We start from the raw sequence: 57671 nt of genomic DNA on the forward strand, positions 1-57671 counted from the left end.
TCCTGGGTGTTCATGAAGAAGTGGTTGTCGAGCAGCGCGATCGGCCAGTCGAGCCCCTGAAGGTCGGACTGCGCGATGGCCTGCCGGTTGATGCCGAGCTGGACGGCCTGGCGCACGGTGCGGTCGCGCAGCAGCTCGCTGGAGCCGTTGAAGGTGAAGTGCCGGAAGTCGGGGCCGGCCGCCTGCCGCACCTGCGCGCCCGAGGTGGCCTTGGCCCGCGCGTAGTCGGGCGCGGACGGCCCCACGTCGATGACGTCGAGCTCGCCGTTGCTGAACGCCCCGATCAGAGAGTCCTGCTCCGACGCCCGGAAAACGATCTTGTCCAGCTTGGCCCGCTCGCCCCACCAGGAGGGGTCGCGCACCAGGGTGATCGTCTTGGCCGTCTGGTCGAACCCGCCGAACGCGAACGGCCCGGCCGTCACCGGGATCCGGTTGAGCCAGCCGGTGTTGAACGCCTGCGGCGAGACGTTCGTGGCGGCCGGCAGCAGCGGCCCGAACAGCGCCTGCCAGTCGCCGAACGGCCGTGCGAACGTCACCACCACCTGGTGGTCGTCCTTGCCCCTGGTCACCTTCTCGATGTCCTGGTAGCCGGTGGCCGAGGCGATGCGGTAGGCGGGGTCCTTGCCGTTGAGCGCCCGCCACTGGGCCTGGTAGTCGGCCCACGTGATCGGCTTGCCGTCGGACCAGTGCGCCTTCGGGTTGAGCGTGTAGGTCACCACCTGCCGGGGCCGCTCGTCCGTGACCTCGGCGTCCAGCACGTAGTCGCGGTTGGGCGTGATCTCGGCCTTCTCGTCGGAGACGAACGGCGAGGGCAGCAGCGCGTTGCTGACCGCCGCCGCCACGGCCAGGTTGCCGTCGACGTGGTTGCGGTTCCACTGGGCGGGGAACTCGCCGATGCCCCACCGCAGTGTCCCGCCGTCCTTGACCTTGTCGCGCGGCTGGAGGTTGATGTCGAAGGCCTTGATCGTACGGTCGTCACCGGCGCCGCCGGCACCCCCCGTGCCGCTGCCGGGGCCGCCCCCGCAGCCCGCGAGGGCCAGCGGCGCGGCCACGGCCAGGGCCGCGACGAGACGTGCTGCTTCCATCGGACGATTCCTCCTGGTCATACGACGACACGCCTCTCGGCGTAATGGCAGGCCGCGCCCTGGTCCTCGGCCAGCGTCCGGACGTCGGGCTCGACCTGGACGCAGAGCCCGCGCTCGTCGTCGGTGAGCTCGGCCCGGAACTTGGGGCACCTGGTGCGGAAGCGGCAGCCCGTCGGAGGGTCGGCCGGGCTGGGCAGGTCGCCCTCCAGCAGGATCCGCCGCCGCGAGCGCTCACGCGCCGGGTCGGGCAGCGGGATCGCCGACAGGAGGGCCTGGGTGTAGGGGTGCATGGGGGTGTCGTAGACGGCGTCGACCTGGCCGATCTCGGCGATCCTGCCGAGGTACATCACCGCCACCCGGTCGGCCAGGTGGCGCACCACGGCCAGGTCGTGCGCCACGAACAGGTAGGACAGCCCCAGCCTGGCCTTCAGCGCGCCGAGCAGGTTGATCACCCCGGCCTGGATCGACACGTCCAGTGCCGAGACCGGCTCGTCCAGCACCAGCAGCCGAGGCTCCAGCGCCAGCGCCCGGGCGATGCCGATGCGCTGGCGCTGCCCGCCGGAGAAGTCCTGCGGATAGCGGGCGGCGTGCGAGGGGTCGAGCCCGACCAGCGACAGCAGCTCGGCCACCCGCAGCTCCGGCTGCGGCCGCCCGTGCGTGCGCAGCGGCTCGGCCAGGAGGTCGTGGACCGTCATGCGCGGATCGAGCGAGGCCAGCGGGTCCTGGAAGACCACCTGCATGTCGCGCCTGATCGCGGTGCGCTCGCCCCGGCCGAGCCTGGCGGTGTCGCGGCCGAGCACCACGAGGCGGCCGGCCTGGGGAGCGGCCAGCTCCAGGATCTCGGTCAGCGTCGTGGTCTTGCCGCTGCCCGACTCGCCGACCAGGCCCAGCGTCTCGCCCTCGCGGATGTCGAAGCCGACCCCGGCCACCGCGTGCACGGTGCCCACCCGGCGCTTGAACACCGCGCCCTTCAGCAACGGGTAGTCCTTGACCAGGCCGCTGACCTCCAGCACCGTCCGGGCCGCGCGCTCGGCCACGGGCGGCGGCGGCAGGCTCTCGGAGCCGTCGGAGCCGATCGGGCGCACCTCCTGCCAGCGGATGCAGGCCGCGCGGTGCCCCTCGCCGACCTCCAGCAGCGGCGGCTCGCGCTCGTCGCAGGCGGCCACGTGCAGCGGGCAGCGCGGCCCGAACGGGCAGCCCGGCGGCAGCGCGGCGGGGGAGGGCGGGCTGCCCTCGATGGGCACCAGCCGCCCGCCGTCGCGGTCGATGCGCGGCACCGAGCCCAGCAGGCCCACGGTGTAGGGCATGCGCGGCCGGTAGTAGACGTCGTCCACGGCCCCGACCTCGACCGGGCGGCCCGCGTACATGACCAGCACCCGGTCGGCGAAGCCGGCCACCACCCCGAGGTCGTGCGTGATCATGATGATCGCCGCGCCGGTCTCGCGCTGGGCCTTCTTCAGCACCTCCAGCACCTGCGCCTGGATGGTGACGTCGAGGGCGGTGGTCGGCTCGTCGCAGATGATCACGTCGGGGTCGTTGGCGATGGCCATCGCGATCATCACGCGCTGCCGCATGCCGCCGGAGAACTCGTGCGGGAAGGCCAGCGCCCGCTCGGCCGGCCGCGGGATGCCGACCAGCTCCAGCAGCTCGACGGCCTTGACCAGGGCGTTTTCCTTGCTCACACGCTGGTGCACGCGGACGGCCTCGGCGATCTGGTCGCCCACCCGGTAGACCGGCGTGAGCGCCGAGAGAGGGTCCTGGAAGACCATCGAGACCGTCTTGCCGCGCAGCGCGCCGAGCGCGCGCTCGGGCGCGCCGATCAGCTCCTGGCCGTGCAGCCGCACCGACCCGGTGACCCGCGCCCCGGGCGGCAGCAGCCCCATGACCGCCGCCGCGGTGACGGATTTGCCCGAGCCGGACTCGCCGACGATGGCCAGCACCTCGCCGGGCCGCACCGAGTAGCCGACCCCGCGCACGGCCGGCACGTCGCCGAACCTGACCCCTAGGCCGGTGACCTCCAGGACCGGTCTCATCGCGCCCTCTTCGCCGCCGGGTCGAACGCGTCGCGCAGCGCGTCGCCGACGAGGTTGACCGCCAGGACGGTGACCACCAGCAGCCCGGCCACGAACCAGAACGTCCACGGCGCGTACATGGCCGTCCTGGACCCGTCGGCGATCAGCGTGCCGAACGACACGTCGGGCGGCTGGATGCCGAACCCGAAGTACGACAGCGAGGTCTCGGTGAGGATGGCCGCGCTGACGTTGAGCGTGGCGTCCACGATGAGCAGCGACGACAGGTTGGGGATCACGTGCCGGAAGACGATGCGCACCGGCGGCACCCCCATGTAGCGGGCGGCCCGGATGAACTCCCGCTCCTTCAGCGAGATCGTCATCCCCCGGACGACCTTCGAGGTGACCATCCACAGGAACAGCGCCAGCACGACCACGAACAGCACCCACTGCCCGGCTCCGAACAGCGGCGACATGATCGCCAGGATGAGGAAGGCGGGCAGCACGAGCAGCAGGTCGGTGAGCCGGCTCAGCACCCGGTCGGTCCAGCCCAGGAAGTAGCCGGCGAACGCGCCCACCAGGGCCGCCAGCGCCGTGGAGATCAGCGCCGCCAGCAGGCCCACGACCAGCGACTTCTGCATGCCGCGCAACGTCAGCGCGTAGACGTCGGCGCCGGTCTGGAGCGTTCCGAACCAGTGGGCGGGGGAGGGCGGGCGCAGGAACGCGGTGAAGTCCTTGTCGATGTAGCTCCACCGGCTGACCAGCGGCCCCGCGAACGCCAGCAGGAACATCAGCGCCAGCACCGCGAAGCCCGCCAGGCCCTGCCGGGAGCGGAAGAACCGCCCGGCCACCGTGCGCAGCCGGGACGGGACGCGCGCCGGGACGCCGCCGGTCAGCTCCTCGGCCAGCTCCTCCTGTGACAGCGTCATCAGGCCCGCACCCTCGGATCGAGCGCCGCGTGCAGCAGGTCGGCGGCGAGCGAGGCGCACAGCACGGCCACGCCCGCCAGCAGCGAGACGGCCGCGACCGTGTTGACGTCGTTGGTGAAGATCGAGTTGATGAGCTGCTCGCCCAGCCCGTGCCAGCCGAAGATCTTCTCGGTGAACGTGGCCCCCGTCAGCAGCGCCCCGAACGTGAACGCGAAGTAGGTGGCCACGGGGATCAGCGCGGTGCGCAGCGCGTGCCTGACCAGCGCCCTGCGCCGGCTCAGCCCCTTGGCCACGGCCGTGCGCACGAAGTCGGCGCCCAGCACGTCGAGCATCATGTTGCGCTGGTAGCGGCTGAAGACGGCGGCCAGCCCGACCGACAGCGAGAGCGTCGGCAGGATCAGGTGCTGCAGCCGGTCGACCAGCCGGCCCCAGAGCCCGGTGGGCAGCCCCACGCTGTATTCGCCGCTGACCAGCAGCACCTGGTGACCGAAGACCCGCTCGTTGGCCCAGGAGGCCAGCAGGATCAGCATGTTGGCCAGCACGACCACCGGCACCGCCAGCACCGCGAACGACAGGCCGGTGGAGAGCCGGTCGAACCAGCCGTACTGCCGCACCGCCGCCAGCGCCCCGCCCAGCACCCCGATGAGGCTGCCGAAGAGCATGCCCAGGACGACCAGCCGGAACGTCACGCCCATGCGCCGCTTGAGGTCGGCCCCGACCGGCGAGCCGGTGACCGTCCGGCCGAGGTCGCCGCGCACCACGCCGCCCGCCCAGGTGGCGTAGCGCTCCAGCAGCGGCGTCTTGTCGTTGAGGTTGAGCGCGGTGAGCTGGGCGTCGACCACGGCCGGAGGCGGCTTGGGCGTGCGGTCGGCGTAGTTGGAGCGCGGGTCGAGGGCGACGGCGGCCAGCAGGTAGGAGAGGCTGGCGGCCAGCACGACGAGCGCGACGTAGCCGAGCAGCCTGCGGGCCAGGAAACCGGCCATCGCCCTCCCTCCGCCGTGACGCTATGCAGTCATATTGCTACACCATGCGGCCGGGAGGCGCACGCAGCCGGCAGAATCAGCAGCCGAAGTTCGCCCACGGGAGAAACGGACCGCCGGTGGCCGGAGGGGATCAGGGGAGGTCAGCGGCCCGAGATCTCGTCCACGGCGGCGGCGACGTCCTCGCTCGTGATCGTGGTCAGCTCGGCCGAGCTGGCCGGGACGCCCGCGCCGGCCTGCGCGGCCAGCCGCACGTCGCGGCGCATCGTGGCGCGCTCGAACAGGGAGCGGGCGAAGCGGCCGTTGCCGAGCCCGTCGATCAGCCGCTCCTCGCAGACCCAGGTGAAGACCTCGTCGAGGTTGCGCAGCGCGCCCTCGTCGAAGGTGTCGCCCGCCTTCTCCGCGAGCAGCACCGCGATCCGGGTCAGCTCGCGCGGCGAGTAGCTGGGGAAGGCCACGCGCTGGTTGAACCGGCTGGCCAGGCCGGGGTTGGTGGCCAGGAAGGCGTCCATCTCGCGCTCGTAGCCGGCCAGCACGACGACGAGCCGGTCGCGGTCGTCCTCGGCCCGCTTGAGCAGGGTCTGCACGGCCTCGGCGCCGAACGCGTCGCCGCCCTGATAGCCGGGGTTGATCAGGCTGTAGGCCTCGTCGATGAACAGCACGCCGCCGAGGGCCCGGTCGACCAGCTCGTTGGTCTTGATCGCGGTCGCGCCGAGATGCTGGCCGACCAGGTCGGCGCGGTGCGCCTCGACCACGTCGGGCCTGGCCAGCAGGCCCAGGGCGGCGAAGATGCGGCCCAGCACCCGGGCCACCGTGGTCTTGCCGGTGCCGGGCGGGCCGACGAAGACGAAGTGGCGCATCTGCGGCGGCGTGGGCAGCCCGCGCTCCTGCCGCATGCGGGCCACCTGGAGCTGGGCGGCGATGGCGTGGACCTGCCGCTTGACCGGGGCCAGGCCGGCCATCCCGTCGAGGTCGGCCAGCGCCTCCTCCAGCGTGGGGGTGGCGACGTAGCCGCGGAAGCGGGCGGTGAGGTCCTCGAACGCCTTGGTCACGTCGGCGGTCGTGGTGGTGACCAGGTCTTCGGTGGTGGGGGTGCCACCCGCGCCGACCACCCGCACGTCGCGGGCCTGCGCGGCGGCCTCGACGAGGCTGCGGGCGAAGCGGGCGTTGCCCAGCTCGTCGACCAGGCCGCGGCGGTGGACGTCGTCGTACAGGCCGAGCAGCACGCGCCGGGTCTCCTGGCTCATCTGGTCGCCGCGGCGCCGCTGGAGCAGCTCGGTGACCTCGACCAGCTCCTGGGGGGAGTAGCCGGGGAAGCGCACCCGGGTGGCGAAGCGGCTGGCCAGGCCGGGGTTGCTGGACAGGAAGCCGCTCATCTCCTGCTCGTAGCCGGCCAGGATGATGATGAGCCGGTCGCGGTCGTCCTCGGCCCGCTTGAGCAGGGTCTGCACGGCCTCGGCGCCGAACCGGTCGGGCTGGCCGTCGGCGGAGTTGATCAGCCCGTACGCCTCGTCGATGAACAGCACCCCGCCGAGGGCCCGGTCGACCAGCTCGTTGGTCTTGATCGCGGTCGCGCCCAGGAACTCGCCCACCAGGTCGGCCCGCTGCGCCTCGACCACGTAAGGGGTCTCCAGCAGGCCGAACGCGTAGAAGATCTTGGCGAGGGCGCGGGCCACCGAGGTCTTGCCGGTGCCGGGCGGGCCGACGAAGACGAAGTGGCGGGTGGGCCGCTCGCTGGTGTAGCCGGCCTCGGCCCGCAGCCGGTCGGCCTCGATGGAGGCGGCGATCGAGCGCACCTGCTCTTTGACCGGGGCCAGCCCGACCATGCTCTCCAGCTCGGCGAGCGCCTCCTCGACGGAGATCTGCGGAGGCGCGCCGGCCCGGTCGTGGAGGGCCTCGGGACGGCCCTCGCGGGCTCTGACCCTGACCTGCTCCTCGGCGGTGGCGCTCTCGGCCCTGACCCGGCGGGCGAGCAGGAGACGGTGGACGAGCACGGCGAGCGCGGCGGCGTACGCGACCCAGACCGAGACGGTGGCGGACACCAGCGCGACCGCCGCGCCGAGCAGGCCGGCGGGCACGAGCGCGGCCAGCGTGGTCACCCAGGGCGTCACCCAGCGGATGAGGTGCGCGGCGGCGGCGACGGGCAGGGCCAGCCCGACCATCAGGTGCACGGCCGCCGAGCCGGCCGGGTAGAGCCGCGCGAACACTTGCACGGCCAGCACCGCCCACCCCGCGACCACCAGCGTGGTGGCGGCGGCGCGGGGGAAGCGCATGGTCAGCGCGACGAAGGCGAGCGCCAGCAGGATGCGGGGGAAGGTGGTGAGCAGGTCCCAGCCCAGTGCCGCGCCCGCGCCCATGGTCGCGACGAGCACGACCACGTAGAGCACCCGGCGCACGGCGGGGGGAATCTGGTAGTAACGCTCTCGCACCTGTTCGAACAGATCCCGCGCTGCGGCCCGCCCCGCGGCCTGGGCCCTGCCGGACTCACGCATCACGCCTCCCCGGTCCGCCCCTGGTTATACCGCACCGGACGGACTATTGGGCGGTCCTGACACGCTGGACAGAGGTCACGAAAGCGGCGATCCGCCGGCCCAGCTCGGCGCCCGCGTCCTCCTGGAGGAAGTGCCCGGCGCCCTCGATCACGGGATGGTCCAGGCCGGCTGCCCCTGCCATCGCTTTCGTGAGGACCGGCCGCATACCTCCCGTGATCGGGTCCCCGTCGGAGAAGGCCACCAGGAACGGGCGCTCCAGCGTGGTGAGGACGCGCCAGGCAGCGCGGTTGGCGGGCGCGGCCGGGTCGTCGGGCGAGGTGGGCACGAGCCCCAGCATCGCGCGCGGGCCCGCCTTGTAGGACTCGTCCGGGAACGGCGCGTCGTAGGCCGCCCGCACCCGCGGCGGCAGCTCCTTCTTGCAGCCCGCCTGCACCAGCCGGGCGATGTCGAGCACGGGGGCCTTGCGCACCGCCTCCCTGAACCGGTGCCAGACCTCGGGCATGGGAATGTCACCGGTGGGCAAGCCCGTGTTGGCCGCCACGATCCTGGCGACCCGCTCCGGGTGCTCGGCCGCGATCCGCAGCCCGATGAGCCCGCCCCAGTCCTGGCCGACCACCGTCATGCCGCGCAGGCCGAGCGCGTCGAGCAGCAGGGCGCGGGTCCACTCGACGTGCCGGGCGTAGGTGTGGTCGGCGGGGTCGGCGGGCTTGTCGGAGCGGCCGAAGCCGACGAGGTCGGGCGCGACGGCGCGCAGCCCGGCCGCGGCCAGCTCGGGCATGACGTGACGGTAGAGGAACGACCAGCTCGGCTCGCCGTGCAGCAGCACGACCGGCTCGCCGTCGGCCGGCCCGGCCTCCACGTACGCCATGCGCAGCCCGTCGCCCACCTCGGCGTGGCGGGGCTCGTACGGGAAGTCGGGCAGGTCCGCGAAGCGGTCGTCGGGGGTGCGCAGGATCCGCATGGAACAAAACTCTAGTCACCGGCGCCGGCGCCGCCCAGGGCGTCCGCCGGCGCGGACCCGGCGGGGATCTGGCGCGGATTCGGCGCGGCCGGCGTCCGGCCTGGTCAGGGCCTCGACGTGTCACTCGCGCGAGGACATATCCTGATTGTCACCATTTATGGCACTTCGATCGGTCCCTGTGCACCCGTGGACCGGTACTGACATATGGCTGCATCTCGCCAGAGAGGTGCGCCAAATCCCCGATCAGGCGATACCGCTATGACAAGCGCCTGCCATGGCCTAAGCTGCCACGCAAGCCGGAGCGCACGAGCCGGGGCGTCACCGTCCGGAGGACGGCGGGCGCGGATCCGCGGCACGCGGACGGCCGACCATCAGCACGTGCGGGCCCTGTCAGCGGATCGGCCTGCAAGGAGGCCCATGACCGTCACACAGGCCGCACCCTTCGTCAAGACCCTCGCCCGCCGTCCCGGCGAGCGCCGCTGGTCCGTCCTGGCGCTGCTCTGCCTGGCGCTGCTGCTCATCACGGTGGACGCGACGGTCCTGCACATCGCGGTGCCCGCGCTCACCGCCGCGCTCGAACCCAGCGCGGTGCAGCTTCTGTGGATCATCGACGTCTACTCGCTCGTCGTCGCGCCGCTGCTGATCGTGTTCGGCACGCTCGGCGACAAGTACGGCCGCAAGCGCCTGGTCCTGGGCGGCTTCGTGCTGTTCGGGCTGGCCTCGGCCGGCGCCGCGTTCGCCCCGACGCCGCTGACGCTGATCCTGGCCAGGGCGCTGCTCGGCGTCGGCGGCGCGATGATCATGCCGGCCACGCTCTCGCTCATCCGCCAGGTCTTCACCGACCGGCGCGAGCGGGCCCTCGCCCTCGGCGTCTGGAGCGCGGTGGCCGCGGCCGGCGCGGCCGTCGGGCCGCTCGTCGGCGGGGTGCTGGTCGGCTGGTGGTGGGGCGCTGTCTTCCTGGTCAACGTGCCCATCCTGCTCGTGCTGCTGCCCGCCGCCGCCCGCCTGCTGCCGGACTCGCCCGTCCGCCGCGACCGGCCCTGGGACGGCCTCAGCGCCGCGCTGTCGATGCTCGGCCTCCTGGCGCTGGCCTTCGGGCTCAAGGAGGCGGGCTCGGGCACCCTCATGCCGCGCTGGGCGTCGGTGCTGGTGTTCCTGGCCGGGGCCGGGCTGCTGGCGGCCTTCGTCCGGCGGCAGCGGCGGCTGGCCGTGCCGCTGCTGGAGCTCGGGCTGTTCCGGCGGCGCGAGTTCGCCACCGGCGTGGCCGGGGTGCTGCTCGGGGTGTTCGCGCTGGTCGGGTTGCAGCTCATGCTGGCCCAGTACCTCCAGCTCGTGCTCGGCGACAGCCCGGTGCGCGCGGCGTTCCGCATGCTGCCGCTGGTGCTGTCGGCCATCTGCGGCGGGCTCGCGGCGGCGCACATCCTGCCGCGCGTCGGCCTGCGGGCCACGATGAGCGGCGGCCTCGGGCTGGTCGCGCTGGCCCTGAGCCCCACCCTGAGCTGGGGGGTGGAGGGCCATCCCGTGATGCTGGCCGTCTGCTTCGTCGGCATCGGGTTCGGGGTGCAGGTGGCGCTGCTGGCAGCCTCCGACACGATCATGTCCGCGGTCCCGGAGTCCCGGGCGGGCGGGGCCGCGGCCATCGAGGAGACCGCGTACGAGCTGGGCGCCGGCCTCGGCGTCGCCGTGCTCGGCACGATCACCGCCATCGCCTACGCCCCCGGCCTGCCCGCCGTGCCAGGGGTGCGGGCGGCCGACATGGACGAGGCCCGCCAGTCCCTGGCCTCGGCCGCGCACGTCGCCCAGGAGGTGGGCGGCAGCGCGGGCGGGGCGCTGCTGGACGCCGCCCGCTGGGCCTTCGTCAACGCCCTGCACACGACCGTGGTCGTGAGCGTCGTCCTGCTGAGCCTGACCGCCGTCGCGGTGGCCGTGCTGCTCAGCCGTGATTGAGGTGTCCCATGTCCCGATCAGGGCAGACCACTACCGTGAAACAGGTTCTCCGTGATGTCGCGGCCTTAGTCGCCCGCCTCGGCGTGGGCGGGATCTTCTTCGCCAACGGCTGGACCAAACTGGAGGACGGGCTCAAGATCACCGGCTCCAGGTTCCTGGAGCAGGGCGCGCCCGCGCCGCAGGCGTGGGCCACGGTCACGATGCTCGCCGAGCTCATCGGCGGGGCCCTGCTGATCGCCGGCCTGGCGGTCTCCGTCACGGGCCTGGTCCTCTTCGCCGAGGCGCTGTCGGTCTTCCTCGTCGCGCCGCCGCTCAACCCGATCACCATGAACGAGCTGATCCTGCTCGGCGCGGCCTCGCTGCTGCTGGCCGTGGTCGGGGCCGGGCGGGTGTCGGTCGACCACATGGTGGTGATCCGGCGGCGGGAGGCGGAGGCGGCCGACGAGTTCGCCGCCGACAAGGACGCCGAGCGGGTCATCGCGGCCTTCCGCGATCCGGACGCCCCTCCGCGCCCCACCCATGAGCCGGCGCCCGCCCCCGAGCCCGCGGGCCGCTCCACCGGCGAGCCGTCCAGGGGCTCCGAGCGCCCGGCCGGCGAGGAGCCCGCCGTCACGGAGCAAGCGCCCCCCGCGGCCCCGCCGGCCGCGCCGGCCTCGTCCGGCGAGGACACGGCGCCCCACCCGCGCCCCCGTGCCCAGCCCGCCAGGCGCACCGACGACCCGGCCCCGGCTCCCGCCGCTGGCGACACCCTGGTCGCGGGCCGCAAGAAGCCCGCTCCCCGCACCCGCCGCGGCACCTCCGAGTGACCGCCGGGCGCGGGGCGCGCCCCGCCCGCCAGCGCCTCACATGTCGGCGGTGAGCCGGGCCACCACCCGCATCTTGTTCATCGCGTCCAGCGCCGCCACCTTGTACGACTCCGCCAGCGTCGGATAGTTGAACACCGCGTTGACCAGGTAGTCCACGGTCCCGCCGCACCCCATGACGGTCTGCCCGATGTGCACCAGCTCCGTCGCCCCCGTGCCGAACACGTGCACGCCCAGCAGCCGCCGGTCCTCCGAGGACACCAGCAGCTTGAGCATCCCGTACGAGTCGCCGATGATCTGCCCCCTGGCCAGCTCCCGGTAGCGCGAGATGCCCACCTCGAACGGGACCTTCTCCCGGGTCAGCTCGTCCTCCGACTTCCCGACGAAGCTGATCTCCGGGATCGTGTAGATGCCGATGGGCGGCAGGTCGGCCAGCTCGTCCACCGGCTCGCCGCAGGCGTGCTGGGCGGCCAGCCGGCCCTGCTCCATCGAGGTGGCCGCGAGCGCGGGGAAGCCGATCACGTCGCCCACGGCGTAGATGTGCGGGACGGCGGTGGCGTAGTTGTCGTCCACCTGGATCCGGCCGCGCGCGTCGGCGGCCAGCCCCGCGGCCTCCAGGCACAGCTCGGAGGTCTTGCCCTGGCGGCCGGCGGAGTACATGACGCAGTCGGCGGGGATCTTCTTGCCGCTCTCCAGGATGGTCAGCGCGCCGTTGCCGCGCCGCTCCACGGCGGCCACGTGCTCGCCGAACCGGAAGGTCACCGCCAGGTCGCGCAGGTGGTACTTCAGCGCCTCGACGATCTCCAGGTCGCAGAACTCCAGCATGCGCTCGCGCCGCTCCACCACCGTCACCTTGGTGCCGAGGGCGGCGAACATGGAGGCGTACTCGATGCCGATCACCCCGGCGCCGACCACGACCAGCGTCTCGGGCACCCGGTCGAGGTGCAGGATCGCGTCGGAGTCGATCACCGTGCGGTCGTCGAACTGGACGCTGTCGGGGCGGGCGGGGGACGTGCCGGTGGCGATCACGATCCGGTCCGCGGTGATCTTCTTCTCGGCGCTCTCGTCCTCGCCGGACACGCCGATGGTGTGCGGGTCCAGGAACCGGCCGGTGCCGTGCAGGACCGTCACGTGGTTGCGGGCGAGCTGGCTGCGGATCACCTGGATCTCGCGGCCGATCACGTGCTGCGTGCGCATGCCGAGGTCGGTGACCGTGATCTCGTCCTTGACGCGGTAGCTGGCGCCGTACAGCTCGCGCTGGTTGAGGCCGGTCAGGTAGAGCACCGCCTCGCGCAGGGTCTTGGACGGGATCGTTCCCGTGTTGATGCACACCCCGCCGATCATGTGCCGTCTCTCGACCACGGCGACCCGCCGGCCGAGCTTCGCCGCGGCGATCGCCGCCTTCTGCCCACCAGGCCCCGAACCCAGGACCACAACGTCAAAGTCCGCCACGCCGTCCAGTCTGCGGGCCCCGCCCGCGCGGGGAAAGACCCGTCTGCCAGACTCCGGGTATGTCGCGTGCCTTCACCCAGGTCGATGTGTTCACCGCCACGCCCTATCACGGCAACGCGCTCGCGGTCGTGCTGGAGGGCAACGGCCTCGGCACGGAGGAGATGCGGCGCTTCGCCGCCTGGACGAACCTGTCCGAGACCACCTTCGTCCTGCCGCCCACCACCCCCGAGGCCGACTACCGCGTGCGCATCTTCACCCCCGCCCAGGAGCTGCCCTTCGCCGGACACCCCACCCTCGGCACCTGCCACGCCTGGCTGGAGGCCGGGGGAGCGCCGCGCGACCCGGACGAGATCGTCCAGGAGTGCGGGGCCGGGCTGGTGCGGGTGCGCAGGATCCCCGACGGCCTGGCGTTCCAGGCGCCGCCGCTGATCCGCTCGGGCCCGGTCGAGGAGCCGCTCCTGGCGCGCATCGCCGAGGCCCTCGGCATCGCCAGGGACGACGTCGTGGACGCGGAGTGGGCCGACAACGGCCCCGGCTGGGTGGCGGTGCTGCTGGCCGACGCCGCGTCGGTGCTCGCGCTGCGGCCCGGCACGGTGCCGTGCGACGTGGGCGTGGCGGGTCCGCACCCGGAGGGGGCGGAGTGCGCGTACGAGGTGCGTGCCTTCTTCCCCCACCAGGGCGCGACCGTCGAGGACCCGGTCACGGGCAGCCTGAACGCCTCCCTGGCGCAGTGGCTGCTGCGCACCGGCCGCGCCGAGGCCCCCTACGTCGCCGCCCAGGGCACCGCGATCGGCCGCGCCGGGCGGGTGCAGATCACCACCGGCGCCGACGGCGAGGTCTGGGTCGGCGGCTCGGTCGTCACCTGCGTCACGGGCCGCGTCGCGTTGTGAAGCGCACCTCGTCGCCCGGCCTGAGCTGGGCGGCGACCGCCAGGTCGGCGGTCCGCAGCACGCCGATCACCGGATAGCCGCCGGTCGGCGGGTGGTCGGCCAGGAACACGATCGGCTGCCCGCTCGGCGGCACCTGGACCGCTCCCGGCACCATGCCCTCGCTCGGCAGCTCGCCCTCCCTGGCGCGCGCCAGCCCGGGGCCGCGCAGCCGCACGCCGACCCGGTTGCTGTCCTGCGTCACCGTGTACGGCGCCGCGCACAGCTCCGCCAGCGCCCCCGGCGCGAACCAGTCGTCCCGCGGCCCCGGCAGCAGCCGCAGCACCGCGGGTCCCGGCTCCGGCAGCGGCGCCACGTCCACCGCGATCACGCCGGCCGCGCCGGGCGGCCCCACCGGCAGCAGGGCGCCGGCCCGCAGCGGCTCGGGCCCGAGCCCCGACAGCGAGTCGGTGGAGCGGCTGCCCAGCACCGGCTCCACCGCGATGCCGCCCCGCACCGCCAGATAGGTCCGCAGGCCCCGCGCGGGCGCCCCCAGGCGCAGCTCGGCCCCGGCGGGCACCCAGAACGGCGCCCCCATGCCCGCGCCCCGCACCGGCCCCGCCGGCACCGGCGCGCCCGCCAGCGCCGCCCACGCCCCCGCCAGGAAGCGCAGCCGCGCCCCGCCGAGGGTCAGCTCGACGCCCGCCAGGCCCTCGGGGTTGCCCACCAGCCGGTTGGCCAGCTTCAGGCTCGCCGCGTCCGCCGCCCCGGAGCGGGGCACCCCCAGGTGGGCGTGGCCCGGCCGGCCCAGGTCCTGGACGGTCGCGTACGGACCGGGCGCGATGACCTCGATCACGCCGGCCCCGCGGGCTCGAACCGCACCCGCGTGCCCGGCCGGAACAACGACGGCGGGTCGGCCGCCACGTCCCACACCCGCAGGGTGGTGTGCCCGAGCAGCCGCCACCCGCCCGGCGAGGCGGTGGGATAGACCGCCGAGTAGGGCCCCGCGACCGCCACGGAGCCGGCGGGCACCGACGTGCGCGGGACGTCCAGCCTGGGCACGTGCAGCACCGGGTCGAGCCCGGTCAGGTAGGCGAACCCCGGCGCGAACCCCAGCCAGCCCACCACCAGCTCGCGCCCCGCGTGCCGGGCGATCACCTCGGGCACGCCGACGCCCGCCAGCTCGGCCACCGACTCCAGGTCGGCGCCGTCGTAGACGACGGGGATCGTCACCACCGCCGCCCCGGCGGCCGGCCCGGCGGCGGGACCCTCGTCGCGCTCGCGGGCCAGCGTCCCGGCCAGGCGCGCCCGCAGCCGCTCCAGGTCGGCGCCCGGCGCCACCACCAGCACGGTCTCCGGCCCGGGGACGATCTCCGTGACCCGCGCGGGCCGCTCGCGCCGCAGGGCGGCGTCCAGCCGGTGCGACAGCTCCAGCGAGCCCGTCTCGACCAGCAGCGCGTCCTCCCCGGCCGGTCTGATCACGTGAACGCCTGGAGGACCACGCCGGCCGCCAGCAGCCCGTCGCGCACCTCCCGCGCCAGCCGGAGGGCGCCGGGGGTGTCGCCGTGGATGCAGATCGAGCGCGCCCCGACGGGCACGGAGGTGCCGTCCACCGCCGTCACCGAGCCCTCGATGGCCATCCGCAGGGCCCGCGAGGCCACCTCGCCCGCGTCGTGGATCACCGCGCCGGGCTCCCTGCGCGACACCAGCGTGCCCTCGGGCGTGTAGGCCCGGTCGGCGAACGCCTCGCACACCGTGGGCACGCCCGCGGCCGCCGCGATCTCGTGCACGACCGAGCCCGGCAGCGTGAGCACCGGCAGCGCGGCGTCGTAGTCGGCGACCGCGTCGATCACGGCCGTGGCCTGCTCGCGGTCGTGGCAGACGCGGTTGTAGAGCGCGCCGTGCGGTTTGACGTACGACACCCGGCCGCCCATCGCCCTGGCGATGCCGTCGACGGCGGCGAGCTGGTAGAGGACCTCCGCGCACAGCTCCTCGGGCTCGACGTCCATGGCCCGCCGGCCGAAGCCCGCCAGGTCGCGGTAGGAGACCTGGGCGCCGATCGCCACGCCCCGGTCGACGGCCGCCGCGCAGGTGCGCCGGATCGTCACCGGGTCGCCCGCGTGGAAGCCGCAGGCCACGTTGGCGCTCGTGACGATGTCGAGGAGCGCCGGGTCGTCGCCGAGCCGCCAGACCCCGAAGCTCTCGCCCAGGTCGGCGTTGAGGTCAATCACCATGGCACCATCATGCTCACTCGCGGCCCCCCTGGCGCGCGAACGCGGTCGTGGACGGGCCGGGCGTTCAGAACTCGTCCGGGATGTCGGCGATGTCGTCGAGGGCCGCGGCCAGCTCGTCGGGGTCGCCGCCGATCCGCTCGGCGATCTCGATGAGCACGTGCAGCACGTCGTGCCGGTCGTGGCCGAGGTCGAGCAGGCGCTGCGCCGCCTCCCAGAGCTGCGGCGGGTCGCCCTCCCACAGGCGGGTGGCGATCTCCTCGTGCCAGGCCAGGTGCTCCTGGTCGATGGCGCCGCCGTGGTCGATCTCCAATAAGGTGCGCCGGTCGGCCTCGTCGGCCGGGTTGAGCCGGTCGAGTTCGATGCCGTTGTGGGTGCCCTGGAGGTAGGGGAAGGCGAAGGCGCGCCTGGCCAGCGCCGACAGGTCGCCGTCGGGCAGCAGCCGCTCCAGCAGCGGACGGTCCAGCCCGAACGAGGTCGGGTCGCGGTAGGCCTCGGGGAACTTGCCCGTGGCCTCCCACACCGCGTCCAGGGTGGCCTTCAGCCCCTGCTCGGGCAGCCCGGTGCGGCGCGCGGCGAAGCGCACCCACGCCGACAGCACGTACGGCATCGCCTCCTGCTCGGTGACGCTCAGCATGACCTTGCGCGGCAGCCAGTCGAGCAGGAACGTCTCGCACTTGGTCGGGCTCACCCGCAGCGGCCGGTTGAAGTCCTGCTCGCAGCCGTAGTCGATGATGTGGTCGGCGCAGCGCGAGGCCGCCGACGGGTCGGACAGGTGCTCGGCCGCGTCGGAGGCCAGGAACTCGGCCGCCAGCATGGCCCGCCGCTCCCGGCTGTAGGGCGCCTCGATGTGCAGCGGGGCGGGGCGCTTGCGGCCCGGCGGCAGCGCCTTCAGCCGGGCGCGGGCGAAGGCGTGGTAGGCGCTGTAGCTGTCGCTCACCGGCGGCGGCGTCTTGGGCTCCCTGGTGGCCTTCATCGCCGACTCCAGCAGCGCCCTGGCCTGCTCGGGCTGGATCTCCTCGAACAGCAGCATCGGGTTGCCGGCCGCCTCGGCCCTGGCCTGCTCCAGCAACTTGTCGACCTGGGAGGACACCCAGGCGTCGCGGGCCATGCCGTTCATGTTGTAGTCGACGACCATGACCAGCGCGTGCCGGTCGGTGGGCTGCGACGCCTCGTCCCACCGGTAGGCGAAGGTGCAGATGACGGTGTCCTGGTCGCCGTAGGCGTCGCGGGAGACGTAGCAGCCGGCCGGCTTGACCGCGCCCACCTTGTCGGCCCAGCCCGGCCGGGCCACGCCGGACTCCATCATCGCCAGCGCCGCGCCCTCGGCCTTGGCGCCCTGGCGGGCCGTGCCGAGGTAGGCCAGGCAGACCAGCAGCGTGAGCGAGGCCGGGGTGCCGGCCTTGGCGGCGTAGTCGACCAGCCCCTCGCCGAGCACCTGCTCGACGTCACCGCCCCTGACCCGCTTGCCCCACCAGGCGCCGATCATGTCGGAGACCATCAGCTCCGCGTCGAGCGGCGTGCGCACGGCCAGCAGCTCGCGGGCCGCCGTCACCATCTCCTTGAACACGTCGTCGGGCGGGGTGCTCTCCCGGGGATCTCGTCGGTGTCGGCGCACACCCTCACTCTCTCGTATTCCAGGCACTGACGGTGCGGAGAACCCGGCCTGGTGACCCCGATGTTATCGGGGAATCCGCCGCCGGCGACGCGCTCAGCGCAGGGCGCGGGGCGGTGGCGCCGAGTTGACGATCGCGAGCAGGCGCTCGCGCGCGACGCGTTCCACGATCTCGGGCGTCGCCGAGATGCCCAGATGCTGCGCACACGCGCACACGTCGGCCACGCATCGGTCGATCGTGTCCACGGGTACGGTCAGGAACTCTTCGGCCAGTCTGAGACTGACCGGCTCCCGCAGGAACCGTGTGGCCAGAGCGAGCATAGATGTCAGATTCCTCTGAAGACCTGGGGGCAAACCCTCAGGAATGTGTGCTGGGCGACTTGCGCTCTCATTTCATCCTTTCATGGACGGGTGTCAAGCCTCCACGACGCCTGTGTTCCCTTCACCGACTGCCCATTCGTGCGAAGCTGTCTCCATGCGCATCCAGCAGATCCCCGAGGAGTGGGCGTTCGCGGGGCCGCACACCATCGCGCAGCGGCTGGGAGGCGGCCGCGCGGCCGAGCGCGCCGCCTCGTATGATCCTGAGGCGTTCGCCGGCCCCGGGTCGCTCGCGCACGGCGGGGAGCCGCTGGAACGACGCATGACCCTTCCGGGACACGGCGAGCGGAAGGCCCAGATTTTTTTGGCATTGCTGGGGAAGCAGTTGGGGGTTCAACCATCAGGCTGGCGTGAGGCAGCCGGAACCTATGGCGAGGAGGGGTCACACCGTTCGGTCGCCGACGTCGTCGACGCCGAGAGCCTGGTCCGCGTACGTGCCGCCGCACAAGGGGCCGAGCGCGCGGCCACGGCCGAGTAGCTGCGCTGTAACCTGATCTTGCTGCGCGACGTGGAGCGATTTTGACAGGATGCGTTGACCTTAGAGGCGACCGGGCCGCGGCGGGGGCTTCCGTCCGCACATGCCCATCGCCGATGATGTACTGCAGGATCCGGTCGCCCGGAGCCGCGCTGTACCTGTACACGACTATGGAGATGTGCCGCGTGGGAGACCCTGGCACGCGACGGAGGTGCGGACGATGAGCGCCGAGACCTCCGTGCCCCGTCCCCGGGAGTCGGATGTGGACATCTCAGACTCCGCCCTCTTCCAGGGCATGCTGTCCGAGGCCGAGTTCGCCTTCGCGTTCTTCGACGGCGAGGGCCGCATCCAGCGGGTCAACGACGTCTTCTGCGACGTCGTCGACGTGCCCGCTGAGCGCCTGACCGGCAGGCAGCCGGTCGAGGTGCTGACCGCCGACCTCAGCCAGATCATCACCCACGCCGTGCAGGCCGTCGCCGAGACCGACGCGCCGGTCACCGAGGGGCGCGTGCGGGTGCGGTCGGCCGAGGGCGACACCCGGCACTGGTCGCTGTCGTTCTCGCCGGTGCACGACGAGGCGGGCGAGCTGCGCGCCGTCGCGCTGGTCGGCATGGACGTCACCGAGAGCCGCCAGACCGAGGAGGCGCTGCGCCGCAGCGAGGAGCGCTACCGCTCGCTGGTGGAGGCGCAGTCCCAGCTCGTGTGGATCACCTCGCCCACGGGCGCCGTGCTGGAGGACGCCCCGCAGTGGCGCGCCATCACCGGCCAGGGCCTGGAGGAATACCTCGCCAACGGCTGGCTGGAGGTCGTCCACCCCGAGGAGCGCCAGCAGACCGAGGAGGCCTGGCGGGAGGCGCTGCGCGGGCGCACCATGTTCGAGTGGAACTACCGGGTGCGCACCCGGGCCAGCGGCTACCGGCACTTCGAGGTGCGGGCCGTGCCGATCATCCGCCACGGCAGGGTCGTGGAGTGGGTCGGCGCCAACACCGACGTCACCCCGCAGCGCGAGGCCGAGGAGATGCGCGGCCGGCTGACCGACCAGCTCGGCGCCGCCGCCCTGCGCACCGCCCGGCTGCAGGGCGCCACCGCCATGCTCGCCGAGGCGCTGACCGTCGAGCAGGTCATGCAGGTCATCATCGACGTGGGTCGCACCGCCCTGGCGGCCGACCGCTCGGCCGTGGCGCTGCTCGACACCGACCGCGCCGCGCTCAAGCTGATCAACGGCGAGGGCATCCCCGAGGCGTCCGGCGCCTCCGGCGAGGAGATCCCGCTGTCCAGCTCCAGCGTGATGACCATGGCGGTCAACAGCCGCCGGCCGGTCTTCGCCGAGTCGCCCGACAGCCTGCGGGCCCAGCTCCTGGAGGCCGGCGGCGACGAGGAGGTGCTGGCCAACTACCTCGCCCACAGCGACGAGCAGGCCTGGGTGGGCCTGCCGCTGCTGGCCGCGGGCCGCGCGCTGGGAGCGCTCCGGTTCTCCTTCACCCGCCCGCAGAAGATCTCCCAGGAGGACGGCGTCTTCCTGGAGGCGCTGGCCGGCCAGTGCGCGCTGGCGGTCGAGCGGGCCACCCTGTTCGAGCGCGAGCACCGCACCGCCGAGACGTTGCAGCGCAGCCTGCTGCCCGACCGCCTGCCCGTGGTCAAGGGCCTGGAGCTGGCCCAGCGCTTCCGCTCGGGCAGCCGCCACGTCCAGGTCGGCGGCGACTGGTACGACGCGTTCGTGCTGCAGGACGGGCGGGTCGCCGCGGTCGTCGGCGACGTCATGGGCAAGGGCGTCAAGGCCGCGGCCGGCATGGGCCGCATCCGCAACGCCATGCGCGCCCTGGCGCTGACCAACCCGCCGCCCGCGGCCGTGCTCACCGGGCTCGACCGCGTCTTCGAGGCCACCGAGGAGGAGGAGCAGGTCACGACCCTGGCCTACATGGTCGTCGAGCCCGTCACCGGCGAGGGCACGCTGGCCCTGGCCGGTCACCCGCCGCCCGTGCTGGTCTCTCCGCAGGGCACGGCGATCCTGTGCGACGCCGAGCCGGGCACGCCGCTGGGCTGGCCGACCAGCCGCCGGCAGTTCCGGTTCGTGGTGCCGCCGGGGCACACCGCCGTGCTCTACTCCGACGGGCTCGTGGAGAACAGGAAGCGCGGGCTGGACGCCGGACTCGCGGACCTTTGCAGTGTTGTGACCGAAGCGCCGCCTGAGGTGGTGAAGAGTCCGCACATGTTGCTGGACTTCCTGGTTGACCGGATGTTGTCTGGATATGAACAGGATGATGACGTTACCGCGCTCGCAATTCACGTCCCTCCGGCCACGAAGAGTGACTGAATGAAACAGTCATAACGGTTGCTTTCGGGTATCAGTGCCCCGCTTACGTACGCACTACTGCCTCGGTCGGCCTAGGGTGGAGGTCAACCGCCGGGAGGTGGCCGTATGGAGTGCGGGGTCGTGCCACAATGCTGTGCAGGTCCGTCGCGGTCCGCACGGCCTCACCGATCTCCGAGAGAGGCAACAGCCCCCCAGCGGGCATCTGGGTCCATTGTCGCCACGCGTTCGTTCGAGAGGTGTTCGTGTCGCCTGCAAGTTCGACTCGCTCGAAGCCACAAGAGCTGAACGAGCCCGTCATTCAGCGACTGCTCGAGCGTGGGCGCTCGCAGGGTTTCCTCGAGTCTGAGGATGTCCGTCAGGCCTTCGAGGAGGCGGACATCCCCATGTCGCACGCCGCCGCGTTCTTGCGGAACCTCAGCAAAGAGGGCGTGACCGTGGTGGTGACCGCCGCGGATTCGGCTGCGCCGAAGAAGTCTCGTGGTCCAGCAAAGCGTCGCACCGCCGCCCCCGTCAAGACCAAGACGGCTGCGGCCGCCAAAGAGCAGCAGCCCGAGACCGTGACCGCGGTCGTCGGCACCGCTGAAGCCGAGCCGGCCGCCAAGAAGGCGGCCCCCGCGAAGAAGGCCGCTCCGGCGGCGAAGAAGGCCGCGGCACCCGCCGCCGCCAAGAAGGCCGAGCCGAAGATCGCTGCTGGGCCTGCCGAGACCAAGCCGAAGGCGCCCGAGGCCCCGCGGGGCGAGACGGACGACGACGAGGACCTCGAGCTCGACGGCGACGTGGAGCTGGAGGACCTGGAAGACCTCGACGTCGACGACATCGTCGAGGTGGACTCCGACGCCGAGACCGAGGGCGACGACGGCGACGACGACGACGCCGAGGAGCCCAAGCCCGCCGAGGTCGTGGTCGCCGAGAAGAGCGAGGACGAGGTCCTCATCCTCTCCGACGACGACGATGACGCCCCGGTCGCGCAGGTCGCGGCCGCCGGCGCCACCGCCGACCCGGTCAAGGACTACCTCAAGCAGATCGGCAAGGTCCCCCTGCTCAACGCCGAGCAGGAGGTCGAGCTGGCCAAGCGCATCGAGGCGGGCCTGTTCGCCGAGGAGCAGCTGGGCAGCGGCGAGGCCGACGGCCTGCCGGTCGACGTCCGCGCCGAGCTGGAGTGGATCGCCGAGGACGGCCGCCGCGCCAAGAACCACCTGCTGGAGGCCAACCTCCGGCTCGTGGTCTCGCTGGCCAAGCGCTACACCGGCCGCGGCATGCTCTTCCTCGACCTCATCCAGGAAGGCAACCTCGGCCTGATCAGGGCCGTGGAGAAGTTCGACTACACCAAGGGCTACAAGTTCTCCACGTACGCCACGTGGTGGATCCGGCAGGCGATCACCCGGGCCATGGCCGACCAGGCGCGGACCATCCGCATCCCGGTCCACATGGTCGAGGTGATCAACAAGCTGGCCCGCGTCCAGCGGCAGATGCTGCAGGACCTCGGCCGCGAGCCCACGCCGGAAGAGCTCGCCCGTGAGCTGGACATGACGCCCGAGAAGGTCGTCGAGGTCCAGAAGTACGGGCGCGAGCCCATCTCCCTCCACACGCCGCTGGGCGAGGAGGGCGACAGCGAGTTCGGTGACCTCATCGAGGACTCCGAGGCCATCGTCCCGGCCGACGCCGTCAGCTTCACGCTGCTCCAGGAGCAGCTGCACTCCGTTCTCGACACGCTGTCGGAGCGGGAGGCGGGCGTCGTGTCGATGCGCTTCGGGCTCACCGACGGGCAGCCGAAGACGCTGGACGAGATCGGCAAGGTCTACGGGGTGACCCGCGAGCGCATCCGCCAGATCGAGTCCAAGACCATGTCCAAGCTGCGTCACCCGTCCCGGTCCCAGGTCCTGCGCGACTACCTCGACTGAGACGGCCGGTTCACCACGAGAAGGGCCCCGTCCCCGAGCCACCGCTCGGGGCGGGGCCCTTCTCCCGTTCCGGCGACGGGCCCGGGGTCAGGGCAGGTGGACGTCCAGCGTCCACGGGCGCGACGGGCGCGGCGGGGGAGTGAGGTCCACGGTGCGGCCGAGCTCGGTGAGGGTCTTGGCCAGCTCGTCCGGGGTGGACGGGACGCGGTCGTGGCGGAGCAGGGCGCGGGCGATCTCGCCCCGGGTGGCCTTGGCCATGTGGCTGACGACCTTGCCGGCCCGGAAGACCCGCACCGTCACCGACCGCTCGCCCGGCTGCCAGGCCCCCGCGTACGTGGCCGAGCGCATGTCCACCACCAGCCCAGGCACCGGGTCGAGGGCCTTGGCCAGCAGGGGCCGCCAGAAGGCCGCCAGCCCGCCCAGCGGCGGCAGACTGACCCCCATCGACAGCCGGTACGGCGGGATCCGGTCGGTGATCCGCAGCACGCCCCACAGCCCCGAGAAGATCAGCACGGACTCCTCGGCCCGCCGGCGCGCCGGCTCCTCCAGCGTGCCCAGCCCGAGGTTGTCGTACAGGACGCCGGTGTAGAGCTCGGCGGCGGGCAGCGTGGGGGCCGTCCGCAGCGCCACGTTCCTGGCCGGCTCGCCGGCCAGCCCGGGGGTCAGCCCGAGCACGTCGAGGGAGTCGCGGCGCTTGGAGGCGCGGATGAGCGCGCTCATCACCCGCTTGCGGGCCCGGTCGAGCGCGGGGAAGGACAGCTCGCCGACGGGCGGCCCGCTTCCCTCCTGGGCCTTCCCCTCCGACGGAGGCAGCAGTATCAACACAGGTCACTACCTTATGGGGGCCTGGCCCGGCTCTCGCCGTGACCTGTCGGCTACGCTGCGCGGGTGGATTTCGACCTTCTTGTCCATGAAGCGTGGCCTGCGTACGAGCAACGCGTCCACGACGGCTGGGTGCTGCGCTACGCGGGAGGCGTGACCAAGCGGGCCAACTCGGTGCTGCCCCTGGGCCGCCCGGCCGACCTGGACGCGGCGATCGGGGCCGCCGAGGCGTTCTACGGCGGGCGCGGGCAGCGGTGCGCCTTCTCGATGGGGCTCGGCGCCCCGCCCGGCCTGGACGAGGAGCTGGAGCGCAGGGGGTACGAGCGGGTGGATCCCACGCTCGTCATGACCGCCCCCGCCCCCGCCCCCGCCTCCGCCCCCGTCCTCGCCGCGCGGCCGGCGTCGGCGGCGGAGGAGAAGGTCAGGATCGAGGACCGGCCGTGGGCGGGCTGGCTCGACACCTGGTGGGCTGTGGACGGCCGGTACGACAGCGGCCTGGCCCGGGCCGCCCGCATCTGCGCCGGCGTCCCGGCCTGGTACGGGGCCTACGAGGAGAGCGGCGAGACGCTGGCCGTGGGCCGCGCCGTCCCGCAGGACGGCACGCTCGGCATCTACTGCATGGCCACCCTGCCACAGGCGCGGCGGCGCGGCCTGGCCAGGGCGGTGCTGCGGGCGCTGGTGCGGCACGCCGGCGCCACCTCCGCCTACCTGCTCACCACCGAGCCCAACCGGGCCGCGCAGGCGTTGTACCGCGGCGAGGGTTTCGAGGTCGCCTCCCGCTACCACTACCGCGTCCGGTGAGCGGCGGGGGCGGGGGCGCGCGGACATGGAACGGCGACCCCGGGCATGCCCAGGGTCGCCGTTCCGTATGTTTTATGTGGTTATCTCATCACGGCAGGCGCTGTGGATCAGCGCTCGTCGTTGGGGGCATTCGATGGGGTCTTGCTGAGGCGAGCCGACTCGTCCAGGATGTCGGCGCCCTTTTCGCGCAGCGCCGCGATGTGCTGACGCCCGTGGTGGGCGCAGAACAGCAGCTCCCCGCCTATGGGCAGGGTCGCGCGAATGTAGGCCTGAGCGCCGCAGCGGTCGCAGCGGTCGAGGGCCGTCAGCGGCTTAACGGGGGCGAGAGCTCCAGTCACGTATCGCCTTTCGGGTCACCCCCGCCGAAGCGAGGATCTGGCGTCAGTCACTTGGAACAACATCTAACCGGACGTGGGGCTTCCCAACCGCCTCCTCTGTACGCCCAGAGCGGAATGTGTCCGAAAGTAATGATGATCAGCCGGTTGGTAACGGCAAACATGCCGCCGTGGCAAGCTTGTACGCGTTCGCAAGGGAACAACGGTAAGCTACGCACACGTGTTCGATGCATAACACCAGGGGAGCTGGAGTGACTCTAGTGGAGACGGGTTACACGGCTCGTCACCTGTCGGTGCTTGAGGGCCTGGAAGCGGTCCGCAAGCGTCCCGGCATGTACATCGGGTCCACCGACAGCCGCGGGTTGATGCACTGTCTCTGGGAGATCGTCGACAACGGCGTCGACGAGGCACTGGCCGGCTACTGCGACCGCATCGAGGTCGAGCTCTACGCCGACGGCTCCATCGAGGTGCGCGACAACGGCCGCGGCATCCCCGTCGACATCGAGCCCAAGACCGGCCTGGCCGGCGTCGAGCTCGTCTACACCAAGCTGCACGCGGGCGGCAAGTTCGGCGGCGGCTCCTACGCCGCCTCGGGCGGCCTGCACGGCGTGGGCGCCTCCGTGGTCAACGCCCTGTCGGCGCGGCTCGACGTCGAGGTCGACCGCGACGGCCGGGTCCACGAGATCAGCTTCCGCCGCGGCGTCCCCGGCGTCTTCGACGGCGAGGGGCCCACGGCCAAGTTCCGCAAGAAGTCCGGCCTGCGCCTCGGCGACGAGCTCCCCGCCGCCTCCACCGGCACCCGGGTGCGCTTCTGGGCCGACCGGCAGATCTTCCTGCCCGACGCCGAGGTCTCGCTCGACGAGATCCACGTGCGGCTGCGGCAGACCGCGTTCCTGGTGCCCGGCCTGACCCTCGTGGTCTACGACAGCCGGCACGAGGAGCGCATCGAGGAGGAGTTCCGCTTCGAGGGCGGCATCTCCGAGTTCGTCGATTTCCTGGCCCGCGACGAGGCGGTCTGCGACGTGCTGCGGCTGCAGGGCGTCGGCCACTTCCACGAGACCGTGCCGGTCCTCGACGACCAGGGCCACATGACGCCCACCGAGGTCCAGCGCGAGCTGAGCGTCGACGTGGCGATCCGCTGGGGCAAGGGCTACGAGTCCACCGTGCGCTCGTTCGTCAACGTCATCGCCACCCCCAAGGGCGGCACCCACCTCACCGGCTTCGAGCGCGGCCTGGTCCGCACGATCAACGAGGTGCTGCGCGAGACCCGGCTGCTGAAGAACGGCGACGACCCGGTCACCAAGGACGACATCCAGGAGGGCCTGACCGGCGTGGTCACGGTCCGGGTGCCCGAGCCGCAGTTCGAGGGCCAGACCAAGGAGGTGCTCGGCACCTCGGCGGCCACCCGCATCGTCTCCCACGTGGTCTCCCGCGAGCTGAAGGAGATCTTCACCAATCCGCCGCGCGGCTACAAGCAGCCGCTGCGCGCCGTCCTGGAGAAGATCGTCGCCGCCGCCAAGGCCCGCATCGCGGCCCGCGAGCACCGCGAGAACCAACGCCGCAAGACCGCCCTGGAGAGCTCCGCGCTGCCGGCCAAGCTGGTCGACTGCCGCAGCGAGGGCCTCGACCGCAGCGAGCTGTTCATCGTCGAGGGCGACTCGGCGCTGGGCACGGCCAAGCTGGCCCGCGACTCGGAGTTCCAGGCGCTGCTGCCGATCCGGGGCAAGATCCTCAACGTGCAGAAGGCGTCGGTGAGCGACATGCTCAAGAACGCCGAGTGCGCCGCCATCATCCAGGTCGTCGGGGCGGGCTCGGGCCGCTCGTTCGACATCGAGGCCGCCCGCTACGGCAAGGTCATCCTCATGGCCGACGCCGACGTCGACGGCGCCCACATCCGCTGCCTGCTGCTCACCCTCTTCTACCGCTACATGCGGCCGATGGTGGAGGCCGGGCGGGTCTTCGCCGCGGTGCCGCCGCTGCACCGCATCGAGCTGACCAACCCCGGCCGCGGCAAGGACAAGTACATCTACTGCTACTCCGACGCCGAGCTGCAGAAGGTGCTGCGCGACCTGGGGCGGCGCGGCAAGCGCTGGAAGGACCCGGTGCAGCGTTACAAGGGCCTGGGCGAGATGGACGCCGACCAGCTCGCCGAGACCACGATGGACCCGCGCCACCGCATCCTGCGCCGGGTGCGCATCGAGGACGCCGAGGCCGCCGAGCACATCTTCAACCTCCTCATGGGCAGCGACGTCGCGCCGCGGCGGGAGTTCCTCGTCACCAGCGCCGCCGAGGTCGATCGCGACGCCATCGACGCCTGAAACCCCCTTCAGGACCGCCGAAACGTCACGGCCCCTCCCCGGGTATGGGGGAGGGGCCGTTCGCGCGTGCTGGGGCCCCTGGAGGCGTCTCCTGGGCCCCTGGCAGCGCGGTTTCCCCGGTCGTCCGCCGGCCCGGCCCTGCGGGCCGAGGAACGTTCGAGGCCGGCCGGGTATGTCAGATCACCGGGGAGAAGCCGGCGGAATCCTGGGCCGGGCCCGCGAGTTCCCTGCCGGGGCCCGGCCCTCCGGCGCGGCCGGGCCGGGGGTGAGGGCGATGGCCAGTTCGGCGAAGGCGGTGGCCGTCGGGAGCGGGTCGGCGGGCAAGGCGAGAAGGACGGTGCGCTCGGCGGCCGGGTCCAGCGGGATCGCGTGCACGCCCGGGCGATGGGCGGGCAGCGACAGCTCAGGGACGATGCTCACCCCGAGCCCCTCGGCGACCATGGCGAGAATGCTGTGGGTGTCGCGCACCCGGTAGTGGCACCTCAGGCTCGCCCCCGCCGCCCGCGCGAGTGCCGTGATCAGAGGCTCGCAGCCGCCCGTGGACATGATGAACGGCTGCCGGGACAGCTCGGCCACCGGTACCGAGTCGCGGACGCCCAGGGCGTGACCGCTGGGCAGGACGGCCAGCATGCGGTCGGTGGCGAGTGGCCGCGCCGTCAACCCCGCGGGGAGCGCGGCCGTGGGGGCCCGTGCGCCCGCCACCCCGGCCGACACGGTCGCGATGTCCGCCGCTCCCGTTGTGAGCCACTCCAGCACCTCGTCGTCCGAGCCCTCCATCACCGTGAGCCGCACCTGCGGATGCGCGTCCCCGAACCGCCGCAGGACCGGCGGCAGCAGCCGGACGTTGGCGCTGGGGATGACGCCGACGCGCAGGCTGCCACGCTCCTGCTCGCGGACCGCGGCCACCTCCTGCTCCAGCGCTTCCACCTGGGTGAGGATGAGCGCGGCGCGGCGGCACACGGCACGCCCAGCCGCCGTCAGGCTCACCCCGTGGTTGCCCCGCACCAGCAGCGCGACCCCCAGCTCGCTCTCCAGGGCGCGCAGCGCGTGGCTGACCGCGGACTGCGTGGTGGCCAGTTCCTCGGCGGCCCGGGTCATGTTGCCGGTGCGCGCGACCGCCTGCAGGATCCTCAGCTGGGTGAAGGTCACAGCGCCGCGCGCAGCAGGCCGACGACCAGCGGGTGCGGGGCCTCGGGACGCGAGCGGGTCTGCGGCACGAACAGGGTGGCCACGTAGTAGGGGTGGCCGGGGATCTCCAGCACCCGGGCCTCGCCGTCGCCGTCCACTCCTGTGACGGAGAAGCCACCGTCGTGCAGGGTCTCCTGCCGGCCGGGGTCGAGACCGAAGTTGCAGTAGTACTCCTCCTCGACCTCGGTCCGTCCGTACAGGGCGGCCGCTCGGGTACCGGGGACCAGGGTGACGGGCATGGTCTTGCCGGCCAGCGAGCAGGCCAGTTCCGACACGAAGAGGGTGGAGGCGTACGGGTCGTACTCCGCGTGTTGGGCGTCCTCGTGGCCGAGCACGTGGCGGGCGTACTCGATGACCATGTGCTGGCAGCCGCCGCACGTCCCGAGGGTGGGCACGCCGTGCTCGCGGCCGTGCCGAAGGGCGGCGAGGGCGCCGCGCAGGCTGCGGTACGGGCTGCCGGGCGCGCACCACAACACGTCGGCGGCCTTGACCTCGGTCAGGTCGGATTCGAGCGGTTCGGTGGCCAGCCAGCGGACGTCCACCCCGATGCCGAGGTGCGCGGCGGCGTGCCGCAGCGCGTCGCCGGTGGCCACGTGCGGAGGAAAGGTCGGGTCGCGGTCGCCAATGACCGCGACGCGCAGCGATCGGTTCATGGCCCCACTATGTGACGCTCCGGCCTGAGCACCAATACCGGACCAGGCGTGCGCCATGAGCGATCGCTCATGTCCAGGCGGGAAGCCCACTTCGCGTATCCGTGCGCACGGACCTCGGGAGCCGACAGCGGGAGTCCTGGGGGCGGTTCCGGGAGCTCCGGGACGTGTTCTCGGGGCCTCCGCCTCCCCCGCCCCGCCCGGACGGGGCGGCGGCCGGGAGCCGGAGGCCGGGATCGCGGACGGGTCAGAAGTCGATCGGGGAGAGCCGGCCGGAGTGGACGTCGTAGATCGCGCCGGCGACCGGCATGCCCTGCGGCAGGAACGGGCTGGTCCGGATGCGGGTCAGGTCGTGGCGCAGCGCCTCGTGCTGGTCGGGGACGGTGTGGAAGTCGAGGCTGCGGGTGTCCACCCCGCGGTCGGCGGTGAGCTTGTGGACGTCGGCGTCGGTGACCTTGGTCATGCCGCAGTCGGTGTGCGGCATGACCAGCACCCGTTCGACGCCCAGCACGTAGACGGCCAGCACCAGGGTGCGCAGCACGTCGTCGGTGACGCGGGCGCCGGCGTTACGGAGGATCTTGGCGTCACCCGGTTTGAGCCCGAGCAGGCCCAGGGGGTCGATCCGGGAGTCCATACAGGTCACCACGCCCAGCCCGCGGGCGGCCCGCCCGGTGAGGCCGGAGTCGGCGAAGTCTCGTGCGAACTCAGCGTTGGCGGCATACAGGTCGTCGAACGCGCTCATGGCACCGATGATCCCGCATGACGTAGGGCTCCGGGACACCGGGGGCGCCGCGACACGGGCCGGAGTTCGCAAACCTCCCCCGAAATCCGGTGACGATGCGTGATGATGACGTAGCCCTTCGTACGCCGTCAGAAGAAGGTGGGTCGTGAGTAGGTCCGAATCGCTCGCCGCGTTCCTCCGTGCCGAAGCCCGGCGCCGCCTCGACCGTGTGGAGGCCAACGACGGCGGCCGCAACGCCCGGTGCGCGCTGGCCCTCCTCGACACCGCCGCCTACGTCACCGGTCTGCCCGAGGACGATCCGTTCCTCCTGCTGCTGGACGAGGTGGGTTGCTTCGGGCCGCTGGGGTGCGAGGAGTTCGCGCCCGGCGAGGCCGGCGTCCGGCTGGTCCGGCGCTGGGAGGGCGGCGAGCCGCACGAGCTGCTGCGCGCCCTCCCGACCGCGATCGCGGCCTCACCGGCCGGCTGAGCCTCTGAACCCCGGCCGCCTGAGCCCCGGCCGCCTGAACGCCGGCCGCCTGAGCCCCTGAGCTGCCCGTGCCGCCTGTCCTGCCAGGTGTGCCGGATCGGCATCGGGGTAGTTCACGCCGTCGCCGTCGCCGATCGCGACGGCCGGCAGCCGGGCGCAGAACCCCCTTTCGACGTCTCAGAGGTGAATGATGAGTGGCATCGCCGAGTTCCGGACCGTCGTGCTCGACACACCCGACCCCAAGGGGCTGGCCGAGTTCTACTCCAAGCTGCTGGGCTGGCCGATCACGTCCGTCGAGGACGACTGGGTGGTGATCAGCGACGGCGGCGCGCCCAAGCGGCTGGCGTTCCAGCTCGCCACCGACCTGCGCCCCACGACCTGGCCCGACCCCGAGCGGCCCCAGCAGCTCCACCTGGACCTCCTGGTGAGCGACCTGGACGAGGCCGAGAAGCGGGTGCTGGAGATCGGCGCGGTCAAGCACGAGCACCAGCCGGACGAGGACGACGACGACTTCCGCGTCTTCCTCGATCCGGCCGGTCACCCGTTCTGCCTCTGCGTGAGCTGAGCGGCGAGCCCTAGCGGGCGGCCTGGGCCAGCAGGTCCACCGCCTTCCTGAGGTGGCCGGCCGCCAGCTCGTGGTCGGCCCGCGCCTGCAGGTCGGGCCGCCTGCCCACGCTCTGCGCCAGGTCCCTGGCCACCGAGACGACGGCGTCGCCCTGGGCGTAGGCGGCGCTCTTCGCGCGTTCGAGCAGCGTCGCGGCCACGCCCAGCGCGGCCAGGACCGTGCGCGCCTCGCGTACGGAGCCGTCGGCGTTCCAGTTGCGGCCGGCCAGGGCGAGCGTCAGCGCGGCCGCGGCGGCCCTGGCCGGGCCGTCACCGGCGGCCAGCTCGTCGCGGGCCGCCCTGAGCCGGTCGCGGGCCGGGTCGGTCCGCAGGCCCCACCCGTAGGGGAACAGCGGGTCGTAGGCGGCGTCGCCCACGTTGATCGGGAGCTGGTCCACGGTGCGGAACCAGGTGACCGGCAGCCGCCCGGTGTACGGCACCGCCCCGAACAGCGGATCGGCCACGCCCGCGCCCTCGGTGCCCGGCAGCCAGGCGGCCACCACGGCCTCGACGCCCGACAGGTCGCCCAGCGCCATCGGGCGGCCGGACACGACGACCACGACGCACTTCAGGGCACCGCACACCCTGTCCACGGCGGCCCGGTCGGCGGCCGACAGCTCCAGCGTGCGGCCCTGGCGGCCGACGTCGCCGAAGCCCTCCGCGTACGGGGTCTCGCCCACGACCACCACGCCCACGTCGTGCCCGGCGGGGTCGGCCGAGGCGTCGCGCGAGTAGGTCACCGAGGCGGCGCGGTCGCGGACGGCCTGGAGGATCGTCGTGCCGGGGGTGATCGGCCCGGACGAGCCCTGCCAGGTGATCGTCCAGCCGCCGCTCTGGTTGCCGATGTCGTCGGCGTTGGAGCCGGCCACGTACACCTTGGCGTCGCGGCTCAGCGGCAGCAGGCGGCCGTCGTTCTTGAGCAGCACCTGCGACTTCGCGGCGGCGGCGCGGGCCACCGCGCGGTGCGCGGGGGAGCCCACGTCGGCCTGGTGGGAGCGGTCGGCGTACGGGTGCTCGAACAGGCCGAGGCGGAACTTCTGCGTCAGGATGCGGGCGACCGCGTCGTCCACCCGGGACACCGGCACCCGTCCGGCCTCGACCTCGGCCTTCAGCGTGCTGGTGAACTCGGGGTAGGCGTACGGAACCATGATCATGTCGAGCCCGGCGTTGACCGAGGTGCGCACGTCGCTCGGGTAGTCGCCGGGGATCTGGTCGATGGCCTGCCAGTCGCTGATCACGAAGCCCTTGAAGCCGAGCCGGCCCTTGAGCACGTCGGTGATCAGCTCCTTGTGGGCGTGCATCTTCACCGGCCCGTCGCCGAAGTCGACGCTGGAGAACGACGGCATGACGCTGCCGACCCCCCGCCTGACCGCCGCGGCGAACGGCGCCAGGTGGATCGCCTCCAGCTCCTGCCTGCTGACCCTGGTGACGCCCTGGTCGATGGTGTAGTCGCCGGTGGTGGAGGAGCCGTAGGCGGTGCCGCCGTCGCCGACGTAGTGCTTGGCGGTGGCCAGCACGCCGTGGCCCTGGAGGCCGTCGATGACCGTGGTCATGCGGGTGACCAGGGCCGGGTCCTCGCTGAACGACTCGTACGCGCGGCCCCAGCGCTCGTCGCGCGACACGCACAGGCACGGCGCGAAGTCCCACGGCACGCCGGTGGCCCTGACCTCGTCCGCGGTGACCTCGCCGGCCCGCCGCACCAGGTCGGCGTCGCGGGTGGCGCCCATGCCGACGTTGTGCGGGAAGATCGTCGCGCCGGTCACGTTGTTGTGGCCGTGCACGGCGTCCACGCCGTAGATCAGCGGCACCTGCAGCCGGGTCGCGCGGGTCTGGAGCTGGAAGGCGTCGATCATGTCGGCCCAGCCGCGCGGCGTGTTGGGGGTGGGCGTGGAGCCGCCGCCGGACAGCAGCGAGCCGAGGCGGTAGGCGGCGATGTCGCTCTGCTTGGCCAGCGCCAGGCGCTCGGCCTGCGTCATCTGGCCGACCTTCTCCTCCAGCGTCATCCGGCCCAGCAGGTCGGCCACGCGCTCCCGTACGGGCCTGCGGGCGTCCAGGTACGGCAGCCCGTGCGCGTTGATCACGATGACCGGGGGCTCGGCGGGCGGCCTGGTGCCCGCGCCGGACAGCTCGACGGGCACGGTCTCGGCGACCTCGTTCCCGCCGTCCCCGAGGATCTTCACGGTGAACGACCTGGACGAGCCGGACGCCGTGCCGGCGGGGAAGGTCAGCGTGCCCTCGGCCGGCGTGTAGTCCCTGCCGGGGGTGGCGGTGCCGGTGCCGGTCCGGTACGCGACGGACAGCGCGGCCTCCAGGGGTGCGCCGGTGGCCGTGGTGACCGTGACGCTCACCCTGGCCTCGGAGCGCTCGTTCACCGGGTAGACCGGCTGGTCGGTGGTCAGGCGGGCGGGGCGCGGGGGAGCGGTGCCGTACAGCTCGACCTGGTCCCACTCCAGGGTGCCGGCGGCCGTGGGCAGGCGCATCGCGTAGCCCCACATGGCGACCAGATCCAGCTCGCCGTCTGTGGGCGCGCCGCCGGGCTGGTAGTCGGCGCGGCGGGTGAAGCTCGCGAAGGGCACCTTGACCTGCCGCCAGCCCGCCGCGTCGTCGGTGAACGAGGACTCGAACAGCTCCGCCGCGCCCGGGCCGGTGCCGCCGTCCTTCAGCTCGAAGAAGATCCGCCGGCCCGAGCCCTCGCCCTTCACCCAGAAGGAGAAGCCCTCGTACGGCGACCAGTCCTGGGTCGCGGCCAGGTCCTGCGACCAGCCGCCCCACTGGCTGATGGCGTAGCCGCTCCTGAGCACCTGGTTCCCGGAGGGGGCGCCGGGGCGGTCGGCGCCGGGCTCGATCGTCAGGGTGGGGGTGGAGGCGGTGTCGTTGCCCCAGGCGTACACGCCGGAGGGGATGCCGCCGGAGTCGAAGTCGACGAGGACGGGCGGATCGGCGGCGGCCCGGGCCGGGCCGGCCGGTACGGCGAGGAGCGGGACCAGTAAGGCCAGAGCCGCCGCCCATGACGGTGGTCTGCGTCGGAACACGGGTGTACCTCCCGATTCAGAGAGAGCGCTCTCCCAGTTAAGATCGGTGGCCGCCCGCCGTCCATAACTGTCCGGATCAGGCCAAGGTGAGGATCTTCCAGCCGTGCGCGGGGACGAAGCAGGGATCCGCGGCCGTGGCGCGCTCGTCGGAGGCGTCCGCGACGGCCAGCCCCGCGGCCTCCAGCGGGAACCGGTAGGGCTCGTCGTCCACGTTGAGCAGCGTCAGGACGCGGCCCGCCCCGGCCGACTCCAGCGCGACCGCCGTGTTGGTGAGATGGGGCACGCTCGTCCGGGCCCGCACCAGCCACGGATGGCGGCGGCGCAGCCCGATGAGCCGCTGGTGCAGCCGGTACACCGGCGACCCCGCCGGATCCAGCTCCTCCGGGCGGTCGGGATAGGCGGGCCGGATCGCGTCGTCGCCGCCGGGCCGGTCCTCCTTCACCCCGCGCAGCCCCTGCTCGTCGCCGTAGTAGACGCTCGGCAGCCCGGCCACCGTGAACAGCACGGCCAGCGCGTGGCCGAGGTGGCGCCCGTCGTCGAGGCGGGTGGCGAGCCTGGTGACGTCGTGGTTGCCGACGAAGGTCAGCGGCACGAACGTCTCCAGCAGCGCGTCGTGCCGCTTCAGCGCCCAGGCCAGCTCGAAGAAGTTGCCGTCGTTGAGCGAGCTCCACAGGGCCTTCCACAGCTCGTACTGGGTGACCGAGTCCAGGCCGCTGCCGGCCACGTAGGCGGCGTAGTCGCCGTGGATCACCTCGCCGCCGAACCACGCCTGCGGGTGCAGCGGGCGGACCCGGGCCAGGGCCTCACGCCAGAAGGCGGCGGGCATCGCGTACGCGGCGTCCAGCCGCCAGCCGGACGCGCCGCGCGCCAGCCAGTGGTCGAGGACGCGGACGACGTGGTCGAGCACGTCGGGATGGCCGTGGTTGAGCGTGACGAGGCCGTGGTGGCCCTCGAACGTGCGGTGGCCGCCGTCCCCGTCGGGCACGAACCAGTGCGCGTGCGCCGGATCGCCGAACAGCGGGTGCCCGCGGCCCACGTGGTTGAAGACGCCGTCCAGGACGATCCGCAGGCCGCGGGCGCCGGCGGCGGCCACCAGGTGGTCGAAGTCCGCGTCGTCGCCGAGGCGCGGATCGATGCGGAAGTGGTCGAGCGTGTCGTAGCCGTGGGTCTCGGCGGCGAAGATCGGGCCGAGCTGCAACCCCGAGCAGCCGAGCCGGACGGCGTAGTCGAGCCACGCCTCCAACCGGCGCAGGCGGTGGCGCACGGGCGCCCCCGGCGGCAGGGCGACCGGCTCGGCACCGGTGAAGCCCAGCGGGTAGATGTGCCACCAGATCGCGTGCTCTTGCCAGGACGTCACGCCGGCCAGCCTATGCCGTCGGGAGAACGCTCGATCCTCCCGGGCGGCCCCGGGCGGCCGTCGCCGCCCGATCGGGCCCCGGGCGGACTCCGCCGCCCGATCGGGCCCCGGGCGGACTCCGCCGCCCGATCGGGCCCCGGGCGGACTCCGCCGCCCGCCCCGTGCCCGGGCCGCCGTCGTCGTCGTGGGTGCGGGTCAGCCGTCCGCCGGGGTGGCGGGGGACGGCGGGACGGGCGGGACGGCGGCCAGGGCGCCGCCGATCGCCCCGATGGTGTGGGTCAGGCGTACGCCGGAGCCGTCGCGCCGCCCCAGCTCCTCCGGCACCGGGACCGGCTTGCCCACCGCCGAGACCGCCTTGACCGGCGCGGGGCCGGCCCAGGCCAGCAGCAGCTCGTCCTCGCCCTTGAGGAAACGTTGCGCCCGTACGCCGCCCGTGGCCCGCCCCTTGGCGGGGAACTCGGCGTAGTCGGACATCTTGCCGCCGCCCACCTGCGTGCCGGGCAGCGCCGTGGACGACCCGGCGACGGTGACCACCCGGGCGGGCCGCTCGGGATCGACCACCCCGAACCAGATCACCCGGGCCCCGTCGTCCAGCCGGATGCCCGTCATGCCGCCGGCCGGCCGGCCCTGCGGGCGCACGAGCGCGGCCTGGTAGCGCAGCAGCTGCGCGTTGGAGGTGATGAACACCAGGTCGTGCGACTCCGACTCCAGCTCGACCGCGCCCACCACGGTGTCGCCGTCCTTGAGGGTGATGACCTCGAAGTCGTCGCGGTTGGCCGGGTAGTCGGGGACCACCCGCTTGACCACGCCCTGCGTCGTGCCGAGCGCCAGCCCGGGCCCGTCGGGGTCGAGCGAGCCGAGCCCCACGACCTTCTCGTCGGGCTGCAGCGAGACGTACTCGGAGACCGGATGGCCCCCCGACAACGACGGCGGGGCGCCCGTGGCCGGCAGCGTCGGCAGGTCCACGACCTGGACGCGGATCAGCCGGCCCAGCGAGGTGACCACGCCGACCTCGCCACGTACGGACGTGCGCACCGCCGAGACCAGCACGTCGTGCGCCGACCGCTCGCCCTCGGCGGGCAGCGGCGAGGCGTCGGCGGTGCGGGCCAGCAGGCCGGTGGACGACAGCAGCGCCAGGCACGGGTCGTCGGCCACCTGCAGCTCCACCACCGCGGTACGGGAGACGCCCGCGGCGTCCAGCAGGACCGTGCGGCGCGGCGTGCCGTATTTCTTGGCCACGTCGGCCAGCTCGGCCGAGACGACCTGGCGCAGCCTGGCCTCCGAGGACAGGATCTCGGTCAGCTTGGCGATCTCGTCGCTCAGCGTCTCCTTTTCCTGGTCCAGCTCCAGCTTGTCGTAGCGGGTCAGGCGGCGCAGCGGCGTGTCGAGGATGTAGGCGGCCTGGATCTCGGTGAGGTCGAAGACGTCCATGAGGCGGGTGCGCGCCTGCGCGGAGTCGTCGGAGGAGCGGATGACCTGGATGACCTCGTCGATGTTGAGCAGCGCGACGATGAGGCCGTCGACCAGGTGCAGGCGCTCCTCGCGCCGCCGGCGGCGGTACTCGGAGCGGCGGCGCACGACCTCCAGCCGGTGGCCGATGTAGACCTGCAGCAGCTCGCGCAGGCCGAGCGTGCGCGGCTCGCCCTCGACGAGCGCGACGTTGTTGATGCCGAAGGACTCCTCCATCGGCGTCAGCCGGTAGAGCTCCTCCAGGACGGCCTCGGGGATGAAACCGTTCTTGATCTCGACGACCAGGCGCAGGCCCTTGTGCCGGTCGGTGAGGTCTTTGAGGTCGGCGATGCCCTGGAGCTTCTTGCTGTTGACCAGCTCCTTGATCTTGGTGACCACGCGCTCGGGGCCCACGTTGTAGGGCAGCTCGGTGACCACGATGCCCTTGCGGCGCGGCGTGATCTGCTCGATCGAGCACTTGGCCCGCATGCGGAATGTGCCGCGCCCGCTCTCGTACGCGTCGCGCACCCCCTGGAGCCCGATGATCGTGCCGCCGGTCGGCAGGTCGGGCCCCGGCACGAACTCCATGAGGTCGTCGAGGGTCGCGTCGGGCTTCTTGATCAGGTGGCGGGCGGCGGCGACGATCTCGACGAGGTTGTGCGGCGCCATGTTGGTGGCCATGCCGACCGCGATGCCGCTGGCGCCGTTGACCAGCAGGTTGGGGAAGGCCGACGGCATGACGGCCGGCTCGGTCTCCTGGCCGTCGTAGTTGGGCTTGAAGTCGACGGTCTCCTCGTCGATGGACTCGACCATGAGCATGGCCGCCGGGGCCAGCCGGGCCTCGGTGTAGCGCATGGCGGCCGGCAGGTCGTCGGGGGAGCCGAAGTTGCCGTGGCCGTCGACCAGCGGCAGCCGCATGGAGAACGGCTGGGCCAGGCGCACCAGGGCGTCGTAGATGGCGGAGTCGCCGTGGGGGTGCAGCTTGCCCATGACGTCGCCGACGACGCGCGAGGACTTGACGTGGCCGCGGTCGGGGCGCAGGCCCATCTCGGCCATCGAGTAGAGGATGCGCCGCTGCACGGGCTTGAGGCCGTCACGCGCGTCGGGCAGCGCCCGCTGGTAGATGACCGAGTAGGCGTACTCAAGGAAGCTCGTGCGCATCTCCGAGGAGACGTCGATGTCGACGATGCGCTCCTCGAAGTCCTCGGGCGGGGGCGTTGTCGTGCGTCGGGCCATGTCGAACATTGTGCCGAAGAAATTCGGGTGCCCGCGACCGGTGGCCGACATGTGCCTTCTCTTCCGGTATTGACCAAGCAATTGCTTGGGTCGTACGTTCGGGGCACCGCTCCCCTCTCCCCGGAGGCGTCATGATCGAGTTCCATCCCGTGACCAAGCACATCGGAGCCGAGGTCACCGGGGTCGACCTGCGCAAGCCGCTGTCGCAGGAGGAGGTCGCCACCCTGCGCGCGGGCTGGCTCAAGCACCTCGTGCTCTTCTTCCGCGACCAGCACATCGACGACGAGCAGCACCTGCAGTTCGCCCTGAACTTCGGCACCCTCAACCACCCCGCGTTCAAGAAGGACGCCGCCAGCCCCATCCACGTGCTCGACCAGACCTCGCCCAAGGGCGAGGGCGGCGACGAGTGGCACAGCGACAACACCTTCGAGCCGACCCCGCCCATGGGCTCGCTGCTGCGCTGCGTCCAGCTCCCCGGCGTGGGCGGCGACACCTGCTGGGCCAACACCTACCTGGCCTACGAGTCGCTCTCCAAGCCGCTGCGACGCCTGTGCGACGAGCTGACCGCCGTGCACGACATCACCATGTCGATGAAGAAGGCCATCTCCAAGGGGCACCCGTTCGACCTGGCCGAGGTGCAGGCCCAGTGGCCGCCGATCGAGCGGCCCGTGGTGCGCGTGCACGCCGAGACGGGCAGGAAGGCGCTGTTCGTCAACCGCTCGTCCACCACCCGCCTGGTCGGGCTGAGCGACCGGGAGAACGAGGCCCTGCTGCCGCTGCTGATCGACCACATCCGCTCGCCCGAGTTCCAGTGCCGCCTGCGCTGGCGGCCGGGCACGCTCGCCTTCTGGGACAACCGTCCCACCCAGCACTACGCGGTCGCCGACTACACCGAGCGCCGCCGCATGCACCGCGTCACCATCAACGCCTTCCCCGAGCACGCCGACCCGCGGCCCGTTCCCTGACCGAACGGGCGCGATTCGTCGGAGGGAGCTGGTAACAAAGAGGGCATGATTGATGCCCCCGACGCCGAGGTGCTGCGCGACGAGGCCGAGGAGCGCCTGCGGGCGCTGGCCGGCGAGCACGCCGTGCTCCGTGACGACCAGTGGGCCGCCATCGAGGCGCTGGTCCTCGACCGGCGCAGGGTGCTCGTGGTCCAGCGCACCGGCTGGGGCAAGTCGGCCGTCTACTTCGTGGCCACCGCGCTCCTCCGCGAGCTGGGCGAGGGCCCCACGGTCATCGTCTCGCCGCTGCTGGCGCTCATGCGCAACCAGATCGCCGCCGCCGAGCGCGCCGGCATCAGGGCCGTGACCATCAACTCCGCCAACCTCGAGGACTGGGAGGAGGTCTACGGCCAGGTCGCCGACGGCCTGGTCGACGTGCTGCTGGTCAGCCCCGAGCGGCTCAACAACCCCGACTTCCGCGACAACGTGCTGCCCGAGCTGGCCGAGAGCGCCGGGCTGGTCGTGGTGGACGAGGCCCACTGCATCTCCGACTGGGGCCACGACTTCCGCCCCGACTACCGCCGGCTGGCCCGGCTGTTCGAGGAGCTGCCGCCCGGCATCCCCGTCCTGGCCACCACCGCCACCGCCAACGCCCGCGTCACCCGCGACGTCGCCGAGCAGATGGGCGACGGCACGATGGTGCTGCGCGGCCCGCTGGAGCGCGAGAGCCTGCACCTGTCCGTGGTCCGCCTGCCCACCGCCGAGCAGCGCCTGGCCTGGCTCGCCCAGACCCTGCGCGAGCTGCCCGGCTCCGGCATCGTCTACACGCTCACCGTGGCCGCCGCCCACGAGGTCGCCGGCTACCTGCGCGAGCAGGGGCACGAGGTGGCCGCCTACTCCGGGCAGACCGACCCGGCCGAGCGGCTGGCGGCCGAGGAGGCGCTGCTCAACAACAAGATCAAGGCGCTGGTGGCGACGAGCGCGCTCGGCATGGGCTTCGACAAGCCCGACCTGGGGTTCGTCGTGCACGTGGGCGCGCCGCAGTCGCCGGTCGCCTACTACCAGCAGGTCGGCCGGGCCGGGCGCGGCGTCGAGCGGGCCGAGGTCATCCTGCTGCCGGGCCCCGAGGACCGCGACATCTGGGCCTACTTCGCCTCGCTGGCCTTCCCTCCGGAGCCCGTCGTCCGCGCCACCCTCCAGGCCCTGGAGGAGCGCGGCGTCATGTCCACCCCGGCCCTGGAGAGCGCCGTCGATCTCAGCCGCGGCCGGCTGGAGATGATGCTCAAGGTCCTCGACGTGGACGGCGCCGTCCGCCGGGTCAAGGGCGGCTGGGAGGCGACCGGCGAGCAGTGGGCCTACGACGCCGAGCGCTACACCCGCATCGCCGCCGAGCGCCGCGCCGAGCAGGAGGCCATGCTCGGCTACCTCACCACCACCGAGTGCCGCGAGCAATACCTCCGCAGGCACCTCGACGACGACGCCGCCCGCCCCTGCGGCCGCTGCGACAACTGCACCGGCAGGCACCGCTCGCCCGACATCGCCCCCCAGGCCGTCGAGCAGGCTCGCGAGCGGCTGAGCCGGCCCGGCGTCGAGCTGGAGGCCCGCAGGCAGTGGCCGACGGGCCTGCCCGACCTGTCCGGCCGGATCAAGCCCGAGCTGGGCGCCGAGCCAGGCCGCGCGCTCGGCCGGCTCACCGACATCGGCTGGGGCAACCGGCTGCGGGAGCTGTTCCAGGGCGGCGACGGGCCGATCCCCGACGACCTGCTCCGGGCCGTGGTGCAGGTTCTGGCCTCCTGGGACTGGCGCGAGCGGCCGGTGGCCGTGGTCAGCGTGCCGTCGGCGTCGCGGCCGCAGCTCGTGCGCTCGTTCGCCGAGCGGCTGGCGCAGATCGGGCGGCTGTCCTACCTGGGGGAGCTGGGCTACCGGGCCGGCTCCCCCGGGCAGCAGTTCAACAGCGCCAAGCGGGTGCGGGCGATCCGGGCCACGCTCGCCATGCCGAAGGACCTCGCCGGGCGCGTCGCCGGGTGCGGCGGCCCCGTCCTGCTCGTGGACGACCGCGTGGACACCGGCTGGACGATGACGCTGGCCGCCGCGCTGGTACGGCACGCGGGCGCCCCGGCGGTGCTGCCCCTGGCCCTGGCCACGGCGAGCTGACCGCCTGGGCCGCCGTCACCGGCTAGAAGGGCGGGCGGGCGCCCAGGTGCATGATCGCCTTGGCGGCCAGCCGGCAGCCCGAGGCCAGCGACTCGGCCGGCGGCTTGCCCTCCAGCCACGGCGGCAGGAAGCCGGCGCAGAACGCGTCACCCGCGCCCGTGCCGTCGACGATCTTCTCGACCGGCTCGGCGGCGGCCCGCACCGGGTCGGGGCGGCCGTTGCTGTACCACAGCGCGCCCTCCTTGTTCATCTTGATGACGACCTGCGGGAACCAGGCCGTCAGCACCTTGGCCGCCGCCTCGGGGTCGTCGCGCCCGGTGAGCACCTTGGCCTGCTCGATGTTGGCGAACAGCAGCTTGGCGCCGTTGGTCCATTCGAGGAACGGCTCGGCCCCGGTGCGTTCGAGCGGCGCCGCCGAGGCGCAGTCGACGGAGATCGACATGCCGGAGCGCCTGGCCATGTCGAGCGCGGCCAGGCCGGCCTCCCGCGAGCCCTCGTTGATCAGCGTGTAGCCGGACAGGTGGAGGTGGGCGCCCGAGGCGAACAGGTCGCGCGGCAGGTCCTCGGGGGACAGGGCGGCGTTGGCGCCGGGGTCGGAGAGCATGGTGCGCTCGCCCTTGTGCGTGACGAGCACCACGCAGGTGCCGGTGGGCCGCTCGGGGTCCATGACCAGCCGCGCGTCCACGCCGTAGCCCATGAGCTCCATGTCGCGGTTACGGCCGGTGATGTCGGCGCCCCTGCGGCCGATGAAGGCCACCTCGGCCCCCTCGACGGCCAGCCAGGACGAGATGTTGGCCCCCGACCCGCCGCCGTGCATGGTCACGATCGCCGGGGTGTCGCTCGCCCTGGCGAGCGCATAACGGGCACGCGCGACCGCGTCGGTCATGAGATCGCCCACCACGACGACCCGCGTCATGATGCCACCACCTTGCTGCCTACAGAACGACCCTGGCCAGGGCAAAACTAACAGCTTCCGGGCCGGTCGTGGGGCCGACCGGTCACGCCGGGCCGGAGTCGATGCACAAGCGTTGCCCAAAAGGGCCCCTGGTCTTGGCATTTGGGGTGCGGGTCTACGCTCGTTGCTGTGGAGGCACAGTATCCGGCCCACTGGGAAGCCGACGTCGTCCTGGCCGACGGCGGTACCGCGCACGTACGCCCCATCCGCCCCGCCGACGCGGACCGCCTTCGCGCCTTCTACTCGCGCCTGTCCGAGGAGTCGATCTACTTCCGCTTCTTCGGGCCGCGCCCGCGCCTGTCCGACCGCGACGTCGAGCGGTTCACCAACGTCGACTACGTCGCGCGGGTCGCCCTGATCGCCACGATCGGCACCGAGATGGTGGCCGTCATCCGCTACGACCGCACCGGCCCGGGCGAGGCCGAGGTCGCCTTCCTCGTCGAGGACGCCCACCAGGGCCGCGGCGTGGCCTCCGTGCTGCTGGAGCACCTGGCCGCCACCGCCCGCGAGAACGGCATCGAGACCTTCATCGCCGACGTGCTGCCCGCCAACATGCGCATGATGGGCGTGCTGCGCCAGGCCGGCTACACCGCGCAGAGCCGCTTCGCCGACGGCGTCGTCCGCATGACGCTCGACCTCACCCCCACCGAGACCTCCGCCGAGGTCACCACCGCCCGCGAGCACCGCGCCGAGTCCCGCTCGATCGCCCGCCTCCTGACGCCGGGCTCGGTCGCGGTGATCGGCGCCTCCCGCGAGCCGGGCGGCGTCGGCCAGACCGTGCTGCGCAACCTGCTGGCCGCCGACTTCACCGGCCCCGTCTACCCCGTGCACCGCGAGGTGCGGGCGGTGGCGGGCGTGCGCGCCTACCCCAGCGTGACCGCGATCGACGGCGACGTCGACCTGGCCGTGGTGGCCGTGCCCGCGGGCAGCGTCCTCGACGTGGTGAAGGAGTGCGCGGAGAAGGGCGTCCACGGGCTGGTCGTGGTGTCGTCGGGGTTCGGCGAGACGGGCGCGGAGGGCCGGGCGCGGCAGGACGAGCTGGCGCGCATCGCCCGCGCCTACGGGCTGCGCGTGGTCGGCCCCAACTGCCTCGGCATCGCCAACACCGACCGCGCCGTACGGCTCAACGCCACGCTCGCCGCGACCGTCCCCGGGCGGGGGAAGGTCGGCTTCTTCAGCCAGTCGGGCGCCCTCGGCACCGCGCTGCTGCAGCGGGTGGCCCAGCGCGGCATGGGCATCTCGTCGTTCGTGTCGGCGGGCAACCGGGCCGACGTGTCGGGCAACGACCTGCTCCAGTACTGGGAGGAGGACGACGCGACCGAGGTGATCCTGCTCTACCTGGAGTCGCTGGGCAACCCGCGCAAGTTCACCCGCCTGGCCCGGCGCATCGCGCGGCGCAAGCCCGTCGTGGTCGTCAAGAGCGGCGGCACGCCGGCCGGGCACTCGGCCGAGGAGCTGGGGCTCCCCGACTCGGCGATCAGCTCGATGTTCGCGCAGGCCGGGCTGATCCGGGTGGACGACCTCATCCAGCTCTTCGACGTGGGCCAGCTGCTGGCCTACCAGCCGCTGCCCGCCGGGCCGCGGGTCGCGCTCGTCACCAACTCCGACGCGCTCGGCCTGCTCGCCGCCAACGCCTGCCTCGCGGCCGGCCTCGAACCCCGGCCCCCGGTCAACCTGGGGGCCGCGGCGGGCGCCGCCGAGTTCGGCACGGCGCTCGCCGGCGAGCTGGCCTCCGCCGAGGTGGACGCGGCCGTCGTGATCTACATGCCGCCCATCCCCGGCGACACCGGGGCCGTGGCCGCCGAGCTGCTGCGGGTCTCCACCGGCGCCTCCACCGGCGCGGGCAAGCCGGTGCTGGCCACCTTCCAGGGGCATCTGGGCATGCACCCGGCGCTGTGCGTGGCCGACGAGGGGGGCTCACGGTCGCAGCCGACGCCCGGGCGGGGCTCCATCCCCTCGTACGCGGCGCCGGAGGAGGCGGTCAGGGCCCTCGCCCAGGTCGTCCGGTACGCCGCCTGGCGCGCCCAGCCCGCCGCCCCGCCGCCGAGCCTCGACGACCTCGACACCGCCCGCGCCCAGGCCCTCATCCACGCCGGCCTGAACTCCTGCCCGCCCCCTTCCGACGAGGGCGGGCAGGCGGGTGCGGCGGGCGAGCCGTCCGGGGCGCGCTCGGCCGCGTTCGCCGAGCCCGGCCCGCCCGTCGAGATTGACGCCACCGAGCTGCTGTCCTGCTACGGCCTCACCGTGTGGCCCGCTGAGGTCGTCCGCTCCCCGGAGGAGGCCGTGGCCGCCGCCGAGCGCCTCGGCTGGCCGGTCGTGCTCAAGGTCGCCGACCCGGGTGCCTCCCGCCGCGCCGGCACCGTGCGCCTCGGCCTCACCGGCCCCGAGATGGTCCGCCACGCCTACGCCGAGTTCGCCGACCAGCTCGGCGAGGAGGCGCCGCTGGCCGTGCAGCGCATGGCGCCCCAGCCCGCCGTGCCGACGGTGGTGGGCGTCGTCGAGGACCCCGCGTTCGGCCCGGTGGTGTCGTTCGGGCTCGGCGAGGTGACCGCGCGGCTGCTGCAGGACCAGGCGTTCCGCCTCGCCCCGCTGACGGCCGAGGACGCCGCCGCCCTGGTCAGGTCCGTCCGCGCGGCCCCGCTGCTCTTCGGCCAGTACGGCTACCCGCCCGTCGCCGTGGACGCCCTGGAGGAGCTGCTGGTCCGCGTCGGCCGCCTGGCCAACGACCTGCCCGAGGTGGCCCGCCTGGACCTCGACCAGGTGCTCGTCGGCGAGTCCGACGTCATGATCCTCGGTGCCCGCGCCACCCTGCGCACCCCCGCCGGCCCGCGGCTCGACGGCGGCCCGCGCCGCCTGGCCTGACCTCGACTCCCGCCGGGCGGGGGCACCGGGCCCGCCGCGGACCGCGTGGCCGGTGTGACCGCTGTTACCCGGCGGAAGACGTTATAGAGCGTTACATCCGGCGGGTGAGTGCACCGCGGACCCCTGGCAGGATGGAGTTATGAGGGAAACCCGAGTCTCAGCCGCGGGCCTGCGTGAAGCGATCGAGCGCAGCGGCTATTATCCCGACCTCGTCACCGATGCGGTCGAATCCGCGCTGGGCAAGGAGGCCGTGACCGCGTTCGTGGTCCATCACGAGGCCACATTCGATCCCGCGATGGAGGTACGCAGGCACGTCACGGTGCTGGTGCTGACGGCGAGCCGGCTGCTGGTGTGCCACACCGACGAGCACCCGGCGGTCGAGGGCGTCTCCGCCTCCCACGCCTCCACCACGACCGAGGCCGTCCGGCTGAGCCGCATCCAGTCGGTCGCGGTCACCCGCGTCGTCCCCGACCCCGCCTCGTACGTGCCGGGCGTCCCGCCCACGGAGGTCACGCTCACCATCGGCTGGGGCGCCATCTCCCACGTGGACCTCGAACCGGCCACCTGCGGCGACGAGAACTGCGAGGCCGACCACGGCTACACCGGCGCCATCACCGCCGACGACCTGTCCCTGCGGGTCAGCGAGGCGGCCGACGGCCCCGAGGCGGTCGCGCACGTCCTGTCCTTCGCCAAGGCCCTGTCCGAGGCCACCGCCCGCGCCGCCGCCTGACGCCCGCCGTCCGGCCCCGTCCGGCCCCCGCAGCCTGACGCCCGCCGTCCGGCCCCCCGTCCGGCCCCCGCCGCCTGGCCCCGCCCCGGCTCCCGCCGCCCGGCCCGCCCCGCCAGGGCCGGCCCGCGCGGGGCCCGTGCGCCGGAGCGGGGCGGTCACCCCCGGCCCGGCTAGGATGAGGGCATGCTGGTGCCCCGGTACGGCGGGGGGTCGCTGTCCGACCTGCCCGGCGCGCTGCTGGCCGCCCTGGGCGTGCCCGAGCCCGGCCGGCCCGGCGACGCGCTGACCCTGGAGCCCGCCGACCGCGTCTGCCTGTTCCTGGTCGACGGCCTGGGCGCCGACCTGCTGGAGGCCCACCCCGAGGCGGCCCCGTTCCTGTCCTCCCTGCCGGGCCGCACGCTCACCGCCGGTTTCCCCTCCACCACCGTCACCAGCCTCTGCTCGCTCGGCACCGGCCTGCCGCCGGGCGAGCACGGCATGCTGGGCATGACCCTGGCCGTCCCCGGCACCGGCCACCTGTTCAACTGCCTGCGCTGGACCCTCCCCGGCGGCCTGAGCATGGACCCCGAGCAGTGGCAGCCGGCCCCGACCGTCCACCAGCGGGCCGTCCTGGCCGGCGTGCGGCCCAGCTACGTGGCCCCCGCCGAGTTCGAGGGCACCGGCCTGACCAGGGCCGTCCACCGGGGCCTGCGCTACCTCGCGGCCGAGACCGTGGACGAGCGGATCGCCCGCGCCCACGAGGCCCTGCGCGAGCCGCGCGCCCACGTCACCGTCTACTACGGCGACCTCGACACCGCCGGGCACCTGACCGGCTGGGGGAGCGCCGGTTGGCTGAGCCGGCTCGCCGTCGTGGACGACATGGCCCGGCGGCTCGCCGAGGGCCTGCCGCCCGGCTCCGCCCTCTACGTCACCGCCGACCACGGCATGGTCAACGCCACCGCCAAGCTCGACGTCGAGCAGGAGCCCGAGCTGATGGCGGGCGTGGCGCTGATCGGCGGCGAGGCCAGGGCCAGGCACCTCTACACCGAGCCGGGCGCCGCCGCTGACGTGCTGGAGGCGTGGGCCGAGACCCTGCGCGGCAGGGCGTGGGTGGTGTCGCGGCAGGAGGCGGTCGAGTCCGGCTGGTTCGGGCCCCGGGTGCGCGACGCCTGGCTGGAGCGCATCGGCGACGTCGTGGCCGCCCCGCGCGACGGCCTGGTCCTCCTGGCGCCCTCGCGGCACCCGGTCGAGGCCCGGTTCATTGGCTACCATGGCTCGCTCACCCCCGCCGAGCAGAACGTCCCGCTTCTGGAGGTACGCCCGTGACGGGCCCGCTGATCACCGCCGCCGAACTCGCCGCCCTCGACACCGCCGTGACGCTCCTGGACGTCCGCTGGCGGCTCGGCGGCCCGCCGGGCCTCGACCTCTACCGCGAGGGCCACCTCCCCGGCGCCCTCCACTGCGACCTCGACCGCGACCTGGCCGCCCCGGCGGGCGACGGCGGGCGGCACCCGCTGCCGGAGGCGGCGGCGTTCCAGGCCGCCATGCGCCGCCTGGGCGTGCGTGACGGGCGGCCGGTCGTCGTGTACGACGACACCGGCGCCATGGCCGCCGCCCGCGCCTGGTGGACGCTGCGCTACTTCGGCCACCAGGACGTCCGGGTGCTCGACGGCGGCCTGCAGGCGTGGACCGCGGCCGGGCTGCCGGTCACGAAGGAGGTCCCCGGCGCCGCCGAGGGCGACTTCACCGCCCGCCCGGGCGGCATGCCGGTCCTGACCGCCGACGAGGCCGCGGCGCTGGCCGCCGACGGCGTGCTGCTCGACGCCCGGGCGGGGGAGCGGTACCGGGGCGAGGCCGAGCCGATCGATCCGGTGGCCGGGCACGTCCCGGGGGCCGTGAGCGCGCCCACCACCGACAACGTCGGCCCCGACGGCAGGTTCCTCGACCCCGCGGCGCTGCGGGCCAGGTTCGCCGCGCTGGGGGTGGGCGAGGGCGTGCGGGCCGGGGCGTACTGCGGCTCCGGGGTGACGGCCGCCCACGAGGTGCTGGCGATGGAGCTGGCCGGGCTGCCCGCCGCGCTCTACGCCGGCTCCTGGTCCCACTGGGTCACCGACCCCGACCGGCCGGTCGCCACCGGCGCGGACCGGTGGGGCGCCGCTCAGTAGAGCGGGCGGCCGCCGGCGCCGAAGCAGGCGAACTCGTGCACGCCGGTCCTGGTCGCGGCGGCGGCCAGGGCCGCGTCGGGCGGCTGCCCGGCCGCGACCAGCTCGTGGAAGGCGCCCATCACCGCCCGCGCCGCCTCGTCCCGCACCGGCACCATCCCGGCGATCACGCACGAGGACCCCTGGGCCAGGAACGTCCCGGGCAGCCCCAGCGGCGCGCCCTCGACCGGCGCGCGGGACATGCCCGAGTTGCACGCCGACAGCACCACCAGCTCCGGCGCCCGGGCCAGGGGCAGCAGGTCGTAGGCCATGAGCGGCCCGTCCTCCAGGGTGATCGAGGAGACCAGCGGGCTGCGGGCGTGGAAGACGCCGTGCGCGGCCAGGTGCAGCACGTCCGCACCCGCCAGCGCCTCCAGGACGGGCCCCGTACGGCCGGGCACCTCGCGGGCGTCGCGGTGGCAGGACAGCACGTGGGCGATCTCCGCCCGCGCGTGCGTCAGCGCGGGCCCGGCGGCCGCCACGACCCGGGGAGCGCGGTCACCGCGGAGGGCGTGCCGCGCCCGCGCCCGCATCCATCCGGCGGCGCTGGCCGCCACGCTCACCGGCCGCCCGCGCAGGAACGGCAGCGCGCCCCACGGCAGCGTGTGCAGGGCCCCGACGGGCACCACCACCAGCGGGCCGCCGCCCAGCTCCGCGGCGAGCGGCCGGAACAGCAGCCGCTCCACCTCCAGCGCCGCCGCGTCGAGCCCCGCCCCGCCACCCGGGCGGCCGCACTCCTCCCCGCCCCGTCCGTCCCGGCCGTGCTCGTCCCGGCCGCCCTCCTCCCCGTGCCGCCGCAGCGCGTAGCGCAGCCGGACGACCGCCTCCTCGACCGCCCGCATCGCGCCCAGCCACCGCAGCAGCACCCGCTCCCCGGCGATCAGCACCGCCAGCAGCGACTCCCCGTCCACCACGAACTCCACCAGGGCGCCCGCCCCCAGCTCCGCCCGCACCCGCTCGGGATCGGCCACCGGCCCGGCGTGCGCGGGCGCCGTGACGGCCCGCCACCGCTCGGCCCACGCGAAGACCTCTCCCGGCCAGCCGTCCCGCACCGCCAGCGACAGCCCGAACGCCGCCAGCCGCTCCCCGGCCCGCGCCGCGTGGGCACGCAGCGACGGGTCGTCGAAGGACTCCACCCCCTCGCCGACCTCGGCCAGCCCGGCCAGCACCGCCAGGAACGCGCCGGGCACGTCCTCCCGCAGCGCCGCCTCCAGCGCCAGCGCGTGCTGCCGCACCGGCGCGGGCACCTGCCACTCGCGGGCGAGCCGGCCGTCGGGGAAGATCTCGCCGCGCGGCTCGTCCACGGCCGCGTGCCGGGTCAGGCGGGCGAGCTGCGCCGAGGCCGCCGGGTGGTCGTCCACCGCCAGCGCCGCCTCGGCCGCCGTGAGCCGCAGCGCCGCCGCCCCCGCGAGCTGGGCGAAGCCGTCCTCCAGCTCGTCGGCGCAGGCGACCAGCCCGGCGACCAGCTCGGGCGTGACGGGCCCGAGGGCCAGGCGCGAGCGCAGCACCACCTCCCTGGCCAGCGGCAGCCACTCCGTCCGCTCCTGCCCGGACAGCTCCTCGACGGCCCGCTCGCCCACCCGCAGCGCCCGGTGGGGGTCGCCGGTCAGCAGCTCGACCTGGGCCAGCTTCAGCCGCGCCTCAGCCAGCGCCACCCGCGCCCCGCACGCCTCCAGGTCGGGCACGGCCAGGTCGAGCATGGCCCTGGCCTCGCCGGGCAGGTGCGCGGCCAGCAGCGCGCCGGCGAAGTCCGCCCGCATGGTGGCCAGCCGCTCCGGGTAGCCGAACAGGGTGTCCTCGGCCTCGCGGTAGTAGCGGAAGGCGCCCGCGACGTCGCCGCGCCGTACCGCGAGGAAGGGCAGGTTGGCGGCCGACAGGCGGGCCAGGTGGCGCAGCCCCGTGTGCTGGGAGATCTCCAGGCAGGCGGTGAGGTCGCGCATGGCGGCGTCCCACTCGCCCCGGCAGCAGCGCACCAGCCCGCGGTTGAGCAGCCCGCCCGCCAGGAACCTGCGGTCGTCGATGGTGCCCGGCGCGTGGACCAGGGTGGCCAGCGCCCGGTCGCTGGAGGCGACAGCCTCCTGGTGGCGGCCCAGGTGGGCGAGCGCGACCGCGCGCTGGGTGTCGAGCTTGGCGCGGTCGAGCGGCGACAGGTAGGCCCAGGCCAGGGCGGCCAGGCGGAGCGCCTGGAGCGGATGGCCGAGCTCGGTGCGTACGGTGACCAGCGACAGCCGCGCCTGGGCCACCCGCTCGCGCGGCGCGCCGGGGACGGCGACGGCCGCCCGCAGGTGGCGCTCGGCGCTGTCGAGGTCGCCCAGCTCGCGGGCGGCCAGCGCGAGGGCCCGCAGCGCCACGGCCTCGGCCTCCCTGTCACCGGTACGCCGGGCCGCCGCGAGCACGGCGTCCGCGGCCCGCATGGCGTGCTCAGGATCGACCAGCGAACGCAGCAGGGTGGCCTCGGCCGCCTCGACGAGCGGGCGGGCCCCGTCGTCCTGGGCGGGCGCGGGCGACCGGGGACGTGCGGGGGTCACGGGCGGATGCGCACCCAGCGGGTCTGCACGGCCGCGTGCCCCGGCCGGTGGCACACCACGCTGAGCCAGCCGGGCGGCAGCCCGGTGGCCGCGAAGTGGCCGCCGCCGGAGACGCGCCGGGTCAGCGTCAGGTGCGGGGTGCGGACGTCGACGAGCGCGTCGGCCCCCGGATACGGCGAGACCTGACCGGCGACGTCGATGAGCCCGTCGCCCACCGTCACCTCCAGGTCGAAGGTGAGCCCGTCGGCCACGAACCGCACCAGGTGCGAGCCGTCGTCGCCGCGCGTGCCCGAGCTGGTGCGGATGGCGGCGGCCTCGGCGACCGGGGCGGCGGTCACCGACCGGGTGATCCGCAGCCCGTAGACCTCGCGCGCGGCGACGGACACGTGCGCCGGCATCGGGTCGCCCCCGGCGGCCAGCCGGAGCGCCGCCAGGAAGTACTCGTCGTTGATCATTGCGCCATCTCCTGGGGTGAGATCAGAGTGCGCAGTTTCTCCAGGCAGCGGGCCCGGGTCGGGCCGACACCGCCGACCGGCAGCCCGAGCCGGGCCGCCGTCTGCCGGCTCCCGAGGTCGATCGCGACCAGTTGGAGCAGCGTGCGGCAGGGCTCGTGCAGGGCGGAGATCGCCCGCCAGAGCCGCTGCCGGTCGTCGGTCTCCAGCACGGTGGTGCCGGGATCGGGGTCGCCGACCGCCGCCGCGCAGTGGACGCCCGGCCGGCTCTCGCGCAGGAGCAGCAGCGACTCGCGGCGCACGGTGGTGGCCAGCCAGGCCCCCACCCGCGCCGGGTCCCTGAGGTCGTCCAGGTGTTGCAGCAGCCGCAGCCAGGAGCCCTGGACGACGTCCGCCGCGTCGGACGGGCTCAGGCCGCACGCGCGTGCCACCGCCCACATGAGCGGCCCGAACCTGGACTCCAGCGCGTCCCACGCCGACCGGTCACCACCGGCCGCGGCCAACACCAGCTCCGCCGGATCGCGGTGGGCGTGCACGCGGTCTCCTTCTCGTCGTCCTGGAGGCGATCATTCCTCCACGTGATGGACCGGGAACTGAGCGTAAACTCTACAGATTCACCGGAACGACAACGCCCAGATCGGGAATTTGCCGGGACCCGCCCCCGTCGAGCAGCCGCCTGACCACCTCCTTGGCGGGCTCCGCCGCCGCCGCGCCGGCGATCGTCCCCGACACCAGCGCGGCGGCGAACGACGTGCCGCTCCACGCCGCGAACCCGCCGAACTCGCCGGTGTCGAGGTAGCTGCTCTCCAGCCAGTCGCCGCGCGCGCAGGCGTCCACCCACGTGCCGTACCCGGAGTAGACCGCCCGCTCCCGCTGCGTGGGCTCCAGCGCCGCCACGCCCACCACGCAGGGCAGCGCCGCCGGCCAGAACGGGCGGTCGGAGGCGGTGTTGCCGGCGCAGGCCACCGTCACCGTGCCGGTCATCGCCGCGATCGCGTCGTTGAGCAGGGGCGGCGGCCGGTCGTCGAAGGTGTGGCCGCCGAAGGACAGGTTGAGCACGTCCGGGGGGCGCTCCCGCATGCGGTGCAGCGCGCGGATCACGCCCGCCTCGTCGCCGAGGCCGTCGCCGTCCAGGACCCGCCGCACGCGCAGCGACGCGCCGGGCGCCAGGCGCGCCAGCAGGCCCGCGATGAACGTCCCGTGCCCCGCCTGCGGCCCCTCGGCGGCGTCGGCGTCCTCGGGGGCCACGCGGGCGTACCACTCGGTGCCCGACCACCACGGGTGCTTGGCCACGCCCGTGTCGAGCACGGCCACCGTCGCCGCCGAGCGCGCCCGGCCCGGCCGGTAGGGGAGCGGCGGCACCGGGAACGGCCGCGACGCCGGCCCGCCGAAGAACAGGGGCTGGCCGCGCAGGACGTGGTTGGGCGAGGCCCGCAGCCCCTGGGCGCGCAGCTCGGTCGCCAGCTCGCAGGGATCGACGCCGGGCGCCAGATGGGCCACGACGACCCCGTCCGCCTCCGAGACCGCCTGGGTCCAGCGCGCGGCGGCGGGCAGGGCGCTGCGGTCGGTCAGGAGCTGGCCCGGCCGGACGAGCGCCGCGCCGACAGATTGGAAGTCCATGGCGGGGTATGTTTCCCCGCCTGCATCAGGTGTCACGCGACACTCCGGCACCAACTTGGTATGGCCCCCCTCTGGTGCCGGGTAACGACCGACGGTAGTCTCTCCCTAGTCACATGTGATCATCCTGGGATACGAGGCCGTTGGGGAAGGCGCACCTCGTACCGAACGGGAGGTCCGGTGTCTGCTCGTGGCGTCCTTTACGTCCACTCGGCTCAGCCCGCGCTGTGCCCTCATATCGAATGGGCGGTCGCGGGTGTCCTTGGCGTGCCCGTAGATCTGACGTGGACGCCGCAACCCGCCGCGCCCAACGTCGTGCGGGCGCAGGCCGAGTGGGAGGGCCGGCCCGGCATCGCGGCCGCCATCGCGTCCTCCCTGATGGGCTGGCAGCGCCTGCGGTTCGAGATCACCGAGGACGCCTCGCCGGGCGTGGACGGCTCCCGCCACGCCTACACCCCCACCCTGGGCGCCTTCACGGCGGTCATCGGGGCGAACGGCGACATCATGGTCCCCGAAGACCGCCTGCGGGCCGCCATGATGATGGCCGCGCAGGGCCGCTGCGTGCTGGAGGAGGAGCTGGACAAACTCCTCGGCCGCCCGTGGGACGAGGAGCTGGAGCCGTTCCGCTACGCCGGCGACGGCGCCCCCGTCCGCTGGCTCCACGCCGCCGTCTGACCACGCCCGCCACCTCCCGACGCGGAAGGCCCCCACCGACCATGCGGTGCGGGGCCTTCTGCCACCAGGACGGGCCCCTGCGACCGGGGTCACGATGACAATCTGGGAGCATGCTTCGTCACATCGCTCAGGTTCTTCACGGGCGCGTGCCTGATCCGCGGCAGCTCGCCGAGGAGGACGCCTGCGCCTACGGTGCCCAACTGCTGGCGGAGGCCCGGGAGGAACTGAACCGGGCGGACGGCAAGGCGCAGGTCCTCCTCGGCATCGTGGGCATCGGGCTCGGCGCCGTGGCCGGTGGCCTGCTCGCCGGAAGCTGGGCGCCCACCAGGCTGGCCGACGCCGTCGAGTGGTTGTGGTGGCTGGGGGCGGCCGCCGCGCTCGCCTCGGTGATCGTGCTCGCCTCGGCGGTGTATCCGCGCATGGACCGCAGGAAGCGCGGCACGGCCGTCATGTACTTCGCCGACGTGCTCCGCTTCGACACGGCCCAGGACCTGTCCGACGCCTTACTGGCATCGTCCACGCTGGACCTGGAGCGCATCGCCGATCAGCTGCAACGCATCAGCAGGATCATAGGACGGAAGTTCCGTCTCATCCGATGGGGGTTCTGGCTCCTGCTCGGTGCCCTGGCGAGCACCGTCGGGGCGGCTGTGATCAATCTGCTCCTCACCCGGACTCCTCCGTGAGCGCGAAGGGCGAATCGGGATCGGGCGGCGGCAGCGGTACGTCGAGCCGCTCGAAGGCGGCCCTGAGCGCGCTCTCGCTCGCCAGGACCAGCTCGAACGCGTTCGCGTGGCGCTGCGCGTCCACGATCCTGGTGAAGAGCTCGAACAACTTCTCGGCCTTCTCCTTGCGCTCGTCCAACATGCGGTCGGTGATGTCGGCGACCTGGTCGAGCGCCTGCGCGAGACGCACGGCATGGCGGGCGGTCGAGCTCTCCGTGGCCCCTCGGAGGAAGTCCTCGCAGATCGCCTTGGAGACCTTCAACCGCTCCATGTGCGCGACCACCTGTTCGGAGCGATTCCTGATCTTGTAGAGCGCGGTCTCGTGGGCGCAGCGCAGCCTGCCCACCTCGTCGGGGACCTCGACCTCGATCGCCGCGCGCCATCTTCCGGTGATCGACTCGGCGGGCGGGTCCGCCAGCCATCGCTGCACCGCCAGGTTCGCCGACTCCTCCGCCTGAGCGGGGTCGAAGATGCTGTGCTGCCGGAGCGAGCGCCGGACGATGTCCCGCACATAGTCCTTGACGAGGTGGTCCTTGTCCTCCTTCAACTCCTTCCAGGGACGGAAGACCAGTGAGCCCGTGGCGGAACGCCGCCAGAGCCACACGCTGACCTTGAACTTGTAACCGTCGCCCTGGGACGGCGCGCTGAAGACGTAGGAGGCCTCCTCCGGGGTGATGTCGGGGTCCTCGGCAGGCTTGGCCGGCTCGGCCGGTTTCACGACGACGGTTCCCTTCCTCGCCGGGCTGGTTCCCGTCACTGACTTCGCCGGCCAGCGGACGACGAGCCATCGGTGCAGCTTGAGAGCCATGTCATCGATCCTTCACGAGACGGATGTACCGGGTGAACTGCTCGGGGGTGATGATCGATCGCTTCTGCCACAGATGCAGATAGAACAGCCAGGGCTTCCTCAGCCTGTCCGTGGTTCTGGCCAGGACGTCCTCGATGATCAGATCGACGATGGCGTCGCCGGTCGCGCGTTGCGCCCAGTCGGCCATCAGCTCCCAGGAGCCGGGCGTGTACGCGGGATAGGTGTTCTTGCCGTACGTCCTCGACAGGCCGCAGTGCAAGGCGTTGATCCACAACGAGGCCAGGTCGGTCACCGGCTGATGGTCCCGGAGGGCGGGGAACGTGTCGTGCTCCTGCGGAAGGGAGGCCAGCCGGACGAAGGCGAGAGCCGCGGTGACCTGCTCGCTGAGCTTGTCGCCGTCAGCCCATCGGGCGAGCTCGCCCAGCACTCTGCCGGCGGTCGACGGCGTGTAGACCTCGGCCACCGACCTGGCCACGGCGTCGCAGGTCTCCAGGTAGGAGGCAGCGACGGCGATCGTGCGGAAGGCGCTGAGCGCGTCGCCGGGATTGCCGACGCCTATGGCGGACCCGTAGGCCAGCGCTGCCGCCATACGCTGGTTGTACGTGCCGGTCGCCCACGCGTTGAGCGTCCGTCCGACCAGGACGGCGACATCACGGTCGGCCAGAGCCGCGGCTTCCAGCGCCCAGGTGAGGGCGCGGGCTTTCTCCCGCTCCTTGCTCCAGGGCGTGAAGAACTTCTTGTCGATGATGTCGTAGTCGCAGGTCGCCAGGCGGCCGATCGCGTAAGCCGCCTTGACCTGGGCGCGCCAGTCGTCGCCGCCGGCGAGGTCGGACAGCCAGTCGTAGAGGGCCGGCCGTATCGCGGGAAGCTGGGTCCAGAGCGAGGGCAGCAGCCGGGTCGCGAGGCCGGGGCGTACGTCGATGCGCCGTCCCTCCCCGCCGCGGATACCCTCCGCCTCGCTCAGGCGCGAGTAGTCGATCCACTGGCTGAGGCGTTCCCAGACCTGGAGGCCACGCTCCTCCTCGGCATCCTCCTCCCGCTGCTCCTCCTGCCGGATCCTGTTCGCCAGTGCCAGCGCCGCCTCCGACACCACGGCCTCGGGCAGCCCGAAGAGCACGGAGCTACTGATCAGGAAGTGACGTGCCAGGCTGGGAGCGTCGTCCTTCTCAAGGTTCCTCTCCAGCTCCGTCAGAGCCGCGTACGGAAGATTGCTGATCATGTCGCTGAGCGCTCGTCCCTGGCGGAACCCCTCCGCGAACTGCTGGGCGACCTCCACGGCCTCGGCCGGCCGGCAGCCGATGACGTGGTCGTGCAGGCGGTGGAGGTGCGACTGGAGCTCCTCCTGGAGCTCCTCGGCCAGATACGTGACGTGCCTGCGGAGGACGTCCATCGCGGCAGGCGGCTCGTGCGTCACCACGGACTTCGTGATGACGCAGTCCACGGGCACGAGCGCGACGATCACCGCGTTGCTCTTCACCGCGACGGCGCGGAGCTGGTCGAGCACGGTCTCGGGATGACGCAGCCAGGTGGCGTCGTCCGCCCGTAGTAAGTAGCCGTGACCTCCGCGTAGGTGGGCCGGGCGGACCTTCTTGAGGTCCTTGGCGCCGAGGGTGTGGCACGTGCGGCCCAGCTCCAGGAGCGCGGACAGGGCGGTGGTCCACCTGCCGCTGCGCGGCTCGCCCCTCAGCAGGGCCACCGATCCGGCGGCCAGACGCGCCAGGAGCTCTCGTTGCGAGGCCGTCTCCACGATGCAGCCCCGGGCTCGGTCCACGCTGCCGGCGGGGATCGGGATGGTGAAGACGTCCTCTTCTGGGTGCTGGATGTAGAGGTCGCGTCCGGCGCCGAAGACGGTTCCGCCGTCCTCGGCCCGGTATTCGGAGCCTCCGTACCAGTTCCGTCCGACATCGATGATCTCGGCGCGAAGCCGGCGTTCCTTCTGCTCCCGCTCGATCTTCTCGGCCAGTGACTGCTCGGTGGCAGGGCTCGCGGCGTCGTCGGAAGGCGCGGAGCCGCTCTCTTCGGTCATCGCCGCGGCTTCCGCTCCGGCACCGTGAGATCGCGTCCGGCCACATAACTGACGCCGTCGCCCGACGTGGTCACCACGTTCCCGCCGTACCAGTCCCTGCCGACAGCAGTGCCGGAGGGACGTGGCTCATCGCCGGCCTCCTCCGGCTGGGTCTCCAGGTCGTCGAGCGCGTGCACGTCGTGCCCGGGGAGGTAGACGTACGCGATGTACTGCTGCTGCTTGACCCGCACTGTCACGCGGCGGAACCGGTCGGGTGGGGGCCCGCCGTAGCCCTGGCCGACGTAGTCGGCGTAGAAAGTGTCGGAGACGACGATGCCCAGGTGCGCTTCCGGCACGGCGCGGAGCGCCGCCCGCAACGGCCCGGCGTCCACCAGGCGGCCGCTCGTCACCGCGTGCCGCCCGGGCGAGCCCGCCGGGCCGTCCACGTGGATCGGTCCAGCGTGGATCGCCAGCCGCATCCGGAGCCTCGGGGTGGACGAGGCGTTGTAGTCGTGCAGGGCCCGGCACAGCGCATCGGTGAAGGCGCCGACGAGGAGGGCGGGCTGGACGGACGGAGGGAGCACGACGAACTCCCCGTCGCCCTGCGGCTGCCGCTTCCAGTCGAGCAGGCCGAGCCCCGTGGCGCCCGCCGCCAGGTCGAGCAGGCGGATCATGGCGGACTGCAACGCGTACTGGTCGGCGTTGTTCCGTGTGCTGTAACTCTCGATGTCGTAGGTCAACATCGCGCGGTACTCCGGTGTGTCGTTCATCTTGGCTCCTTCGCGTGCGTGCCTCTCCTGAGCAGGGTGGGCCACCCAGCGAACGGCGTCCGGGATTTTTACCGGTTGAGCGGGACGAGTTCCGCGAACTGGGCCAACCCGGGGAGGTCTGTGATGATCGCGCGCCGCTGACCACGGACGATCAGGCCGCGATCGGCGAGGGCCTTCATGGCCTTCTGCACGGTGGGCTCTTTGATACCGATCAACCCGCCGAGCTCCGCACGGGTCAGGGGCACGCCGGTGTCCCAGCCTCGCGGTGTCCGGAAGCCGTGCCGGGCGGCGAGCGCCAGGAGGATGCGCGCCAGGCAGACCTCGGCCGGGAACCCCGCGAACTCGAGGCGTCGCTGGTTGGCCCAGAGCAGGCGCTCGCTCAAGGTCCCGGAAAGAGCGAACGCCGCGGCGGCGTGACGCTGCAGATAGCCGAGGAAGGCGTTCCCGCGGATGGCGCAGGCCGTCACCGCCCCGCAGGCCGTCACGTCGGCGCTGCGGGTGCCGCGGCCCAGCACCGCCATCTCGCCGACGAGGTCGCCCCGCACCCGGATGGCCAGGAGCACGCGCTCCCCGTTCTCCGCGGACGCCGTGATCTTGACCGCTCCTTGCAGGATCAGATAGACGAGGGTCCCCGGCTCGCCTTGGCGCAGGAATGTGGTGCCGTGCTCGATCGAGCACGTGGTGCCGAGTTCCGTGAGATCGGCGGGCATGCCACGAGGCAGCCTGGCCAGGAACGTGTCAAGGGGCCACGGGTTCTCGCGGTGACTGACCAACGGCGCACCTCCACCTCTTCCGCACTATGACACCGAAGAGAGACCGGACCAACAGCTCC

Annotated in this window: 47 protein-coding genes (1 of these 47 running past the window's edge); 18 read left to right on the top strand and 29 right to left on the bottom strand. The window is 73.3% G+C overall.

Translation table 11 applies throughout. The annotated features are described in order from the left end of the window. The 6 genes from AB0H75_RS32485 to AB0H75_RS32510 all read right to left on the bottom strand — a co-directional run. A protein-coding gene (locus AB0H75_RS32485) for an ABC transporter family substrate-binding protein (protein ID WP_367802997.1) crosses the window boundary here: on the bottom strand, positions 1-1085 show its 5' portion. It extends 610 nt beyond the left edge of the window; only the first 1085 of its 1695 coding nucleotides appear in the window; the start codon lies at positions 1083-1085; its stop codon lies beyond the left edge, outside the window. Positions 1086-1102: 17 nt separating this feature from the next. After that, positions 1103-3118, bottom strand: coding sequence for a dipeptide ABC transporter ATP-binding protein (locus AB0H75_RS32490; RefSeq protein ID WP_367802999.1), 2016 nt, complete (start codon positions 3116-3118; stop codon positions 1103-1105). Beyond that, complete coding sequence (locus AB0H75_RS32495) at positions 3115-4023, bottom strand: ABC transporter permease (RefSeq protein WP_367803001.1); 909 nt, start codon at positions 4021-4023, stop codon at positions 3115-3117. The genes AB0H75_RS32490 and AB0H75_RS32495 overlap by 4 nt, the downstream gene beginning before the upstream one ends. Further along, positions 4023-5006 (bottom strand): ABC transporter permease, encoded by a 984-nt coding sequence (locus tag AB0H75_RS32500; RefSeq protein ID WP_367803003.1) that lies wholly within the window; start codon positions 5004-5006, stop codon positions 4023-4025. The genes AB0H75_RS32495 and AB0H75_RS32500 overlap by 1 nt, the downstream gene beginning before the upstream one ends. Positions 5007-5146: 140 nt before the next feature. Beyond that, on the bottom strand, positions 5147-7495 hold the full coding sequence (locus tag AB0H75_RS32505; RefSeq protein ID WP_367803005.1) for an AAA family ATPase: 2349 nt from the start codon (positions 7493-7495) through the stop codon (positions 5147-5149). A gap of 43 nt (positions 7496-7538) precedes the next feature. Further along, positions 7539-8456, bottom strand: a complete 918-nt coding sequence (locus tag AB0H75_RS32510; protein WP_367803007.1) for a haloalkane dehalogenase — start codon at positions 8454-8456, stop codon at positions 7539-7541. A 417-nt stretch (positions 8457-8873) separates the two neighbouring features. Here AB0H75_RS32510 and AB0H75_RS32515 point away from each other — a divergent pair, with 417 nt between their 5' ends. Next, the gene (locus tag AB0H75_RS32515; protein ID WP_367803009.1) at positions 8874-10403 is read left to right on the top strand and encodes an MFS transporter; all 1530 of its coding nucleotides are present in this window, start codon (positions 8874-8876) and stop codon (positions 10401-10403) included. A 35-nt stretch (positions 10404-10438) separates the two neighbouring features. Continuing rightward, positions 10439-11209 (top strand): DoxX family membrane protein, encoded by a 771-nt coding sequence (locus AB0H75_RS32520; protein WP_367803011.1) that lies wholly within the window; start codon positions 10439-10441, stop codon positions 11207-11209. Between the two features lie 36 nt (positions 11210-11245). On the opposite strand, the gene sthA is transcribed toward AB0H75_RS32520, so the two are convergent. Further along, entirely contained in the window at positions 11246-12658 is a 1413-nt protein-coding gene (gene sthA, locus AB0H75_RS32525) for a Si-specific NAD(P)(+) transhydrogenase (RefSeq protein WP_367803013.1), read from the bottom strand. Positions 12659-12717: 59 nt separating this feature from the next. On the opposite strand from sthA, the gene AB0H75_RS32530 reads away from it, so the two are divergent. Then, positions 12718-13548 (top strand): PhzF family phenazine biosynthesis protein, encoded by an 831-nt coding sequence (locus AB0H75_RS32530; protein WP_367803015.1) that lies wholly within the window; start codon positions 12718-12720, stop codon positions 13546-13548. Here the strand turns inward: AB0H75_RS32530 and AB0H75_RS32535 are convergent. From AB0H75_RS32535 to AB0H75_RS32555, 5 genes are all read right to left on the bottom strand, one after another. Next, on the bottom strand, positions 13526-14380 hold the full coding sequence (locus AB0H75_RS32535; protein WP_367803017.1) for a biotin-dependent carboxyltransferase family protein: 855 nt from the start codon (positions 14378-14380) through the stop codon (positions 13526-13528). The two genes, AB0H75_RS32530 and AB0H75_RS32535, sit on opposite strands and share 23 nt — an antisense overlap. Continuing rightward, positions 14377-15006, bottom strand: a complete 630-nt coding sequence (locus AB0H75_RS32540) for an allophanate hydrolase subunit 1 (protein ID WP_367803019.1) — start codon at positions 15004-15006, stop codon at positions 14377-14379. The genes AB0H75_RS32535 and AB0H75_RS32540 overlap by 4 nt, the downstream gene beginning before the upstream one ends. Next, positions 15003-15758 carry a LamB/YcsF family protein gene (locus tag AB0H75_RS32545; RefSeq protein ID WP_367803022.1) on the bottom strand — a complete coding sequence of 252 codons (756 nt, stop codon included), beginning with the start codon at positions 15756-15758 and terminating at the stop codon, positions 15003-15005. Before AB0H75_RS32545 ends, AB0H75_RS32540 begins: the two co-directional genes overlap by 4 nt. A 64-nt stretch (positions 15759-15822) precedes the next feature. Continuing rightward, positions 15823-17313: a hypothetical protein gene (locus AB0H75_RS32550; RefSeq protein WP_367803157.1), complete on the bottom strand. Its 1491-nt coding sequence runs from the start codon at positions 17311-17313 to the stop codon at positions 15823-15825. 153 nt (positions 17314-17466) lie between these two features. Next, entirely contained in the window at positions 17467-17691 is a 225-nt protein-coding gene (locus tag AB0H75_RS32555) for a hypothetical protein (protein WP_367803024.1), read from the bottom strand. A gap of 154 nt (positions 17692-17845) precedes the next feature. Here AB0H75_RS32555 and AB0H75_RS32560 point away from each other — a divergent pair, with 154 nt between their 5' ends. The 3 genes from AB0H75_RS32560 (at position 17846) to AB0H75_RS32570 (ending at position 22438) form a co-directional block, all read left to right on the top strand. Then, on the top strand, positions 17846-18226 hold the full coding sequence (locus AB0H75_RS32560) for a hypothetical protein (RefSeq protein ID WP_367803026.1): 381 nt from the start codon (positions 17846-17848) through the stop codon (positions 18224-18226). Positions 18227-18443: 217 nt separating this feature from the next. After that, entirely contained in the window at positions 18444-20537 is a 2094-nt protein-coding gene (locus AB0H75_RS32565) for a SpoIIE family protein phosphatase (RefSeq protein WP_367803028.1), read from the top strand. 242 nt (positions 20538-20779) lie between these two features. Then, complete coding sequence (locus tag AB0H75_RS32570; RefSeq protein WP_367803030.1) at positions 20780-22438, top strand: RNA polymerase sigma factor; 1659 nt, start codon at positions 20780-20782, stop codon at positions 22436-22438. A gap of 87 nt (positions 22439-22525) precedes the next feature. Here the strand turns inward: AB0H75_RS32570 and AB0H75_RS32575 are convergent, their stop codons facing one another. Further along, positions 22526-23263, bottom strand: coding sequence for a YaaA family protein (locus tag AB0H75_RS32575; protein WP_367803032.1), 738 nt, complete (start codon positions 23261-23263; stop codon positions 22526-22528). A 63-nt stretch (positions 23264-23326) separates the two neighbouring features. Here AB0H75_RS32575 and AB0H75_RS32580 point away from each other — a divergent pair, with 63 nt between their 5' ends. Further along, positions 23327-24061 (top strand): GNAT family N-acetyltransferase, encoded by a 735-nt coding sequence (locus AB0H75_RS32580; RefSeq protein WP_367803034.1) that lies wholly within the window; start codon positions 23327-23329, stop codon positions 24059-24061. Positions 24062-24168: 107 nt separating this feature from the next. On the opposite strand, the gene AB0H75_RS32585 is transcribed toward AB0H75_RS32580, so the two are convergent. Further along, the gene (locus AB0H75_RS32585) at positions 24169-24399 is read right to left on the bottom strand and encodes a hypothetical protein (protein WP_367803036.1); all 231 of its coding nucleotides are present in this window, start codon (positions 24397-24399) and stop codon (positions 24169-24171) included. 224 nt (positions 24400-24623) lie between these two features. Between AB0H75_RS32585 and AB0H75_RS32590 the strand changes: the two genes are divergently transcribed. Then, entirely contained in the window at positions 24624-26714 is a 2091-nt protein-coding gene (locus tag AB0H75_RS32590; RefSeq protein ID WP_367803038.1) for a type IIA DNA topoisomerase subunit B, read from the top strand. Positions 26715-26894: 180 nt separating this feature from the next. Here AB0H75_RS32590 and AB0H75_RS32595 read toward each other — a convergent pair whose 3' ends face one another. From AB0H75_RS32595 to AB0H75_RS32605, 3 genes are all read right to left on the bottom strand, one after another. Further along, positions 26895-27863 carry a LysR family transcriptional regulator gene (locus tag AB0H75_RS32595; protein ID WP_367803040.1) on the bottom strand — a complete coding sequence of 323 codons (969 nt, stop codon included), beginning with the start codon at positions 27861-27863 and terminating at the stop codon, positions 26895-26897. After that, entirely contained in the window at positions 27860-28555 is a 696-nt protein-coding gene (locus tag AB0H75_RS32600; RefSeq protein ID WP_367803042.1) for a hypothetical protein, read from the bottom strand. The genes AB0H75_RS32595 and AB0H75_RS32600 overlap by 4 nt, the downstream gene beginning before the upstream one ends. 244 nt (positions 28556-28799) lie before the next feature. Then, entirely contained in the window at positions 28800-29294 is a 495-nt protein-coding gene (locus tag AB0H75_RS32605) for a beta-class carbonic anhydrase (protein WP_367803044.1), read from the bottom strand. A 145-nt stretch (positions 29295-29439) separates the two neighbouring features. Here AB0H75_RS32605 and AB0H75_RS32610 point away from each other — a divergent pair, with 145 nt between their 5' ends. Together AB0H75_RS32610 and AB0H75_RS32615 are read left to right on the top strand one after the other, a co-directional pair. Next, positions 29440-29760 (top strand): hypothetical protein, encoded by a 321-nt coding sequence (locus AB0H75_RS32610; protein ID WP_367803046.1) that lies wholly within the window; start codon positions 29440-29442, stop codon positions 29758-29760. A gap of 190 nt (positions 29761-29950) precedes the next feature. After that, complete coding sequence (locus tag AB0H75_RS32615; protein WP_367803048.1) at positions 29951-30325, top strand: VOC family protein; 375 nt, start codon at positions 29951-29953, stop codon at positions 30323-30325. Between the two features lie 10 nt (positions 30326-30335). Here AB0H75_RS32615 and AB0H75_RS32620 read toward each other — a convergent pair whose 3' ends face one another. The 3 genes from AB0H75_RS32620 to AB0H75_RS32630 all read right to left on the bottom strand — a co-directional run bounded on the left by AB0H75_RS32620 (position 30336) and on the right by AB0H75_RS32630 (position 37446). Beyond that, the gene (locus AB0H75_RS32620; RefSeq protein ID WP_367803050.1) at positions 30336-33395 is read right to left on the bottom strand and encodes a glycoside hydrolase family 3 N-terminal domain-containing protein; all 3060 of its coding nucleotides are present in this window, start codon (positions 33393-33395) and stop codon (positions 30336-30338) included. Positions 33396-33471: 76 nt separating this feature from the next. Further along, a complete protein-coding gene (locus AB0H75_RS32625; protein ID WP_367803052.1) occupies positions 33472-34752 on the bottom strand; it encodes an alpha-amylase family protein in 1281 nt (426 codons plus the stop codon). Between the two features lie 195 nt (positions 34753-34947). Beyond that, positions 34948-37446 (bottom strand): DNA topoisomerase (ATP-hydrolyzing) subunit A, encoded by a 2499-nt coding sequence (locus AB0H75_RS32630; protein WP_367803054.1) that lies wholly within the window; start codon positions 37444-37446, stop codon positions 34948-34950. A 122-nt stretch (positions 37447-37568) separates the two neighbouring features. Here AB0H75_RS32630 and AB0H75_RS32635 point away from each other — a divergent pair, with 122 nt between their 5' ends. Then, positions 37569-38402 (top strand): TauD/TfdA dioxygenase family protein, encoded by an 834-nt coding sequence (locus AB0H75_RS32635; RefSeq protein WP_367803056.1) that lies wholly within the window; start codon positions 37569-37571, stop codon positions 38400-38402. 45 nt (positions 38403-38447) lie between these two features. Further along, positions 38448-40535 carry a RecQ family ATP-dependent DNA helicase gene (locus AB0H75_RS32640; RefSeq protein ID WP_367803058.1) on the top strand — a complete coding sequence of 696 codons (2088 nt, stop codon included), beginning with the start codon at positions 38448-38450 and terminating at the stop codon, positions 40533-40535. 22 nt (positions 40536-40557) lie between these two features. Here AB0H75_RS32640 and AB0H75_RS32645 read toward each other — a convergent pair whose 3' ends face one another. Beyond that, positions 40558-41451, bottom strand: coding sequence for a carbohydrate kinase family protein (locus tag AB0H75_RS32645; RefSeq protein WP_367803060.1), 894 nt, complete (start codon positions 41449-41451; stop codon positions 40558-40560). A gap of 168 nt (positions 41452-41619) precedes the next feature. Between AB0H75_RS32645 and AB0H75_RS32650 the strand changes: the two genes are divergently transcribed. The 4 genes from AB0H75_RS32650 (at position 41620) to AB0H75_RS32665 (ending at position 47226) form a co-directional block, all read left to right on the top strand. Beyond that, entirely contained in the window at positions 41620-44352 is a 2733-nt protein-coding gene (locus tag AB0H75_RS32650; protein ID WP_367803063.1) for a GNAT family N-acetyltransferase, read from the top strand. A gap of 139 nt (positions 44353-44491) precedes the next feature. Continuing rightward, positions 44492-45082, top strand: a complete 591-nt coding sequence (locus AB0H75_RS32655) for a DUF5998 family protein (protein WP_367803065.1) — start codon at positions 44492-44494, stop codon at positions 45080-45082. A 183-nt stretch (positions 45083-45265) separates the two neighbouring features. Then, positions 45266-46387: an alkaline phosphatase family protein gene (locus AB0H75_RS32660; RefSeq protein ID WP_367803067.1), complete on the top strand. Its 1122-nt coding sequence runs from the start codon at positions 45266-45268 to the stop codon at positions 46385-46387. After that, a complete protein-coding gene (locus tag AB0H75_RS32665; RefSeq protein WP_367803069.1) occupies positions 46384-47226 on the top strand; it encodes a sulfurtransferase in 843 nt (280 codons plus the stop codon). Before AB0H75_RS32660 ends, AB0H75_RS32665 begins: the two co-directional genes overlap by 4 nt. On the opposite strand, the gene AB0H75_RS32670 is transcribed toward AB0H75_RS32665, so the two are convergent. The 4 genes from AB0H75_RS32670 to AB0H75_RS32685 form a co-directional block, all read right to left on the bottom strand. Beyond that, a complete protein-coding gene (locus AB0H75_RS32670; RefSeq protein WP_367803071.1) occupies positions 47220-49790 on the bottom strand; it encodes a CHAT domain-containing protein in 2571 nt (856 codons plus the stop codon). The genes AB0H75_RS32665 and AB0H75_RS32670 overlap by 7 nt on opposite strands. Beyond that, positions 49787-50245: a hypothetical protein gene (locus AB0H75_RS32675; protein WP_367803073.1), complete on the bottom strand. Its 459-nt coding sequence runs from the start codon at positions 50243-50245 to the stop codon at positions 49787-49789. The genes AB0H75_RS32670 and AB0H75_RS32675 overlap by 4 nt, the downstream gene beginning before the upstream one ends. After that, positions 50242-50778: an RNA polymerase sigma factor gene (locus tag AB0H75_RS32680; protein ID WP_367803075.1), complete on the bottom strand. Its 537-nt coding sequence runs from the start codon at positions 50776-50778 to the stop codon at positions 50242-50244. The genes AB0H75_RS32675 and AB0H75_RS32680 overlap by 4 nt, the downstream gene beginning before the upstream one ends. Positions 50779-50848: 70 nt before the next feature. After that, positions 50849-51862, bottom strand: a complete 1014-nt coding sequence (locus tag AB0H75_RS32685) for a S8 family serine peptidase (protein WP_367803077.1) — start codon at positions 51860-51862, stop codon at positions 50849-50851. A 177-nt stretch (positions 51863-52039) separates the two neighbouring features. Here AB0H75_RS32685 and AB0H75_RS32690 point away from each other — a divergent pair, with 177 nt between their 5' ends. Next, positions 52040-52534 carry a DUF3145 domain-containing protein gene (locus AB0H75_RS32690; RefSeq protein WP_367803079.1) on the top strand — a complete coding sequence of 165 codons (495 nt, stop codon included), beginning with the start codon at positions 52040-52042 and terminating at the stop codon, positions 52532-52534. A 146-nt stretch (positions 52535-52680) separates the two neighbouring features. After that, positions 52681-53217, top strand: coding sequence for a Pycsar system effector family protein (locus AB0H75_RS32695; RefSeq protein ID WP_367803081.1), 537 nt, complete (start codon positions 52681-52683; stop codon positions 53215-53217). On the opposite strand, the gene AB0H75_RS32700 is transcribed toward AB0H75_RS32695, so the two are convergent. From AB0H75_RS32700 to AB0H75_RS32715, 4 genes are all read right to left on the bottom strand, one after another. Next, a complete protein-coding gene (locus AB0H75_RS32700) occupies positions 53198-54064 on the bottom strand; it encodes a hypothetical protein (protein ID WP_367803083.1) in 867 nt (288 codons plus the stop codon). The two genes, AB0H75_RS32695 and AB0H75_RS32700, sit on opposite strands and share 20 nt — an antisense overlap. Position 54065: 1 nt before the next feature. Further along, positions 54066-56090 carry a hypothetical protein gene (locus tag AB0H75_RS32705; RefSeq protein ID WP_367803085.1) on the bottom strand — a complete coding sequence of 675 codons (2025 nt, stop codon included), beginning with the start codon at positions 56088-56090 and terminating at the stop codon, positions 54066-54068. Continuing rightward, entirely contained in the window at positions 56087-56839 is a 753-nt protein-coding gene (locus AB0H75_RS32710; protein ID WP_367803087.1) for a hypothetical protein, read from the bottom strand. The genes AB0H75_RS32705 and AB0H75_RS32710 overlap by 4 nt, the downstream gene beginning before the upstream one ends. A 68-nt stretch (positions 56840-56907) precedes the next feature. Then, a complete protein-coding gene (locus AB0H75_RS32715; RefSeq protein WP_367803089.1) occupies positions 56908-57549 on the bottom strand; it encodes a Crp/Fnr family transcriptional regulator in 642 nt (213 codons plus the stop codon). Positions 57550-57671 lie beyond the last annotated feature (122 nt).

This window comes from Nonomuraea sp. NPDC050783, from assembly GCF_040802095.1.
Classification (GTDB): Bacteria; Actinomycetota; Actinomycetes; order Streptosporangiales; family Streptosporangiaceae; genus Nonomuraea.

What these genes read in the sequence shown, in the direction of transcription:
- AB0H75_RS32630 (WP_367803054.1), bottom strand. Translation starts at nt 37,446, where the DNA reads ATGTTCGACATGGCCCGACGCACGACAACGCCCCCGCCCGAGGACTTC.
- AB0H75_RS32640 (WP_367803058.1), top strand. Translation starts at nt 38,448, where the DNA reads ATGATTGATGCCCCCGACGCCGAGGTGCTGCGCGACGAGGCCGAGGAG.
- AB0H75_RS32550 (WP_367803157.1), bottom strand. Translation starts at nt 17,313, where the DNA reads ATGGTGACGGCGGCCCGCGAGCTGCTGGCCGTGCGCACGCCGCTCGAC.
- AB0H75_RS32600 (WP_367803042.1), bottom strand. Translation starts at nt 28,555, where the DNA reads ATGAACCGATCGCTGCGCGTCGCGGTCATTGGCGACCGCGACCCGACC.
- AB0H75_RS32705 (WP_367803085.1), bottom strand. Translation starts at nt 56,090, where the DNA reads ATGACCGAAGAGAGCGGCTCCGCGCCTTCCGACGACGCCGCGAGCCCT.
- AB0H75_RS32495 (WP_367803001.1), bottom strand. Translation starts at nt 4,023, where the DNA reads ATGACGCTGTCACAGGAGGAGCTGGCCGAGGAGCTGACCGGCGGCGTC.
- AB0H75_RS32715 (WP_367803089.1), bottom strand. Translation starts at nt 57,549, where the DNA reads ATGCCCGCCGATCTCACGGAACTCGGCACCACGTGCTCGATCGAGCAC.
- AB0H75_RS32655 (WP_367803065.1), top strand. Translation starts at nt 44,492, where the DNA reads ATGAGGGAAACCCGAGTCTCAGCCGCGGGCCTGCGTGAAGCGATCGAG.
- AB0H75_RS32500 (WP_367803003.1), bottom strand. Translation starts at nt 5,006, where the DNA reads ATGGCCGGTTTCCTGGCCCGCAGGCTGCTCGGCTACGTCGCGCTCGTC.
- AB0H75_RS32565 (WP_367803028.1), top strand. Translation starts at nt 18,444, where the DNA reads ATGAGCGCCGAGACCTCCGTGCCCCGTCCCCGGGAGTCGGATGTGGAC.
- AB0H75_RS32685 (WP_367803077.1), bottom strand. Translation starts at nt 51,862, where the DNA reads ATGGACTTCCAATCTGTCGGCGCGGCGCTCGTCCGGCCGGGCCAGCTC.
- AB0H75_RS32555 (WP_367803024.1), bottom strand. Translation starts at nt 17,691, where the DNA reads ATGCTCGCTCTGGCCACACGGTTCCTGCGGGAGCCGGTCAGTCTCAGA.
- AB0H75_RS32505 (WP_367803005.1), bottom strand. Translation starts at nt 7,495, where the DNA reads ATGCGTGAGTCCGGCAGGGCCCAGGCCGCGGGGCGGGCCGCAGCGCGG.
- AB0H75_RS32645 (WP_367803060.1), bottom strand. Translation starts at nt 41,451, where the DNA reads ATGACGCGGGTCGTCGTGGTGGGCGATCTCATGACCGACGCGGTCGCG.
- AB0H75_RS32515 (WP_367803009.1), top strand. Translation starts at nt 8,874, where the DNA reads ATGACCGTCACACAGGCCGCACCCTTCGTCAAGACCCTCGCCCGCCGT.
- AB0H75_RS32545 (WP_367803022.1), bottom strand. Translation starts at nt 15,758, where the DNA reads ATGGTGATTGACCTCAACGCCGACCTGGGCGAGAGCTTCGGGGTCTGG.
- AB0H75_RS32710 (WP_367803087.1), bottom strand. Translation starts at nt 56,839, where the DNA reads ATGAACGACACACCGGAGTACCGCGCGATGTTGACCTACGACATCGAG.
- AB0H75_RS32660 (WP_367803067.1), top strand. Translation starts at nt 45,266, where the DNA reads ATGCTGGTGCCCCGGTACGGCGGGGGGTCGCTGTCCGACCTGCCCGGC.
- AB0H75_RS32615 (WP_367803048.1), top strand. Translation starts at nt 29,951, where the DNA reads ATGAGTGGCATCGCCGAGTTCCGGACCGTCGTGCTCGACACACCCGAC.
- AB0H75_RS32560 (WP_367803026.1), top strand. Translation starts at nt 17,846, where the DNA reads ATGCGCATCCAGCAGATCCCCGAGGAGTGGGCGTTCGCGGGGCCGCAC.
- AB0H75_RS32675 (WP_367803073.1), bottom strand. Translation starts at nt 50,245, where the DNA reads ATGATCAACGACGAGTACTTCCTGGCGGCGCTCCGGCTGGCCGCCGGG.
- AB0H75_RS32530 (WP_367803015.1), top strand. Translation starts at nt 12,718, where the DNA reads ATGTCGCGTGCCTTCACCCAGGTCGATGTGTTCACCGCCACGCCCTAT.
- AB0H75_RS32590 (WP_367803038.1), top strand. Translation starts at nt 24,624, where the DNA reads ATGCATAACACCAGGGGAGCTGGAGTGACTCTAGTGGAGACGGGTTAC.
- AB0H75_RS32490 (WP_367802999.1), bottom strand. Translation starts at nt 3,118, where the DNA reads ATGAGACCGGTCCTGGAGGTCACCGGCCTAGGGGTCAGGTTCGGCGAC.
- AB0H75_RS32605 (WP_367803044.1), bottom strand. Translation starts at nt 29,294, where the DNA reads ATGAGCGCGTTCGACGACCTGTATGCCGCCAACGCTGAGTTCGCACGA.
- AB0H75_RS32635 (WP_367803056.1), top strand. Translation starts at nt 37,569, where the DNA reads ATGATCGAGTTCCATCCCGTGACCAAGCACATCGGAGCCGAGGTCACC.
- AB0H75_RS32700 (WP_367803083.1), bottom strand. Translation starts at nt 54,064, where the DNA reads ATGGCTCTCAAGCTGCACCGATGGCTCGTCGTCCGCTGGCCGGCGAAG.
- AB0H75_RS32510 (WP_367803007.1), bottom strand. Translation starts at nt 8,456, where the DNA reads ATGCGGATCCTGCGCACCCCCGACGACCGCTTCGCGGACCTGCCCGAC.